This window comes from Nocardiopsis chromatogenes YIM 90109 (genome assembly GCF_000341185.1).
Lineage (GTDB): Bacteria > Actinomycetota > Actinomycetes > Streptosporangiales > Streptosporangiaceae > Nocardiopsis_A > Nocardiopsis_A chromatogenes.
The window spans coordinates 1-57671 of record NZ_ANBH01000113.1; the positions used below are offsets into that span (position 1 = coordinate 1).

General features: G+C 70.2%; 52 protein-coding genes (1 of these 52 running past the window's edge). 30 read left to right on the plus strand and 22 right to left on the minus strand.

Going from position 1 to position 57671, the window contains the following annotated elements; translation table 11 throughout:
• On the plus strand, nt 1-728 hold a 728-nt coding region (locus D476_RS32965), incomplete at its 5' end, for a DUF7927 domain-containing protein (protein ID WP_017624041.1).
• A gap of 104 nt (nt 729-832) precedes the next feature.
• Here D476_RS32965 and D476_RS0111200 read toward each other — a convergent pair.
• Nucleotides 833-1738: an RNA polymerase sigma-70 factor gene (locus D476_RS0111200; protein ID WP_017624042.1), complete on the minus strand. Its 906-nt coding sequence runs from the start codon at nt 1736-1738 to the stop codon at nt 833-835.
• Between the two features lie 552 nt (nt 1739-2290).
• Between D476_RS0111200 and D476_RS0111205 the strand changes: the two genes are divergently transcribed.
• The 3 genes from D476_RS0111205 (at nt 2291) to D476_RS0111215 (ending at nt 7424) form a co-directional block, all read left to right on the plus strand.
• The gene (locus D476_RS0111205; RefSeq protein WP_017624043.1) at nt 2291-5722 is read left to right on the plus strand and encodes a protein kinase domain-containing protein; all 3432 of its coding nucleotides are present in this window, start codon (nt 2291-2293) and stop codon (nt 5720-5722) included.
• A complete protein-coding gene (locus D476_RS0111210) occupies nt 5719-7044 on the plus strand; it encodes a protein kinase domain-containing protein (protein WP_017624044.1) in 1326 nt (441 codons plus the stop codon). Before D476_RS0111205 ends, D476_RS0111210 begins: the two co-directional genes overlap by 4 nt.
• Before the next feature lie 86 nt (nt 7045-7130).
• On the plus strand, nt 7131-7424 hold the full coding sequence (locus D476_RS0111215) for a hypothetical protein (protein ID WP_026123417.1): 294 nt from the start codon (nt 7131-7133) through the stop codon (nt 7422-7424).
• A gap of 326 nt (nt 7425-7750) precedes the next feature.
• Here the strand turns inward: D476_RS0111215 and D476_RS0111225 are convergent, their stop codons facing one another.
• Nucleotides 7751-8320, minus strand: coding sequence for a TetR/AcrR family transcriptional regulator (locus D476_RS0111225; RefSeq protein ID WP_017624046.1), 570 nt, complete (start codon nt 8318-8320; stop codon nt 7751-7753).
• Nucleotides 8321-8424: 104 nt separating this feature from the next.
• Between D476_RS0111225 and D476_RS0111230 the strand changes: the two genes are divergently transcribed.
• The gene (locus D476_RS0111230) at nt 8425-9327 is read left to right on the plus strand and encodes an alpha/beta hydrolase family protein (protein WP_017624047.1); all 903 of its coding nucleotides are present in this window, start codon (nt 8425-8427) and stop codon (nt 9325-9327) included.
• A 78-nt stretch (nt 9328-9405) separates the two neighbouring features.
• Here D476_RS0111230 and D476_RS0111235 read toward each other — a convergent pair whose 3' ends face one another.
• Nucleotides 9406-10584, minus strand: a complete 1179-nt coding sequence (locus D476_RS0111235) for a N5-glutamine methyltransferase family protein (RefSeq protein ID WP_017624048.1) — start codon at nt 10582-10584, stop codon at nt 9406-9408.
• A gap of 397 nt (nt 10585-10981) precedes the next feature.
• Between D476_RS0111235 and D476_RS37385 the strand changes: the two genes are divergently transcribed.
• Genes D476_RS37385 through D476_RS37395 form a run of 3 tightly spaced genes read left to right on the plus strand, consistent with a single transcriptional unit; the run spans nt 10982 to nt 14431 of the window.
• Nucleotides 10982-11308 carry a hypothetical protein gene (locus D476_RS37385; RefSeq protein WP_152529316.1) on the plus strand — a complete coding sequence of 109 codons (327 nt, stop codon included), beginning with the start codon at nt 10982-10984 and terminating at the stop codon, nt 11306-11308.
• 28 nt (nt 11309-11336) lie between these two features.
• Nucleotides 11337-13910: a TPR repeat region-containing protein gene (locus tag D476_RS37390; protein WP_152529317.1), complete on the plus strand. Its 2574-nt coding sequence runs from the start codon at nt 11337-11339 to the stop codon at nt 13908-13910.
• Entirely contained in the window at nt 13904-14431 is a 528-nt protein-coding gene (locus D476_RS37395) for a hypothetical protein (RefSeq protein ID WP_152529318.1), read from the plus strand. Before D476_RS37390 ends, D476_RS37395 begins: the two co-directional genes overlap by 7 nt.
• A gap of 156 nt (nt 14432-14587) precedes the next feature.
• On the opposite strand, the gene D476_RS0111240 is transcribed toward D476_RS37395, so the two are convergent.
• On the minus strand, nt 14588-15172 hold the full coding sequence (locus D476_RS0111240) for a TetR/AcrR family transcriptional regulator (protein ID WP_017624049.1): 585 nt from the start codon (nt 15170-15172) through the stop codon (nt 14588-14590).
• 81 nt (nt 15173-15253) lie between these two features.
• Between D476_RS0111240 and D476_RS0111245 the strand changes: the two genes are divergently transcribed.
• From D476_RS0111245 to D476_RS37910, 3 genes are all read left to right on the plus strand, one after another.
• Entirely contained in the window at nt 15254-16624 is a 1371-nt protein-coding gene (locus tag D476_RS0111245; RefSeq protein ID WP_239648676.1) for a hypothetical protein, read from the plus strand.
• Nucleotides 16625-16726: 102 nt separating this feature from the next.
• Nucleotides 16727-17407 (plus strand): formylglycine-generating enzyme family protein, encoded by a 681-nt coding sequence (locus D476_RS0111250; RefSeq protein ID WP_026123418.1) that lies wholly within the window; start codon nt 16727-16729, stop codon nt 17405-17407.
• Between the two features lie 5 nt (nt 17408-17412).
• Entirely contained in the window at nt 17413-17559 is a 147-nt protein-coding gene (locus D476_RS37910; RefSeq protein ID WP_017624052.1) for a hypothetical protein, read from the plus strand.
• A 294-nt stretch (nt 17560-17853) separates the two neighbouring features.
• On the opposite strand, the gene D476_RS38945 is transcribed toward D476_RS37910, so the two are convergent.
• The 5 genes from D476_RS38945 to D476_RS0111280 form a co-directional block, all read right to left on the minus strand.
• Nucleotides 17854-18000: a hypothetical protein gene (locus D476_RS38945; RefSeq protein ID WP_239648677.1), complete on the minus strand. Its 147-nt coding sequence runs from the start codon at nt 17998-18000 to the stop codon at nt 17854-17856.
• A 1433-nt stretch (nt 18001-19433) separates the two neighbouring features.
• Nucleotides 19434-19802, minus strand: a complete 369-nt coding sequence (locus D476_RS32975) for a cupin domain-containing protein (protein ID WP_204366980.1) — start codon at nt 19800-19802, stop codon at nt 19434-19436.
• 366 nt (nt 19803-20168) lie between these two features.
• Nucleotides 20169-21476 (minus strand): AAA family ATPase, encoded by a 1308-nt coding sequence (locus D476_RS0111270; RefSeq protein WP_017624056.1) that lies wholly within the window; start codon nt 21474-21476, stop codon nt 20169-20171.
• 129 nt (nt 21477-21605) lie between these two features.
• On the minus strand, nt 21606-21764 hold the full coding sequence (locus D476_RS37915; RefSeq protein WP_017624057.1) for a hypothetical protein: 159 nt from the start codon (nt 21762-21764) through the stop codon (nt 21606-21608).
• A 527-nt stretch (nt 21765-22291) separates the two neighbouring features.
• Entirely contained in the window at nt 22292-22666 is a 375-nt protein-coding gene (locus D476_RS0111280) for a hypothetical protein (protein ID WP_017624058.1), read from the minus strand.
• A gap of 166 nt (nt 22667-22832) precedes the next feature.
• Between D476_RS0111280 and D476_RS0111285 the strand changes: the two genes are divergently transcribed.
• Both D476_RS0111285 and D476_RS36260 read left to right on the plus strand, forming a co-directional pair.
• On the plus strand, nt 22833-23720 hold the full coding sequence (locus D476_RS0111285) for a helix-turn-helix domain-containing protein (protein WP_017624059.1): 888 nt from the start codon (nt 22833-22835) through the stop codon (nt 23718-23720).
• Nucleotides 23717-23905 carry a DUF397 domain-containing protein gene (locus tag D476_RS36260; protein ID WP_086002630.1) on the plus strand — a complete coding sequence of 63 codons (189 nt, stop codon included), beginning with the start codon at nt 23717-23719 and terminating at the stop codon, nt 23903-23905. The genes D476_RS0111285 and D476_RS36260 overlap by 4 nt, the downstream gene beginning before the upstream one ends.
• Here D476_RS36260 and D476_RS37400 read toward each other — a convergent pair.
• The 9 genes from D476_RS37400 to D476_RS0111330 form a co-directional block, all read right to left on the minus strand.
• The gene (locus D476_RS37400) at nt 23902-24681 is read right to left on the minus strand and encodes a hypothetical protein (protein ID WP_152529319.1); all 780 of its coding nucleotides are present in this window, start codon (nt 24679-24681) and stop codon (nt 23902-23904) included. The two genes, D476_RS36260 and D476_RS37400, sit on opposite strands and share 4 nt — an antisense overlap.
• Before the next feature lie 18 nt (nt 24682-24699).
• A complete protein-coding gene (locus D476_RS0111295) occupies nt 24700-25869 on the minus strand; it encodes a C40 family peptidase (protein ID WP_017624061.1) in 1170 nt (389 codons plus the stop codon).
• Nucleotides 25870-25938: 69 nt separating this feature from the next.
• The gene (locus D476_RS0111300; RefSeq protein ID WP_017624062.1) at nt 25939-26604 is read right to left on the minus strand and encodes a hypothetical protein; all 666 of its coding nucleotides are present in this window, start codon (nt 26602-26604) and stop codon (nt 25939-25941) included.
• 61 nt (nt 26605-26665) lie between these two features.
• Nucleotides 26666-28978: a type IV secretion system protein gene (locus tag D476_RS32980; protein ID WP_040726053.1), complete on the minus strand. Its 2313-nt coding sequence runs from the start codon at nt 28976-28978 to the stop codon at nt 26666-26668.
• A gap of 134 nt (nt 28979-29112) precedes the next feature.
• Nucleotides 29113-31662 carry an ATP-binding protein gene (locus D476_RS0111310; RefSeq protein ID WP_017624064.1) on the minus strand — a complete coding sequence of 850 codons (2550 nt, stop codon included), beginning with the start codon at nt 31660-31662 and terminating at the stop codon, nt 29113-29115.
• Between the two features lie 145 nt (nt 31663-31807).
• The gene (locus D476_RS39725) at nt 31808-37297 is read right to left on the minus strand and encodes a conjugal transfer protein (RefSeq protein ID WP_026123419.1); all 5490 of its coding nucleotides are present in this window, start codon (nt 37295-37297) and stop codon (nt 31808-31810) included.
• Nucleotides 37298-37309: 12 nt separating this feature from the next.
• Entirely contained in the window at nt 37310-37627 is a 318-nt protein-coding gene (locus tag D476_RS0111320; protein ID WP_026123420.1) for a hypothetical protein, read from the minus strand.
• A gap of 80 nt (nt 37628-37707) precedes the next feature.
• Nucleotides 37708-38676 (minus strand): conjugal transfer protein, encoded by a 969-nt coding sequence (locus D476_RS0111325; protein WP_017624066.1) that lies wholly within the window; start codon nt 38674-38676, stop codon nt 37708-37710.
• Nucleotides 38677-38979: 303 nt separating this feature from the next.
• A complete protein-coding gene (locus D476_RS0111330) occupies nt 38980-39615 on the minus strand; it encodes a TetR/AcrR family transcriptional regulator (protein WP_017624067.1) in 636 nt (211 codons plus the stop codon).
• 105 nt (nt 39616-39720) lie between these two features.
• On the opposite strand from D476_RS0111330, the gene D476_RS0111335 reads away from it, so the two are divergent.
• The 14 genes from D476_RS0111335 to D476_RS0111400 all read left to right on the plus strand — a co-directional run bounded on the left by D476_RS0111335 (nt 39721) and on the right by D476_RS0111400 (nt 51264).
• Nucleotides 39721-40701 (plus strand): DMT family transporter, encoded by a 981-nt coding sequence (locus D476_RS0111335; protein ID WP_017624068.1) that lies wholly within the window; start codon nt 39721-39723, stop codon nt 40699-40701.
• Between the two features lie 14 nt (nt 40702-40715).
• A complete protein-coding gene (locus D476_RS0111340) occupies nt 40716-41498 on the plus strand; it encodes an oxygen-binding di-iron domain-containing protein (protein WP_017624069.1) in 783 nt (260 codons plus the stop codon).
• Nucleotides 41499-41533: 35 nt separating this feature from the next.
• The gene (locus D476_RS0111345; protein ID WP_017624070.1) at nt 41534-42217 is read left to right on the plus strand and encodes a DsbA family oxidoreductase; all 684 of its coding nucleotides are present in this window, start codon (nt 41534-41536) and stop codon (nt 42215-42217) included.
• A 493-nt stretch (nt 42218-42710) separates the two neighbouring features.
• Nucleotides 42711-43937: an aminotransferase class I/II-fold pyridoxal phosphate-dependent enzyme gene (locus D476_RS0111350; protein WP_017624071.1), complete on the plus strand. Its 1227-nt coding sequence runs from the start codon at nt 42711-42713 to the stop codon at nt 43935-43937.
• On the plus strand, nt 43927-44430 hold the full coding sequence (locus tag D476_RS0111355; RefSeq protein WP_017624072.1) for a DUF6190 family protein: 504 nt from the start codon (nt 43927-43929) through the stop codon (nt 44428-44430). Before D476_RS0111350 ends, D476_RS0111355 begins: the two co-directional genes overlap by 11 nt.
• Entirely contained in the window at nt 44427-45224 is a 798-nt protein-coding gene (locus D476_RS0111360; protein ID WP_017624073.1) for a dihydrodipicolinate synthase family protein, read from the plus strand. Before D476_RS0111355 ends, D476_RS0111360 begins: the two co-directional genes overlap by 4 nt.
• Nucleotides 45221-46144: an iron-containing redox enzyme family protein gene (locus D476_RS0111365; protein ID WP_204366981.1), complete on the plus strand. Its 924-nt coding sequence runs from the start codon at nt 45221-45223 to the stop codon at nt 46142-46144. The genes D476_RS0111360 and D476_RS0111365 overlap by 4 nt, the downstream gene beginning before the upstream one ends.
• The gene (locus D476_RS0111370) at nt 46141-46407 is read left to right on the plus strand and encodes a Rieske (2Fe-2S) protein (protein ID WP_017624075.1); all 267 of its coding nucleotides are present in this window, start codon (nt 46141-46143) and stop codon (nt 46405-46407) included. The genes D476_RS0111365 and D476_RS0111370 overlap by 4 nt, the downstream gene beginning before the upstream one ends.
• A 277-nt stretch (nt 46408-46684) precedes the next feature.
• Nucleotides 46685-47725 carry an ABC transporter substrate-binding protein gene (locus D476_RS0111375; protein WP_040726061.1) on the plus strand — a complete coding sequence of 347 codons (1041 nt, stop codon included), beginning with the start codon at nt 46685-46687 and terminating at the stop codon, nt 47723-47725.
• On the plus strand, nt 47722-48810 hold the full coding sequence (locus D476_RS0111380) for a FecCD family ABC transporter permease (RefSeq protein WP_017624077.1): 1089 nt from the start codon (nt 47722-47724) through the stop codon (nt 48808-48810). The genes D476_RS0111375 and D476_RS0111380 overlap by 4 nt, the downstream gene beginning before the upstream one ends.
• Nucleotides 48811-48841: 31 nt before the next feature.
• Nucleotides 48842-49630: an ABC transporter ATP-binding protein gene (locus D476_RS0111385; protein WP_017624078.1), complete on the plus strand. Its 789-nt coding sequence runs from the start codon at nt 48842-48844 to the stop codon at nt 49628-49630.
• A gap of 141 nt (nt 49631-49771) precedes the next feature.
• Nucleotides 49772-50038, plus strand: coding sequence for a hypothetical protein (locus D476_RS0111390; protein ID WP_017624079.1), 267 nt, complete (start codon nt 49772-49774; stop codon nt 50036-50038).
• Nucleotides 50035-50427, plus strand: coding sequence for a PIN domain-containing protein (locus D476_RS0111395; protein ID WP_017624080.1), 393 nt, complete (start codon nt 50035-50037; stop codon nt 50425-50427). Before D476_RS0111390 ends, D476_RS0111395 begins: the two co-directional genes overlap by 4 nt.
• Nucleotides 50428-50601: 174 nt before the next feature.
• Nucleotides 50602-51264, plus strand: a complete 663-nt coding sequence (locus D476_RS0111400; RefSeq protein WP_026123421.1) for a hypothetical protein — start codon at nt 50602-50604, stop codon at nt 51262-51264.
• Between the two features lie 51 nt (nt 51265-51315).
• Here D476_RS0111400 and D476_RS0111405 read toward each other — a convergent pair whose 3' ends face one another.
• Nucleotides 51316-51522 (minus strand): hypothetical protein, encoded by a 207-nt coding sequence (locus tag D476_RS0111405; protein WP_086002633.1) that lies wholly within the window; start codon nt 51520-51522, stop codon nt 51316-51318.
• Nucleotides 51523-51762: 240 nt separating this feature from the next.
• On the opposite strand from D476_RS0111405, the gene D476_RS0111415 reads away from it, so the two are divergent.
• Nucleotides 51763-52170, plus strand: coding sequence for a VOC family protein (locus D476_RS0111415; protein WP_017624083.1), 408 nt, complete (start codon nt 51763-51765; stop codon nt 52168-52170).
• A gap of 76 nt (nt 52171-52246) precedes the next feature.
• Here the strand turns inward: D476_RS0111415 and ychF are convergent, their stop codons facing one another.
• On the minus strand, nt 52247-53341 hold the full coding sequence (ychF, locus tag D476_RS0111420) for a redox-regulated ATPase YchF (RefSeq protein WP_017624084.1): 1095 nt from the start codon (nt 53339-53341) through the stop codon (nt 52247-52249).
• A gap of 248 nt (nt 53342-53589) precedes the next feature.
• On the opposite strand from ychF, the gene D476_RS0111425 reads away from it, so the two are divergent.
• Entirely contained in the window at nt 53590-54534 is a 945-nt protein-coding gene (locus D476_RS0111425) for an FkbM family methyltransferase (RefSeq protein WP_026123422.1), read from the plus strand.
• A gap of 37 nt (nt 54535-54571) precedes the next feature.
• On the opposite strand, the gene D476_RS0111430 is transcribed toward D476_RS0111425, so the two are convergent.
• A complete protein-coding gene (locus tag D476_RS0111430; RefSeq protein ID WP_017624086.1) occupies nt 54572-55267 on the minus strand; it encodes an alpha/beta fold hydrolase in 696 nt (231 codons plus the stop codon).
• 44 nt (nt 55268-55311) lie between these two features.
• Nucleotides 55312-56619: an MFS transporter gene (locus D476_RS0111435; RefSeq protein ID WP_017624087.1), complete on the minus strand. Its 1308-nt coding sequence runs from the start codon at nt 56617-56619 to the stop codon at nt 55312-55314.
• A 130-nt stretch (nt 56620-56749) separates the two neighbouring features.
• On the opposite strand from D476_RS0111435, the gene D476_RS0111440 reads away from it, so the two are divergent.
• Nucleotides 56750-57671: part of a LacI family DNA-binding transcriptional regulator coding region (locus D476_RS0111440; RefSeq protein WP_239648679.1), annotated on the plus strand (this coding region is incomplete at its 3' end). Its footprint extends 45 nt past the window's final position; the window shows 922 of its 967 annotated nt.

Below are 57671 nucleotides of genomic sequence, written 5' to 3' on the forward strand. Positions count from 1 at the left end.
GCGCGGAAGACGCCGCGCCCGCCCCGACCGGACGCACCATCGGCGGCGAGGTCGAGGACCACCCGGTCGTGATCAGGGACCGCGCCCTGGAGGTCGCCAAGTCGGTCGACCCCGCCGGACCCGTGCAGCCGGGCGACACGGTCACCTACACCGTCACGGCCACCAACACCGGCAGCGCGGCCTATACCGAGGACGACCCGGCCGTGGTGTCCGACGACCTGAGCGGCGTCCTGGACGACGCGGCCTACAACGAGGACGCTGCCGCCTCGGCCGACGGCGCGCCCCTGGGAGAGGTGTCCTACAGCGCTCCCGAACTGACCTGGTCGGGCCCGCTGGAGCCCGGCCAGACCGTCACGCTCACCTACACGGCGACCGTCGGCGACCTGGGCGGCGGCGACGGGAAGCTCACCAACGCGGCCACCACGGACGATCCGAACGGCCGCTGTGAGGGCGACGACCCCGCCAACTGCGGCACCGAGGTGGACGTCGTGCCGCCCGCCCCGTCTCCTTCGCCCTCTCCCACGCCCAGCCCTGAGCCGGAACCGGAGCCCGAGCCGTCGACCGACGAGCCGGTTCCGCCGGACGAGGCGGACCCGCCCCACGGGGACGGCGGCGGCTACCTGCCCCTGACGGGCGGGGCGGTCACCGGCATGCTGGCCGCGGGCGCGCTCCTGATCGCCGTCGGCACGGCGGCGCTCCGGGCGTCGTACCTGCGCCGGTCGGCCTGACACAGCCCCCTCACCGGGGCCCACGGGGGTCCACGCCGCGGGCGTGGGCCCCCTCGTGCAGCCTCGTGCGGCCGCCCCCGGCGCGTCGCCCTCGCCTCGGCCCCTCACCTCCCCAGGGCCGTCTCCTCGCCGAAGCGGGACAGCTTCTCCGGGTTGCGGACGTTGTAGATCCCGGTGATCAGGCCGTCCTCGACCCGCAGCGTCAGCACGCTGTCGATCTGCCCGCCCATGCGGATCAGCAGCCCCGGCCACCCGTTCACCTGCACCGGATCGATCCTCAGCGTCCCCTCGACCCGGCTCATGCCGATCTTGAACAGGCGGGCCACCCGGTCGGCGCCCACCACCGGCTTGGAGACCGCCTGCTTCACGCCGCCGCCGTCGGCCAGCACCACCACGTCCGGCGCCAGGGTGTCCAGCAGCCCCTGCAGGTCCCCCGTCTCCACCGCCCGCCGGAAGGCGTCGGTCACCGCCCGCGTCTCCTTCGGGGACGCGGCACCGCGCGGGCGCCGCTCGGCGACGTGCGCCCGCGCCCGGTGGGCGATCTGCCGGACCGCGGCCTGCGACTTGCCGACCGCCTCGGCGATCTCCCCGTACCCGATGTCGAACACCTCGCGCAGCACGAACACCGCCCGCTCGGTCGGCGCCAGCGTCTCCAGCACCAGCAGCATCGCCGTGGAGATGCTGTCGGCCAGCTCGACGTCCTCGGCCACGTCGGGGGCGGTGAGCAGCGGTTCGGGCAGCCACGGGCCGAAGTAGCTCTCCTTGCGGCGCCCGAGCGCGCGCAGGCGCGTGAGGGACTGGCGGGTGGTGATCGTGACCAGGTAGGCGCGCCGGTCCCGCACCGATGCGAGGTCCACGCCCGACCAGCGCATCCACGTCTCCTGGAGGACGTCCTCGGCGTCGGCCGCCGAGCCGAGCATCTCGTAGGCGACGGTGAAGAGCAGGTTGCGGTGTTCGACGAACGCCTCCGTCGCCGCGTCCACCGTCGCGTCACCCTCGGGCTCGGGCATGGCGTGCTCCTGTCGCGTCTCGCGGCCGTTTCCCATGGGACGCCGGACCGCCCTCGACTGTGACACACCGGGCCGACCGGGCCAGGAGGGCGTGCACCCCGGCGAGGACGGATCGCCGGGGTGGGAGCACGGGAGAGGAATCGCGGGCACGGGTCCGCAGCCCCGTCGACGGCCCCCATCAGCCGTCCCAGGAGAGGCCGGCAGACCCGCACCCGCGGCGCCGCCCCATCGGCCGGCGCCGTCTCCGCCACCGCACCGGTCGCGCGTCGCAGTGATCGCGACCGGCCACGCACTCATGATCACCGCGTGGGGACCGACCGCACAACGGTCTTCGACCACTCTCGAAATACGCAGATGGCCACGGAGATCGGAAACGCGTTCACATTCTCCGGGCCCGGTCGAAAGGGAACGGACACCGGGTTCCGGTCTGAGCACGGTCGTCCACCGCCCGTCAACGACCCCGCCGCCGTCCGGACATCGTGTTTTCACCCGTTCCTCCTCCGGCTGGGGCAGGGTCGGCCTGTTCGACGGCGGGAGGGATGGGTGAGGCGCGTGGGCGCACCGCGGACGTGGCGGGTCGGTGACACGGTCGACGGCCGATACGAGGTCGCGCAGGTGCACGGGCAAGGCGCCATGGGTCTCGTCCACCGTGTCCGGCACCTGGGCTGGGGCGCCGACCTCGCGGTCAAGAGCCCGCGCCCCGAGATGTTCACCGACGCCTCGGGGCGCGCGCGCTTCATCGCCGAGGCCGAGGCCTGGGTGGGGCTGGGCCTCCACCCGAACGTCTGTGCCTGCCATTACGTCCGCGTGCTCGACGGCATCCCCCGGGTGTTCGCCGAGTACGTGCGCGGCGGAAGCCTGCGGGACCGGATCGACGACGGGAGGCTGTACGCGGGCGGCCCGCGCCGAGTGCTCGCCCGTGTCCTCGACCTCGCGATCCAGGCCGCGCGCGGCCTCGACCACGCCCACTCCAAGGGCCTTGTGCACCAGGACGTCAAGCCCGCCAACATCCTTGTGGACGAAGACGGGACCGCCAAGATCACCGACTTCGGCCTGGCGCGCGCCCGCACGGCTCCCCCAGCCTCGGGCCCGGGGCCCGCGCCCGCCGGCCCCCAGGCGAGTGCCGTGGCCCCGAACGGGGGGCTGACCCCTGCCTACGCCTCGCCGGAACAGGCCGAAGGACGCCCGCTGGGCCGCCGCAGCGACGTGTACAGCCTGGCCGTGTCCGTGCTGGAGATGTTCACCGGCGGGATCACCTGGATGTCCGGATCGGTCGCGGGGGCGGCGCTGGAGGCCGTCCGCGAGGAGGGCGGCTCCGACGCCCTGGCGGTCGGCCTGCCCGAACGGACCGCGGCCCTGCTCGAACGGTGCCTGCGCACGGACCCGGCGCAGCGCCCCGGGTCGATGGCCGAGGTCGCCGAGGGGCTGGCGGAGTCCTACCGGGATGCGCTGGGGCACGACCACCCGCGCCCTGTCCCCGTCGCCGCCGACCTGCGCGCCGACGAGCTCAACAACCGCGCTCTGTCCCTGCTCGACCTGGGCCGGACGGGCGACGCGGACGCGGCGTTCGAGGAGGCCCAGGCCGCCGACCCGCGGCACGTCCCGAGCGCCTACAACCGCGGGCTGCTGCGCTGGCGCCGCGCCGAGGAGACCGATGAGGGACTGCTCTCACGCGTGGAGGCGCTGCGCGACGGCGACGGGGAGCCCGGACGGGTCCGACACCTGCTGGCGCAGGTGCACCTTGAGCGCGGCGACCGCCGATCCGCCCGCGCGCTTCTGGAGGAGAACGGGCGCGAACACCCCGGTGCATCTGAGGACGCGCCGCTCTGGGCGGCCCTGCGCTCGCGGACCGCACCCGACTCACAGGCCGAGGGCATGTTCGAGGTGCCCTGGCATTCGGCCTTCGACTCCACCCGTATGCGGCCCCTGGACCCGCCGGCGCGGCTCACCCCGGACGGAGGGCTCGCCCTGACCGGGGGCAACGATGGCGGCGTGCGCCTTTGGGACCTTGTGGGAGGGCGCTGTCTGCGAACCCTGGAGGGCCGGGGGCTCGGGGTCGGTTCCTGCGACGTCAGCGCCGACGGCCGATACGCGGTCTCCGCGTACAGAGGCGTCGGAATCCGCTTCTGGGACCTGGAGGAGGGCGTCCGCCTCCACGATTTCACGGACCCCGGCAAGGGGCACCTGGCCGACACCGGGGACGCACGCATCGACGCCCTGGGGCGGACCGCCGTCGCCGTCGTGGAAGAGAGCCGGGGCGTGTGGAAACTGTGGGTGTGGGACTTCCGCCGGGGACGGGCCGAACGCAGGATCGACCTCGGGCGTGCGGACGGCGCCGGGTACGGCGTCACGCTCAGCGGTGACGGCCGCCGGGCGCTCGTGACCTCCTGGGGAACGGCCCCCTCGTGGATCTGTCACCTCGCTGACGGCGGCCTCCACCGACTCCAGGGCCGCTCCGACAACGTCACGGCGGCCTGGATGAGCCACGACGGCCGCTCGGCCGCCACGGCATCCCGAGGCGACGCCATCCGCGTGTGGGACACCGCCACAGGGCGGTGCACGACCGAGATCCCCTCGCGCGTGGGCGAGATCGGCTCTCTCTCCCTCAACGACCACGCGAACCGGGCGATCACCGGCGGGCACGACGGCAAGGTCCGCTTCTGGGACCTGGCTGGAGGCCGCTGCCTGCGAACGTTCGACGGGCACGGCGCCACGGTCGTCGCCGTACAGACCGTCGCCGACGGTTGGGCCGGTGTCTCCCTGGGCGCGGACAACACGATGCGCCGCTGGAAGCTGGGCCCGCCCGGGGCGCAGGTCGCCACGACGTACCTCGTCCGCCCCAGCCCGCAGACGGAGCTGAACCGTCGGCGCGCCGAAGCGGAGGGACTGGTCGCCAGGGCGGAGCGCGCGATCGCCGAGCACCGCCCTTCGGACGCGGTGCCACTGCTCGCCAAGGCCCGCACGGTACCCGGCCACGAACGCGCCCCCCGGGCGATGGCCGCCTGGCGTGCCCTGGGAACGTCGGTGCCCCGCACCGGGCTCCGATCGGCATCACCCCTCAGGACGCTCTCCGGCCCGACGCGGACCGGCGACGCCGTCGCGATCTCGGCGGACGGCAGGTTCGGGATGTCCAGGGGCGGGAACACGGCGCACCTGTGGGACCTCTCCCAGGGGACCCTTCTTCGTGAGGTCGCCAAAGAACGCCTGGGGAGCATCGGCCTGAGGGCCGACGGACGGCGAGCGATGACCGTCTCCCTGTTCACCATCGAGATCCAGGAGACCGGTCCCGACGCGCGCGTGGTGGCGAGCCTCAACACCGGCTCCCTCGGCGGAGCGCCCCGAGGCGGCGGGCTGCTGGGCCCGGGAGCAACCCAGGTGCATCTCAGCGGCGACGGCACACGCGCTCTGGGGGCTTGCCACGACGACACGCTCCGCATGTGGGACGTGGAGGCCGGCACCTGCCTCTGGGCTCGGGAAGGACCGGGGAAGAAGGTGGGCTCATTCTGGCTCACACCCGACGGGCGAAGGGCCGCCGCCTTCGGCGACGACGGCGAGGTCGTCGTATGGGACGGCGACGGAACGGAGCAGGTGCGGTTCCGCCACGGCGACGGGATGCTCCGCATGGACAAGGTGTGCCTGAGCAACGACGGTCGGCGCGCCCTCACCGTCAGCTTCAGCGCCGGGCCCGACCCGGAACTCCGGTTGTGGGACGCGTCGACCGGCGAGCGCCTGAGCACCTTCTCCCATGGGCCGACGATGGTCAGCGCGCTGCACATCACGGGCGACGGCCGCTTCGCGGTGACCGGAAGCCTCGACGGCGGGATCCATGTGTGGGACGCCGACGCGGGCGAACTCCTCCGCGTCCTCGAAGGGCACACCGCCATCGTCGGTTCCCTCGCACTCTCCTCCGACGACGCCTTTCTCCTCAGCGGAAGCGGCGACGGCACCGCCCGCCTGTGGGAACTGGACTGGGAGCTGTCATGACACCGGCGAACCCGGCCGTCACCCTGGAAGCGGTCGAAGGCCGCCTCGATCGTGCCCGATGGGTGTTCGAGGAGCGGACCACGTGCCTCCTCGGGCGCGCCGACGACTGCGACCCGCGGCTGCCGAACGACGAGCACCACCGGACGGTGTCCCGGCACCACTGCCTGATCGACATCAGCCCGCCGCACGCGCGCATCCGCGACTTCGGGAGCCTCAACGGCACCTACGTCAACGGGGTCCGGATCGGCCGCAGGGAGCGGGACCAGTCGCCGGAGGAGGCGGCGGCGGTCGCCTTCCCCGAACACGACCTCAAGGACGGCGACGAGATCAGGGTGGGACGGACGGTCCTCCGGGTGGAGGTGAGCGCCGGCCGGGAGGAACAGGCACCGGAGCCGCCGCCCGCCGCCCCGGGCGAGTCCCCGGTCAAGGCGCTGCGGGCCCTGCTGGACCGGGCACGCGGCGGGCGGGCCGACCTTGCCGCCATCGCCGGGTACACGGTGCTGCGCGAGCTCGGGCGCGGCGGCATGGGCGCGGTCTACCTGGCCCGTCATGAGGCGACCGGTGAGCAGGTGGCGCTGAAGGTGATGCTGCCCAGGGCGGCGGCGAGCGCCCAGGCCCGCGCCCGGTTCCTGCGGGAGGCGGAGTTGACCGGGGCGCTGCGGCACCCGAACGTCGCCGAGCTTCGCGCGTCGGGATTCGCCGACGGCCTCTTCTACTTCACGTTGGAGTTCTGCGCGGGCGGGGGCCTCGACGGGCTGATGGCGTCCCGGGGCGGAAGGCTCCCCGCCGACGAGGCGACCGCGCTGGCCGTGCAGGCGCTGCGCGGGCTGGAGTACGCCCACTCCAAGGGGGTGGTGCACCGCGACCTCAGCCCGTCCAACATCCTGCTCGACCGCCCCGACGGCGGCGGAGCCCCGGTCGCCAAGATCGCCGACTTCGGCTTGGCCAAAGCCTTCGACCAGGCGGGGCTGAGCGGCCTGACCCGCACCGGGACGGCGGCGGGCAAGCCGCACTTCATGCCGCGGCAGCAGGTGGTGAACTTCAAGAACGCGTCGCCGGCCGTGGACGTGTGGGCGATGGCCGCGTGCCTGTACGCGGCGCTGACCGGCCGTGCGCCCCGCGACTTCCCCCGCGGCAAGGACCCGTGGCAGCTCGTGCTGCAGACACCGGCGGTCCCCGTCCGCGAGAGGGCGCCCGATGTGCCGCGGGCCCTGGCCGACGTGGTCGACCACGGCCTTCGGGAGCGCCCGGCGATCGGCTTCGCGACCGCGAGGGAGATGCTCGACGCCCTCCAGGAGGCCACCGGCGTCCCCGGCCCCTGACCGGTGGACGGCGGGCGGCTTCTCCCGCCGTCCACCGGGTTCCGTTGTCGTCCCGGCACCTGCCGCCCCCACTTCCAGGAGGAAGCATGCGTTTGGAACCGCCCACACCAGAGGAGATCAGAGCCAACTTCGAGGGCGCCTTGGAATCCGTCCGCAACGGCGGAGGCGTGAACTCGGAGACCGGCCTGGACATGGAGACCGAAGGTGCCCTCTGGGCCATCGCCGCCGCCCACCCGAACATCCCGGATTCGCTGATCGAGACGGCCCGCGCAGAGTTCGCCGCCCAGATGGACGGCTCCCACGCGGCGGCACGCCGGGCCTACCTGGAGCGCCGCTTCGCCCGCACTGAACTCGACGACGATTCGCCGATCCCCGAATGAGCGCGATCACGTGGACGGGACGTCGGGCACCTGCCGCCACAGGGAGGTGCCTTCCCGCCGCCGGGCCTCGTCCAGGGGATCGGCGCTGTCCACGCCGGTACTGAGGTTTTCACCGGTCAGTTGTCGGGCGTGTTTCTCGGAGGCTTTTCGATCAGCGAGCGGCCGTCGCCCCTACTGCGCCGGCTTCGCCAGGGTGGCGCAGCGGGGGTCCGGGCGGCGCTCGCAAGCCGGGGCGCGACGTCCATCCTGGTCGGTTGTCCGGGCGTCCCGGCGCAGCGAGCGTCGTTCTGGTGGTCGCGAGCCGAGAACGATCCGGGGAACACGCCCTAAGGCGCCGCGCGGCACCCGTCCAAGAGGACGCCGACCATGCGCTTGGCGTCGGCCTGCTCGTAGTCGGGGCCGGTGATGCAGAGGTTTCCGATGGCGCGCATGAACGTGTAGGCGGTGATGCCGGGGCGGAGTTCCCCGGCGGCGGTGCAGGCGTCCAGCAGTGTCGCGCAGGCGGGGACCAGGGTGTCGAGCATGAGGGCGTGGAGGTTCTCCAGCCCCGGGTCGCCGGACCCCAGAGCCGCGCCGAGGCCGTGCTTGGTCACGAGGAAGTCCGCGAACGCGTCCACCCAGCGGGTCAGGGCGGTGAACGGGGACTCCGCCTCGTCCAGCAGCCGGGGCGCGAGCGCGGCGCAGGTGTCGATCTGGTGCCGGTAGACGGCGGTGACCAGGTCCGCCCGGGTCGGGAAGTGGCGGTAGACGGTGCCGACGCCGACCCCGGCGCGTTCGGCGATGTCGCGGACGGGGGCCTGCACCCCCTGGTCCACGAAGGCCGCCGCGGCGGCCTCCAGCACGCCGCTGCGGGTGCGCTGCGCCTGTGCCTGGCGTACTCCGACCGGTTCGGGCACGTGGGGCCTCCCCTTGCTCGCGGAACATTGTTCCGCTAAATTGACGGAACATCGTTCCGTCAATGTACGGCAGAACACCCCACGCGAGAAAGCACAGGTACCCCATGCCCTCCCACCGCCCCGGCCAGCGGATCACCGCGGTCAAGCCCATCACCGTCCCCGCCCCCGGCCGCGACGCCGGCCTCCAGGTGAAGGTCACCGCCCCGACGGCCGGCCGCGACCTGCCCGTCATCGTCTTCTCCCACGGCAACGCCTGGTCCATGGACGGGTACGCGCCCCTCGCCGACCGGTGGGCCGCCGCCGGGTTCGCCGTCGTGCAGCCCACCCACCTGGACTCCCGCCGCAACGGCATCGGATGGGACGACCCGCGCTTCGCCACCATCTGGCGGGTCCGGATCGCCGACCTCCACGCGGTCCTCGACGGCCTCGACGGCATCCTGGCCCAGGCCGACGGCCTGCAGGACCGCGTCGACCGCGAACGCACCGCCGTCGTCGGCCACTCCTGGGGCGCGCAGACCGCGGGCGCGCTCCTCGGCGCGCGCGTGTTCGACGCCGACGGCGCTCCCGGTGAGGACTTCTCCCACCCCGCGGCCGCGGCGGGCGCGCTGATCGCCGCGACCGGGACCGGCGACTCCCTCACCCCGTTCGCCGCCGAGCACCTTCCGTTCATGCGGCCGGACTACTCCACCATGGCCGCTCCGACCCTGGTCATCGCGGGCGGCAAGGACCGGTCGCAGCTCTCCACCCGCGGGCCGGAGTGGTTCACCGACGCCTACCACCTCAGCCCGTCCCCCAAGAGCCTGCTGACCATCGACGAAGGTGAGCACTCCCTGGGCGGCATCGTCGGCGAGGAGGCCGCCGAGACCACCGACGAGGACCCCGCCCGCGTCGCCCTGGTCGCCGACGCGGTCGCGGCCTACCTGCTCGACACCCTCAAGGTCGACGGCACCGCGTGGAACGCCTTCGCGCAGAGGGCCGACGGCACATGGAGCGTGTCCGACAAGTAGGCCGCGTCGGCCGGGGCCATGCCGTGCGGCCCCGGCGGCCCCGGCGCTTCAGGCCGCTGCTTCAGGTGGACTGAAGATTCAGGTGGACGACGGCCTCGCCCCGCCCTCCGGCACCAGCCGCCACAGGGAGGTGACCTCCCGCCGCCGGGCCTCGTGCAGGGGGTCGGCGGTGTCGTCGGCGCGCGGATGGCTCGGGGCGGTGTCGAGGCGGTCGGCCACGCACAGCCCGGCGTCGGCGATGGCGCCGAGGAGTTCGGCACGGGTCCTCAGGCCCACGTGCTCGGCGAGGTCCGACACCACGAGCCAGCCCTCCCCGGCCGGGGTCAGGTGGGCGGCAAGACCGTCGAGGAAGCGGTGCAGCATGGCCGAGTCGGGGTCGTAGACGGCGCGGTCCAGGTCCGAGCTGGGCTGCCCCGGCAGCCACGGCGGGTTGCAGACGACGACGTCGGCGCGCCCGTCCGGCCAGGGATCGGCCTCGACCACGTCCACCCGGTCGGCGAGCCCGAGCCGCTCCATGTTGGCGCGGGCGCAGGCGACGGCGCGGGGGTTGATGTCGGTCGCGACCACGTTCTTCGCACCCCGCCGGACGAGGAGGGCGGCGAGCACGCCGGTGCCCGTGCCGAGGTCGTACACGGCCGGATGCTCGATCCCCTCGGGGAACGGCGCCTGGGCGACGAGGTCCAGGTACTCGCTGCGTGTGGGTGAGAAGACGCTGTAGGCCGGGTGGATGCGCGCGCCGAGTTGGGGGACCTCGACGCCTTTCAGGTGCCATTCATAGGCGCTGAGCACACCGACGAGTTCCATGAGCGAGACACACGTCCGCTCTTCGGCGCCTTCGCTCCCCTCCCCATAGGCATGCACGCAAGCCGCCCGCACGTCCGGCGCGCGGTGCAGGCGCAGGGACCGGTCGGGCTCCAGGACGACGAGCAGCCGCCCGAGCAGCCGGGCCCGGTCGGCACGGGCGCTGCGGTGTTCATGGAAGAGCGCCGCAGCGTCCTTCTTGCCGGTCGCGCCCCGGCGGGAGCGCTTCTGCAGCTCACGCTGGTGCCGCCGGTCGAGCGCACGGAGGAGCTGGCGCCCGTTCTCGTAGTCGCCCTGCCACAGGACCCCGATATCGGCGCGGAGGAGCCGGTAGGCGGCGTCCACGGTGGTCCGCTCAGAGGCGACCACCACCCGGGCGGGCGCGGGGGCGGAGTTCTCGGAACGCCAGAGGGCGGTGAGGGAGGCCCCGCTCTCGGACCAGGCGACGGTGGACATGCAGTACTCCAGGGATCGAAGGTGCCGACAGCCAGCAGCGCTTCGATGCAGGGGTCAGGAGTACGACAGGGGCGGCCTGAACAGCCTCAGCCACCACCCGGGAGGGGCCACCCCCGCACCGAAGCACAGGAGCGGCACCATCCGAGCACCGAGCCCATGACCACGGGGGATCCTTCCATCAGGTGGATCGATTCTTACACAGAGGAGAGAGCTCCCACCTGCTGTCGGTCCGTCCTCTCCCTGGGCGTGCCTCCACTTCAGCAGTGGCCGGAAGCGGACCGAACAGGCTCCCTGTCAGCAATCGGTTACCCACAGGGTGTAGTTTCACCTCTCATGGCGAGGATGCCCCCTCTGCCCCCTCCAGGAGCCGACTCCAAGCAGACTTAGAGGTAAAGGAATGGATGAAATAGGCGCCAATCTCGCTGACGCGGCATACAAGAATCAACTTGCCAAGCAAACGGCAGAAGAGTTGAGTGGCATAACCGCAAAATTCACCGAAGCAATGTTGAATGCCAAAGATCAACTAGGAAAGCTTCCGGGTGTCGAGGGTTATGAAGAATATTCCGAGGAATGGGATAATACATTGAAGAGTATGGAGGAACATGCGATGTCGATCGCCTTTGGCGTCGACCAGTCGGCCAGTGATATAAAAACCGTAGACGAAGAGGCACGTGCGGACTATTCAAACATTGGAGGCTTGCTAGGTCGCCAAGTAAACGCATAATATCAAACACCGACCACGAGGATTCAAGATGCATCTACTCTCATTTCATTACAAATCTCCCGACGCCACTTCGGACGAGGCAAAATCTGCAGCAGACCAAATCCTCGAGCTCCTCGGTACGATAACCGGATCCGGGGAGGACGTCGGAAGTAAATTTTCGGACACCGCCGCCGAGTTCACCGACATGATCGCGTCCGAGATCAAAGCAGCGGGAATCTACAACGCTTCGAAATGGCAGAGCGCAGCAATGGCTGTCGTCCACGCCGGAGGGGTGGCGAACAAGTGGTCCTCTCACTTGGAGGACTACAAGACCGCGATCAGCAATCTCAAAGGAGAGGCAGAAGACGCTAAAACTCGCTATCTAGGTGATTCCGGCGAGACAAGCGATATTGACAAGGTAATCAAATACAATGCAGAGATACGCGAGCTGAACGGGCGCGCCGGAAAAGCGTGGGCCGGTCTTGTGGAAGATTCTGAAGCCTGCTCGAATCTCCTCAGACAAGGGCCCACAGAATCAGCGATGGAGGTCCTGGTTACGGAAGGAGGAATCGGGTGGCTCCCCTATAACATATTGGGAGCAGAAATGCCGCTCCCCATAGATGCCAGCGACGGAAAAAAGATGGGGAAGGAGATGGAGCAATACCTTGACGAAGACGGGCGAGTGATCGACGATCGATATTATGAGATTGTTGCAGCTCTAAATGCCGTTAACGCGCGCGCCCTTGAAAAGGCAAAGCGTGGTGAAGACCTTTCAGAAGAAGAAGTTGGCTTCCTTCGGTCCTTCTTCGAAGAGCTGGAAAAACTTGAAGCCGAGCCGCCGACTGCGACCAGCGAGGGCACAGGTTATTCAGAAGGGGTCCTTAGTATCCCAGAGCGCCTCAGCGCCATGGGAGCTATCGACGAATCTGGAAACATCGACGAGCAGTGGCAGGGGTTCGTCGAAGGAATAGGTACAGGCCTTCTCGTCCTTTCAGATGAGACGCTGGGTGGAAGCTTCAAGTACGTTCCTGATTCTGTGGCGAACGCAGTCTACGGGCCACAATCATCCTACTATCAGCAGAAAGAAGGAGTTGAAGATCTCACCTTTGTCGATGGTGAGCAGTACTGGCGCGAAGATATGCGCAACTTGAGTGTGATCCTTGGAGAGTCTAATGATGATACACAAGGCGGGTTCATATTCTCTCGGGAACTCACGGCGGCTGTCGGAGCGAACATTGACACACTCATGAACGACCATAATCCGGGACGTGCTTCTTGGCCTGAATTCTACGCTCCCACCGAGGAACAACTTGAGGGGCTGGTAGACGTATCGACCAGGAACACATCGGCTAATCACGCGATCCTTACTGGAGATGGTGGGACGTACGAGACGGACACCAAGGAGGTGCTGGAAGGGCTGTTCACCTATTCCTGGGAGGATGAAGGTGCAGCTGTCTCTGGCCTTACAGACTGGATCGCTGAAGACGCATTGAGCGATCTCCCTAGTGTGCGGGAGAGGGCTGGAGAGGCAGCCGCAGGACTGGTCGAGCAGATAACAAGCGAAGACATGTTCGCGAAATTGGTGAGTACCGGTGAAACTGTAACAGAACAAACTCCTGATGGTCCGATTACATACGAGAACGCGTCCTTTACCGCACTAAATCCTGAGGTGGCCTCCAGCCTCGGCGATATTTTTGTCAGGTACGTGGACAGTTTTGCATTCCCCACTGGGAACGGAGACGTCGCCTTCGAGCACTCCGAAGGATATGACGGTACCCCGCAAATCAGAATTGGAATGGAAGAGCAGAATTCCATCGACTTCATGCAGTTCCTCATGGGGGATACTGAAACTGCGGCAAAGACCGTGGACACTGCAAACAAGTACTCGGCCATTATGATGGACATTGGCGCGGCCAGCGGGGAACCTGGAATCGCGGGCGATAGAGTGGGGCGTCTCAACGGAATGATGGAGACAGCCCTGCAAAATGATGCATTGGATCGGAACATGGATCTCGACGAGGCAAAGGAGCGAAAGGATAATTTGGTTGCAATGGGACCAAACGTAGTAGCCGACACAGCCTCGCTTTATCCCCCTATCGGAATGGGAGTAAAGTGGGCTATCAATTTTGCAACAGAGGACATCGTAGATACTGTCGTCGAGGAAGCTCCCCACCAGTCAGAGCGTGAAACTAACATTTTCGACCGACAAGGAATGAAGACGCGATCAGATCTGATCGTCCTTGACAACGCAATCGAAAGTGACAGTGAAAATATCGACCGCATGTCCGAGAAAGACCGTGAGACTCTCAAGGATGCAGGGATTCTCGTCCCTGACAGTGATGGCGAACTGCGCGTTGAGATCAGCGAAAATAAGTTGAACGAACTTGATGCCCAGGAACGCGAAGACGTGGACAGGGCCATCAATCAGTCTCTCAATCTGGTCGAGGTCCGGGTAGAAGTACCAGACTCAAGCGCGGGAGGTTACACAGACAGCGGGCGAGATTATTCTGATCAGTACATAAATAATTTCGAAAGAAAGAAGGAGGACATCAAGGATAAGTATGGAGTAAGCGACGAAGAGTACAAGGAGAAGAGGGAAGCACAGAACGGAGGGCCATGGTGATCCGCGGCCTGAAAATACTCGTACCCACGCTCTCAGTACTGCTCGCATTCGGCTGCTCAGGGGGACAGGACGATAGTGAGGCGAGCCCTGACCGCACAGACGAGAATAATGGCGACAACGTCCAAGAAGGTGACGTCTACACCCAACTCCAGTTGACGTCATTGAAGATCCAGTCGGAGCAGCACGAAGAAGATAGCGGAGAAGAGTTCCTGAAGTCACTCGGGAAACGTAATTTCGATATCCTGAAGAGTAGAGGAATCATCCAGGATGAAAATGGAAAGCTAACCGTCAATGATACTCTAGATCCCCAAGACCCCGACTCCTGGGTGAATGACGCCCCGAAACACGACGAGACAAAGAGCGCCCTGTCGGACTTCGAGTACACCTACACTGTCGATTATTGCGGCACGTCAATCTCACCCCATGAGATTATGGATTCATATTTGGACGAAAATTTCGGAACACACAATACGATTGAAGAATACAGGGATGATTATTATCGGTATGTAAACGATTGCTGAAGTTCGGCTTCCGAACAGCGCTATCGAGCCGATGGTCGTGTACGGATTGGTGGGCTGACCCAGGCCAGCTCTATCATCAGGAGGTCGCGCAGCGGGGCTCGGGATGCCCATGGCCAGATAATCCGCCGCCCGACGCAGCCGACGGGTCGGCCGCCGCTACGACGCCCCTGTCCCCACAGCCCTGCGCAAGGTCCTCGACAGCTGCACTCCCACGTCCCGTCGGCTCGTTCCCGTCTTCAGGGACAGCCACGCGCCGAACAGCATCACCCAAAACGTCGTGAGCACCCAGTCCGGCGTCAGCTCCCCGTCGATCTCGCCGGCCTCCTGGCCCTGCACGATCACGGCTAGCAGCGCCTGGACCCGCTCCTCGCCCTCCTCCCAGGCGTCCGGGTCGATCAAGGCGTTGTCGGCGAAGACCAGCCCCAGCACCGACCCCAACCCCAGGTACTCCTGCGCCAGGCGGTCCAGTGAGTTCAGTGCCCCTCCCTCGCCCAGCCGGGCGGCCTCCTCCGCGTGGGCGAACCGGGTGCGGCACTCCTCGTCGACGGCCGCCAGCAGGTCGGCCCGGTCGGTGAAGTGCCGGTGCAGCGTCGACCGGCTCACATCCCCCGCCTCCGCGATCTGCGCCAGCGTGGCCGAGGAGTCCCCCGCCAGGGTCTCGACCGCGGCTTCGACGATCAGCCTGCGGGTCCGGCGCGCGGTGGGCGACAGGTCCGATAGGTCGCTGGTGGTGCGGTGCATGGGGCGATTGTAGGGCGCCGCGGACGCACAGCCGGACCCACGTGTCATTTTTTGCGACACGCATGTGTCACAATGCTCCGCATGAGTCGCATATCTGAGGTACGAGCCACGTGGATGCTCCCAGCGAGCCTGGCGACCGCCGCGCTCGCGAGCGCGGCGCTGGTCGTGGTCGGCCCGCCGCTCGACGGCCCGGTCTCCCTCCCGGTGACGGTGCCGCTGCTGCTGGCCGCCGCCGTTGCCGCGCGGGTGCTCCCCGACCGGGTCGGCGCCGGCATCGGGCTGGTGGCGGTCGTCCTCTCGGTCGCGGCCGCGATCGCCGCCCTCGTCACCCAGCCGGAGGACGGGCTCCGCGCGGTCGCGGTCGGGGTCCGGGGCGTCCAGTTCGCCGCTCTGGCCGTCGCCGCCTATGCGGGCGTCCGGCGACTGGTCAGGCCCCGACGAGGCACCGACGCCCCACGCCGCGACTGGACCCGTCCGGTCCAGATCGCCGGGCTGCTCTGCCTGTCCGCGATCGGCGCCGAACTCCTGGCGGCCTACAGCGACAACACCGGCGACCCCGGCGGCGTTGCGTTCGCCCTGGTCTTCTTCGCCGCCCTCTACGGCGCCCCCGCGCTGCTGGCCCGCGAGCTGGTCCGCCGCCGCGGTTGGGGCTGGCCCAGCCTGCTGCTGCTGTTCGCCGCCCTGGGCACGGCGCAGGCCTGCCTGATCGACCAGTCCCTGTTCAGCGCCGACTACCAGGGATACGAGGGGTGGGAGGAGATCCGCCAGGCCTCCCTCATTCCGCCGCTGGGCATCAGCGCCCACAACGCTTTCAGCTTCATCGTCGGCCACGTGATCTACAGCTTCGCCGCACCGGCCGCCCTCGCCGAAGCCTGGGCGCCGCAGCGTGCGCACAAGCCGTGGCTCGGGCCGGTCGGCGCGGTGGGCGCCGTGCTCGCCTATGCGGCGGCCGCGGCACTGATCCTGTCCGACCCCGAATCGCACTCCGGTTCACCGGCGCAGCTCGCCGTGTCCGCGGCGGTCGTCGCCGGATTCGTCGTCGCCGCGGCGCTCATCGGACGACGGGCGGCCGCCGGGAATCGCCGCCCAACGGAGCCCACGGGACGGCTGCCGCTGTGGCCGGTCTTCGCCGCCGCGCTGCTCGTCGCCCTGCTCATCGACTTCAGCCCGCAGACCTGGGGCGGCGTGCTCCTGAGCGTGGCCGTCACCGGCGGTTTCGGAGTCGCCCTGCTGGCCGCGGCGCGCACGTGGGGGTGGTCCGTCCGCCACAGCGCCGCCGCTGCCTTCGCCTTCCTCCTGGCACGCGGCCTGATGGCGTTCACCTATTTCCCGCTCCTGGGCGACGTCGCCCCGCTGCCGAAGTACGCGCACAACACCGTCATGATCCTGGCCGTCCTCGCGGCCGCCTGGCCGGCGCTCCGGCGGCGTGCGGACCAGGAGGAGCATCCATAGCGGTGGTTCCACCACCCCGTCCCGCCCAGGGCGCCCCGCCGACCGCCCTGCCTCCCCTACCTGAAGACGCCTCGGCAGCGTCGGTAGTGTCGCCCCGTGACCATGGATGCGGCATTGCGAACGGCCTCGGTCCCTCCCGGACCGGTGACCCTCTCGGACCGGCGGACCCAGACCCGGTGGACGACGGAGGTGGGACCGTTCCTCTTGGGGGTCGTTCAGGTCACCCAGGGCCTCTACTTCGACGTCACCGGCGACCGGCCCAGCGCCTCCAGCCGCGATGACCTCCCCGTCGAGAACGTCTCGTGGCTGGACGCGGTCCGCTTCTGCAACGCCCTGTCCCGCCGTGAAGGCCTGACCCCCGCCTACGCCCCGGACGGGCACACGGCCCACTGGGACACCTCCGCCGACGGCTACCGCCTGCCCACCGAGGCCGAGTGGGAGCACGCCTGCCGCGCCGGCACCGCCGGGCCCCGGTACGGCGGCCTCGACGACATCGCCTGGCACGCGGGCAACGCGGACGGCCGCATCCATCCCGGAGGCGGCAAGGCCCCCAACGCCTGGGGCCTGTACGACATGCTCGGCAACGCCTGGGACTGGTGCTGGGACCTCTACGACCCGGACGTCTACGGCGCCTACCGGGTGCTGCGCGGGGGCGGCTGGTCCGACGAGCACTGGAGCTGCCGCGCCTCGGTGCGCCGCCGCAGCCACCCCACCTTCCGCATCGACGACGTGGGGTTCCGGGTGGCCCGCTCGGAACCACCCCCGCCGAGGCCCAATCCATAGGGGCGGTGCCACCACCCGGTCACGCCCAGAACGCCCTGCTCTCCGCCTATCCGGAGCTGAGGCTGCCGCACTTCTCCTGGCACGACCCGTCGTCGCCGGGGGACCCGGGGACCGTGGTCGCGACGATCGCCGCCGCCCTCGCGCCGCGGTGAGCCCCGCCCCGCCGCTTCCGCCCGCCCTCATCCCCATCCGCGCACACGTGCGGCCCTGGACTTCTCCCCCAGGGCCGCACGCCTGTGCCTCCAGGCCATCGCCCGATCGATCCGCCGACACGTCCCTCCGCCCCGTTCGGCGGGGAGCCGTGCCGGACTTTCACAGGGATCGCATTTCCGCCCCGGTCGACATCGGATGTTGTGGATACCCGACACGCCCACCATCGCTGAAAATGTTCGGAAGATCGCCTTCAAGCACGAATCCGGCCGCAGTCAGAAGATCAGAAGAAGCGGTCAGAAGAAGCGCAGGCGCTCACGCATCTGCTTCTCGGGGTCTTCGAGGTAGATCAGCTCACCACGGGCCATCGCCTGCTCCAGGTAGGCGTACACCTGGATGGCGCGGTTGATGACGTCGGTCTGGGTGTCCCCCGTGGCAGCCACGGTCGTGTCGAGGGCCTGGGTCGAACGAGCCGTCAGGTTGACCGTCACACGGGCCGGACCGGAGCCCGAACGCCGGGACCCCCCACGGGCCTGCTGCTGTCCGGACAGGTCTGTCGACTCGGCACTTGAGATGTTGGGCGGCATCACGCGACCTCATTCTTGATCGGCCCGTTCAGGCGCGACGATGACGCAGAGGACTCAGGCACCACCAGTGAACGGGAATGGTTCGGCCGAGCATGCGGCATTGATGACGCCGACGCGACGAGGCCCCTCCCGGGGCGCAGCCGACATCGCCGGGCGGGACGGGACGCACCCTCGAAGGGACGGGGACGCGATCGCTTGCGCACCCCCTCCGGGAAGCCGGTTGTCGGCATGAATCTCATGACTGCCTCCATATACCCGTCTCCCGTTCATGCATCGATCGTACTCATAGAGAGTGCAAGTTCGGCACCTCGTTTGTCAAGGGAGACATTGACTTACACTGTGCGGTCGATGTGCGACCAACAGTAGCCACACCGCATCAGACACCGCCCCCTCTCGGTGTCCATCTGCAAAAACCCCGAGGGAGTGCCACTTCAGGCCGAGGCTTCTCTTCTGCAGCTCGACCGACTTATACGAGTACTTACCGTTCGTCCGTTTCTTGCGCATTTCGACCCATCGCGCCGGACCATCATCGTTCTGCTGCGTGTCACCCCATTCGTACGACATCAGATCAGCATCACCTGTGAGCTTGTTATACGATCGCTCTCTGCTAATGTGACGCCTGTGGATACCCGGCGCTGATGCGTCATGAGCGCCCGAGCGGCTCGAAGGGCACCGAGGGACCGCCCGAGGCGCGTTGACACCTTGATACTCACCACCAGGTTCTGGAGGTCAACGCCTATGGGTGAACCCCGGGGGCAGTCGCCGCAGCGCACTGACGAGGCCCAGGAGGACCCGGCCGACGGGGTCGAAGAACGCGTCCTCACCGGCGACTCCCCCAACACTCGCGCCGATGTCGTCTTCGACAGGACCCCCTGCCGCTTCTCCCTGGAGGCCGGCGTCGGACCGGCACGGGGAGCGATCTCAGGGGAGGCGGGCCCCGGCTCCCCCATGGAGGCGGCCGGGGCCACGCTCGTCACCATGGTGGCCACCGCGATTCCGCCTGCGGGGATCGGCATCCTTCTCGTTCTCACGAAGGCACCGGCCGCCGCAGTGGCCGCCGCCACCGTCTCGGTCTGGCTCCCCCCCCCCCGCCTCCTNTCGCCGCCGTCGGCATCTTCTTCTTGATGCGTCGGCGGCAGAGGCGGCAGAGCTGAAGGACCCGGGCGGGCTCCCCCGTCCTCCCAGGGGAGCCCGCCCGGGCCTCAGTGCTGCGCCCGAAAGGCGATGCCCTGCACGCACCCACCGGCGCCTTCCCGCCCCGGCGACTCAGCGGGTCGTGAAGGATTTCCTCAGGGAGGCCCGCTTCTCCTCTCCCACGAGTCCCTGCCGGGCCCCTCGGGCATCTCGGGGAACCATCTGTCGTGGCGGATGAGGAATCGGCGCCGCTCCTCATCGCTCATGCTCCCGATCTCGCCGAGCTTCGAGAAGTACTCCTCCCGCGCCGCCCCTGGGGCGAACAGCATCAGGAACTCGGCGGGCTCTCCGGAGATGTTGCCGAACGAGTGCATGCCCCCGGGTGGGATGTAGAGGTAGTCGCCCTTGGCCGAGTCCATCCACTGTTCGCCGTCGAAGACGTGGATCTCGCCGGACAGGACGTAGAACGCCTCCGACATCGTCTTGTGGAAGTGCGGCCTGGTCCCGCCGATCGCGGGCCCCATCCGGTTCTGATAGAGCCCGAATAGGCCATCGGCGTCCCGGTCGGCACCGTCCCGATCGAAGAGGACCCAGATCGAAGAGGACCCAGGCATCCTCGCCCTCACGCGCCTTCTCGGCCGCCCTGGCCACGGCCTGCTTCGGTAGCAGGCCGTTCCTGTCGCTGATGGGATGGATCTGGAAGGGAGGACGGTCGTCGCCGCCATCGCCGAACTCGTGGTTGAGGTGGATGAGGTAGTCCGGCTCGGTCACCGCCCCTTCGACGGCGACGAAGAGCACGCGGACATGTCGATCTCGGGACGCTTCCGAAGGCCCGAGGGGGATCTCATCGTCGATGGAGCTGCGCCGACGGCGCCGCCTGTCGCGTTTGCTCACGCGCTCGGCCTCATCCCCGACTGCGCGATCTCCCGCGCGATCTCGCCGGGCGTCAGCCGGGGCACGCCCCCGTACCGTCCCTGCAGGTAGCCGCGTTCAAGGCTCTCCTCCTTACGCGGCTTGGCATCGGTGACGGGGTAGAGCTCAGTGGCTCCGTCACGTCCCTTCCGCGTGATCCACACTTGGTCGCGGTCGAGAGGCCGGTCGACCACGGCGCTGCCCAGGAGCGACACGTCGTGTGTGGTGAAGATGAGCTGGGCTCCGTGAGGGTTGGCGTCCGGGTCCTGGAAGATGCGGACGACCTCGGCGGCGAGCGTCGGGTGGAGGCTGGAGTCGAGTTCATCGACCAAGAGCACGCTCCCGTCAGTCAAGGCTTCGAGCATCGGCCCGAGGAAGGCGAACCATGTGAGCGTTCCCTGTGACTCCTCGGTATTGAAGTCCAGTGCTACTTCCCCGCTGGCTCCCCGGTGCTGGAAGCCGATCAGAGGCTCCTCGAAGGTCTGTACTTCTGCACCCTCCACCGCCCTGGTGTACCGAAACTCCACTTCGACCCCGGCGATGCCGAGATCGGCGACTGAGAGCAGGCGTTCGATCTCCTCACGCTGGGACTTCCCTCCACCGGCCAGCATCTGCGCAGTGAGCCCGGCAAGCCAGGTGCCCCCGCCCATGGAGTCGGTCGGCCACAGACTGTCGACGAACCACCGGTGCAGAGGGCGCAGCTGGGGATCGTTCAACGCGGCGCCGGTCGAGAGGAACAGGGCGTTGGGCCGGGTCATGTCCACGATCGCATCGCGCTTGCCCTTGAAGCCCGCCCCGCGGAAGACGTACTCGTCTCCGCCGTCCTCAGCGCGCTCGGCGTCCCGGTCGAACCACACGTTGCGTTTGCCGTGCGGGTAAGCGTGCAGCCACTCGGCCTCGATGCGCTCGTCGGAGGCCTCGAAGCCGTAGGTGTACCTGGTGCCGGGTTCCCCGAGGACCAGGTCGACCTCAAAGAGGGAGGTCTGCTCCCGGGACTCGCGGTCGAGTTTGAATGGCTGGCGGGGAACCCGGTCAGGGTGTCGGGCCCAGTCCGCGAATGACCGCGTCACAGCTTGCTGCATGAAGGCCAACGCGCTAACCACGTTCGACTTGCCCGAGGCATTGGCGCCAAAGACTCCCACGACCGGTAGCGCGCTGACCGACCTGCCTTTCGATCGGAGAGGCGTCGGCCTGGCCGTCCCTCCATTGAACTCGGTTCCGACGAGGGACAGCGTCTGCTCGTCGCGGATCGAGCGGTGGTTGGCGGTCCGGAATCGGAGCAGCATGCCCGACCTCCTCATTCGACGCCCGGTGAGCCTGCGTCAGATGACTTCTCGTGCAGATCACCTGCACGAGAAAGCCTTAGACAGCGATACGTCAACATCGCTCGCCTCACGGGACGTGCCCCAGGGTCTTCACCCGAAGAGGCCGAGGAGGCGGGCGAGGAGGACGACGGCGGCGACGGTGCAGGAGTAGGGCAGGGCCTCCCAGGCTGTGAAGAGCATCCATTCGCCGCTGGTGCGGCCGGGCAGGTAGGGGAAGGCGTCGGGACGCCGGTGGAAGTGCGCCTTCACGGTGCGGCCCGGCGGCGGAGTTGCCGGACGGGACGGGCCGGGGGGGCAGGGTGGGCGCGAGGTGCCGGGCGGACGGGACGGCGCTGACGGCGCTGACGGCCTCGGGGACGGGAGGTGCCGCAGGTCCAGGGCTCCGGACTCGGCTCTGCGGGCGCGTCTGGCGGCGTGGGCCGTGCGGACGTCGCCGACGGTCGGGGCGGTCGCGCGGGCCTCCGGGCTGAGTTGGCGGGCCGTTTCGAGGAGCCAGGGCGGGAGTTCGGACTCCGGGACATCGTGGCTCGCGCGCGCGTGCGGAGAGCGGAGCAGGGGCGGCGCCAACCGGGTACGGCTGAAGCGCCGGCCGTGTCCCCGGGAGAGGACCAGGCGGACGCGACTGGCTATGGCTGGGGGCTCGTTGTTCATGAGGTCTCCGAGTGGAGCTGTCGGGGGGCGGACTCCGGGGAGGGGAGGGTGTGGGAGTGCGCTGTTGAAAGAGCGGGGGCGCTCCGCCCGGCCCCCTCCGTCCGGGCGGAGCGCGTCGGGGGCGGCTACTCGTCCCGCGTAGGCGGGGTGGGGGCGGCCGCGAGGATGGACTCGATACGACGGGCGAGCTCGGCGTACTCCTCGACCGGGAGGAGGCGGGTCATCTCGGGCTCGGCGATCTCGCGCTCGAAGCGCTGGCCGGGCCACAGGAGCCACCACCAGGGACGGGCGGAGACGGCGTCCGGGCGGAGGATCGCGCGCTGGGAGGCGAACGGGCAGCCGCGGAGCCGGGCGGAGTCGCCGCCGTCGGGGTCGAGGATGTAGGCATCGACGACGGAGACGGAGGTGTCGACGGCTGCCCCGAGGCCGCGCGCTTCGAGCTCCTTGGCCAGCGCGAAGAGCGGGTGGAAGGGCGAGCCGGTGTAGACAGATACAGGCATGAGGTCACCACCTGGAGGCAGAGCTGATACCAATCTCGTGATCAGCCACTTACCCTGAGCATAGATAGTCTCGACTAATTATCAAGCGAGATCATCAAGTCTCTTCTAAATTTCTTATCATCCCAGGTCACAGCCACACACGCCCACGACATCTCAGGAGACAGCCTTGGCTCCCCCACCCGCCCAGCCCCCGACCGTCCGGCATCGGCGCCTCTCCGCCGAGCTCAAGCGGCTCCGCGAAGCGGCCGGAGTCTCCGTGGACGAGGCCGCGCGCACGATCGGCGCCTACCGAACAAAGATCAATCGGATCGAGCGCGGGGAGTGGAAGCGGCTCCGAGAGCGGGACCTGCGCCTGCTGGCGTCGCTCTACGGCATCCCCGAGAGCCACGCGGACGCCCTCGTACGTCTTGCTCGCGAGGCGAGCCGCCGAGGATGGTGGGCCAGCTACTCGGATGTTCTCGGCTCTGGCGCTTACACGAGCATCGAAGCCAGCGCCGGCAAGCTCCGCTTCTACAGCGGGCTACTGATCCCGGGACTCCTGCAGACAAGCAGCTACACCGAAGCCGTACTTCGTGGATGGGGCATCACAGACGAAACAGAGATCCGTCGGAGACTCGAGGCACGCCGCGAGCGCCAGCGCCTACTGGACCGGGCTGACCGCCCTACCGTCGAAGTGATGCTGGATCAGGCTGCCGTCAACAAGGTGATGGGCCGTCCCACCACTATGGCTGAGCAGATTCTGCACCTGATCGAGGCCTGCGAACGAGGGCGGGCAACGGTCCTTCTCCTCCCCGACAGTGCAGGGGCCCACGCAGCCCTCACCGGCCAGTTCGCCATAATGGAGTTCGACTCCGCACACGTGAGCACGGTCGAACCGCCGATCGTCTTCCTCGACAGTGCCCATAATGGACTCTTCCTGGAGGAGCACAACGACGTTACAAACTACATGGAGATATACAAGAAACTCGCGAGTACAGCATTGGACTCAGATAATACCGCCCGCGAGCTGGCCAACCTGGCTAGCAGATTGACCGACCAAGGAGATCGACGGTGATTCAGAACTGGAAGAAGAGCAGCTACAGCAGCGCAAAGGGAGAGGAGTGTGTTGAGGTTTCACTCACTCCGGAGAGACCCATACTCCTCCGCGACTCCAAGAACCCTGGAGGGCCATGGCTTCCGCTCAGCGCACCGGAGTGGACCAGATTCCTGTCAATGGTTGGCGTTCACGCGAGCGACTAACTGACATCATCCGGCAGGATCCTATCGAAGAGTCCTGACATCCGCCGGTCCGTGAGCCTGCTGGCCTGTTGAAACTCCTTCGCCGTCGGCACCTCACCGAGCCTCAGGGACGGCTCTGTGGTGTCAGACAACCGAATCCCATAGACGGCGTTCTTCCCCAGAGCAACGCGAGTGAAAGTCGGACCTCTGTCATCCGAAGAGAGTATCCCGTAGAAGTATCTTCCCTCATCAGCGCTCTGCTTGTCATCCTCCTCTACTTCGATCGATTCGTACTCCTCCGAAACCTGACTGAGCTGCGCCTCGTATTCAGTGCTAGCCAGCTCAGTCATCTTTTTCCCCTCAGGAGGCCCTACGAATGCCTCGAAGGAGAAGGTGAACTCCCAGTCTTCCCCGTCTGGCGAGCTAACGCTCCAGGTACAGCTGTCACTCACTACACGACCTTTACCGTCAACCTTGCGATCTTGATAGTTCTCCCCTTCCTCCCCTTGCCTTTTTGCCTCGTTGGCCTTCAGAAGCCCAAACGACTGAATGTACTTACATGCCTCGACACTGGCTACGTCGAGGGAAGGTCGCGGCTTAGGCTCGGGAATGGGACCTGAACGTCCCGACGGATCAGGATCACCGGATAGCGAATTGACGATCAGGCGTCCGCCGCCTACGACAACGGCGAACATGAGAACAGCGGCCAGCGTCCCGCATCCGAAGACAACGCCGAACGCCTTCCAGCCATGAAGCCCTTTCTTCTTCGGCTCGCTCTTCGTCTTCTCCTCGGGCATAGCCTCTCTGACCCTCGCTTAGGGGTTCTGCTGCTCCAACTGCGCCTTCACGTCCGGGTGCTCCAGCGGCCGCGTGAAGCCGAGGATGTCCGCACGGCTCGGGTCATCATACTCACGGGTCGCGATCGGACCGCAGTCGGTGCACCAGGCCTCCACCATCAGCCCGTCCCCGATCACCATGCCGACGTGCCCCGGGCCGGGCGGCTCATTCGACCGGCTCACGTCGAAGAACACCAAGTCCCCGGGCTGTTCCTCGCCCTGTTCGACTTCCGGGCCGAACTTCCACTGGTCCTGCGAGATCCTGGGAATCGAGACACCGATGCTCTCGTACGCCTTCATCAACAGCCCGGAGCAGTCGAACGCGTCCGGCCCCGTCCCCCCGTAGAGATACGGCTTCCCACGCTGAGCCAACGCCCAATCGACCACGGCCTGCGAAACCTCGTCCGGCGCCTGACCGATCGGCGCCCCCTTGGTGTCGACCGTGCAGTTCACCGCGGTCTCGATCGCCCCGCTCGCGTCGAAGTCACCGTCGGCATACTGGTCGGCCCACCCCATGACGTCATCCACGTACCACCAGGCGTGGTTGTACGAGTAGATGGCCTGTCGGACGTCGTCCTTGATCCCGTTGGCGATCAGGTAGTCAGCGGCGGCCGGGATCGCGTCCTCTGGGTCGTAGACGCTGACCACGCCGTCCTCGTTGCCGTCCTGGCCGTACCCCTCCTCGGGGCGGTCATCGGCATCCATGATCGGCTCGCCGCCCCAGCTGTTGCCTGCAGCAGATCCGTCCAGGGCACCGAACTGCATGGGCCCGGCGGCGCCCCAGTCGTTGTGGCCCTCGGTGATGCCGGGGCCTTCCCAACGCCCATGCTTGCTCTCCACCTGGCCGATGCCGGCGAGGATGTTCCAGGGGATCCCCTTCTCCTCGCCCCACTCCTTGTAGAGCTCCAAGTAGTTCTCAGGGATCGAGTCCTCGGCGTAGCCGCTGCTCTGCGCCTGGTCACTCGCCGGATCACTGGTGCACTGAAGCCTGGAGATCTGATTGAAGACGCCCGGGTTCACCACGGTCGTCGTCACTGCGACGATGCCGAGGATGAGCGCTCCGATCATGAGCACCCCGACCCCGACCGCCAACCGCGTCGCGACCGCGCCTTGGTCGCCTTGCGCATGCTTGGCAAAGAGGGAGATCATCAGCCACCTACCGGGGGATGGGCGACGGACACGTCAGCAGCGGAGTGGAGGGAATGTAGGGCCCGGCGCTCACCTCTGCCCGCCGAGGTTCCCGGCATCGGCGGGTTGGAAGTCGTAGACCTGCCACCCGCCGCGCGCCTTCTGAACCGTCACGGCGAAGTCGCCGAGGTTCTCATCGGCACCGTCCTCGTTCTCCACGATCGACTGGGCCTTCACGACGAACACGACCGAGTCGTCACTGAAGCTACGGATCGACTCGATGTCGGCCCGTCCCTGCGCCACCGTCTCCTTCTCGGCCATCTCGTCCCACAACGCCCCTGCCCCCGAACTCTGAGCCAGCGTCTGCGCATAGTCGTCGGCCGCCAACTCTTCCAGCGAGGCGAAGTACTCCTCCTGGGGAGCGGTGTAGTCGATGGTTCCATAGGCTTCTGCGAACCCCTGCGCGGTGGCGGCCGCCGCCTTCAGCTCATCCTCCGAAAGCGGAAGCCAGTCGAGAACCTGCATGTCCTCGACGTCAGTCGTCGGGATGGGGCTGGGCACCGCTGTCGCAGGGGCACCGGGCTCCTCCGCGCCAGCGTTCCCACCGTCGGCCTGCTGCTGCCCCTGGCCCCCATCCGCCTGCTCGTCGCCTCCGCCGAAGCCCCCGATGCTCAGATAGATACCGAAGGCGACCAAGACGACGACGAGAACGCCGAAGACGACTCGCTGCTGCCGATCGGTCAGTGTCCTGGGCATTGCTGGGGTTTCCTCTGGTCACCGTTCGAGAGAAACGTTCCGGCGCGACTCCACCCGGTCATCAGTCACCGTCCTTCAGCCAGAAGGGGACGTCCTTGTCGGGGCGGCGCTGCGCTCCCGTCCCCGATCCCGTCCCCGTCCAGAAGGGGCTGATCGGGCGGTCCGGGTCCCTGTCGCCGGACTTGAACCAGTGCCCGCCTTCCTTCGACCCGTTCGACGCGGGCGGCGCAGACTGCCGTGGAGGTGCGGGGCGCTCCCGCCGGGAACGGGGACCACCCCAGCGGGAGCCCCTGTTCACGTTGCCCTGGGGCGGCGTGGCCTCCCGCCCCTTGAAGATGCCGGAACCGCTCGTCGGCGAGGGCTCGCCCCTCGGCGGAGGCTCGGCCGCGCGAGAGTCGCCACCCACCCCCGAACGCTGGCCGCTACCGCTCCCCGTTCCGAAGACGGACGCCCAGCCCGTGTCGCCGGTACCCCGGTAACCACCTGCCGGACGGGGCGGGATCGGCCCGGAGCTACTGCCCCGACTCCCGGAGCCGGGGCCCACTCCCCCGCTGTGCGCGGCGACTCCACCCAGGCTCGGTGCCTGGTCGGCGCTCTTGGGCGGGGGCGCGGAGGGAGCCGACGCCGAGGTGTCCTTACCCTCCGTCGCGCCGAGCTTGAGCGGCGGCGGCCCCGATTTGCCGTGCGCACGGCCGTATCCCGCACTTCCGCGTACCCGGCGTCCCTCGCCGCGCGCGGCGCCGCCTTCGCCTTCTGCCTGTTCCGGCGCGCCCTGCACGGTTCCTCGGCCGCCGATGTCCGGCTGGTCGCCGCCTGCCCCAACACCCGTTGACGGAACTGCTGCGGCGGCTGCGGCGAGCTGGGGCGCGCGCTTGAGACCCCACTTCTGCGCACGCATGTAGGCCACCGGCGGAAGGACGTTCGCGCTCCTGCTCATCACGCGGCTCTGCAGCGCGTCGTCGACCAAGCGCGAGGTGAACGTATTTGCATTCACAGAGGAGAAAATGTTCGCAAATGGCTTGCGGAAGACGATGACGGCAACGGTGAAGAGAGCCAGCAGGATGACCTTCAGCCCCCAGCTCATCGCCCCAGCCATCACGATGGAGTAGCACATCATCAGAACCGCGAGCATGACGGCCATGAATATCTGCTTCAGCAGCATACCGAGGACCATCTCAAACCAGCGAAGAAGAACCGACCTACCGTACCCCGGATGAACTCCCACAAGGAAGAAAATCGGCGAAAGCAGCACGAGCAACATGAACCCGATTTTCAAGACAATGACGGCAAGCGAAGCCACCATGATGAGCCCACCGGCAAAGACCGCCGCAAATAGAGCCATCATCGCAATCCCGAAGCGCTCCCCCTGCTGCGCCCCCTCGAAAGTCGGATATATTTCAGGGTAGTTATCCTCGACCCCGGACGCGATCTCCTCGTATTGCTCCTGCTTGTCAGCCATCAAGGTGGAGGCCTCGACCTCGCCGTCCTCGATCTGCTTCTGCTCGATCTTATTGATCCCCTGGGCTTCCAGGAGCGGAACGCCATATTCGAGTTCTGCGTACCCCGCGGCGTCCGTGCTCCCAAATTGACCTGCCATCCAAGGACGACACACAAGGCCAGACCAAAGCGTCTGAGAATTCTTGCGAACTGCAAACTCGTTCGCACTTTCCCACTCAGCCTGTTCAATGCTTGGCGCATCGACCGGGCAGGTGTTTGCCACATCTTCCACCGTTACCCGGTTCAACGCCGCATTCACCAATTCACCACCGGAGTTGACGACACGCGCCGCAGTTCCCATTATCGTACTTGGGGCCGCTAGAATCCATAGTCCTACCGCGATAGCTACGACCATCCAAATAGCACTCTCAAAAGTAAGAGTCACTCGTTTCCGGATCAGGCCGTACCAGGCAAGGGCCACAGCCCCGAGAATAATTACCGTGGGGAGAAGGGGACGCCAAACGCCATCCCGCAGCTCTGCGACCACACTGCTGACCATGTCATTGAAATCATTCAAGAGACCATCGGCCATGGCAGCCTGATACACAGTGATGGTGGACTGATTGATGGTCCTGGAGAGGTCCCACATCGTGTTGCTCAGTGTCGCTGCCGCGCTGCTACCCAGTTTGTCGACACAGGTCTCACGAATGACATGCCACTGCTGGCCTGCTGTCCCGTATTGGCCGTAGAGACTCGCATCCGGCGGGAGGCCATCGGGTGACTGCTGAATGCTCGATTCGGCTTGAGGAGGTACCAGTAGCCCGTCCGCCCCTGAACCAGCGGACTCCGGCAGCGGTGCCGGCTCCCCTGGACACATGGGATCCGCCTGCACCGCCCCCACCGGCACCAGCAGGAACGCCATCACCAGCAGCGCCATCGACAGCGACCGGTGGAGCCCGGGACGTGCACGCGCCCCTCCCGCTCCACTCGCCCCCTTCATCGGCTCCTCCGCACGCTCTTCCTGCTCGCCGATCCCTGGACCATGCCCTCGTCCGCGCCCCAGCCGCATGCTCACCGTTCCTGACCGTTGCCCCTGCCGGTGCCTCCGGTGCCGCCCGCACCGCCCGTGCTCCCCGTGGCCACCAAGGGCTCCGCGCCTTCCAAGCCCTCGAAGACCTCGGTGTCCTCCTCGTCCGGGTGCTGTCGTGTCGGGTTGGTGTCCAGCCACCGCAGCAGCTCCTCCGACACCAGGTCGACCGCGATCCGCCCCGCCCGTCCGTCCAGGTCGCGGAAGATGCATTCACCGTTGCCGAGGTTCCTGAGCATCCCCATGTGCTCCTCCTCGGGTTCCACCCCGAGCAGCGACATCACACTCTCGACCTCGAACCGCTCACTCGAACGGAACGCGAACACACTGGACAGACAGTTGGTCACCTGCTCGTTGAGGAGGTCGCCGGCGTTCTGGCTGACGAGGATGAGGGCGGTGTTGCGCGAGCGGCCCATGCGGCTCACCTCGGGCACCAGCTTCGCGCCCTCGGGGGTGGAGGTCACCGCCCACGCCTCGTCCAGGAAGATCGCCTTGGGGAGGTGCCGGTCCAGCCCGTTCATCAGCTCACGGGCGAACTGGCTCACCAGGTACAGCAGCGCGACGCTCAGCCTCTGCTCATACGAGTAGTCCTCGCGCTGGATGGTCGAGTCGGGCAGCGTCAGCCCCCCGAGGGTGAAGACCGTCGTCCACCCTTCGGAGTCGACCTGCGCGTCCCCCTGGGGCGAGAAGCACAGGTTCGCCAGCCGCATCTCCGACATGGACTGCAGGACCGCGCCCAGGTTGCGCGACGCCGGGTCGTGCGAGCGTTCCAGGTACTGCACGACCTTCGCCAGACTCGGATCGGGCTGGTTGGCGACCGCCGCCACCGCCTGGATCATGGCGGACTCGCGCTCCTCGCTCATGCGGGGCAGCAGCAGCCGCAGGGTCTCGGTCGCCATGGTCTTCTTGGCCGGGAGGTCGTCCCCGAACGCGAACGGGTCCAGCAGCCCCGGCTGCGCCGACTCCAGGGACATGATGCGGGCCTTGCGCCCCCGCCGCTGGAGCAGCCGCACCAGCGACTCCGCGTCGCCCTTGGGGTCGATGGCGGCGACGGTCACCCCGCGCAGCGCGAGCTGGTAGATGAGCAGCAGCGCCAGGGTCGTCTTCCCGCCGCCGGGCTCGCCCGTGATGGCGATGGCGGTGGGCCGGTTGCGCGCCGCCGCCACCATCGGGTCGAAGTGCACAATGGAGCGCGCGCGCCCGAGGGTCTCGCCGATGTACGGCCCGGTCCACCCCCCACCCCCCTGGCTGGGGTCGCGCCGGTCGCCCAGGTCGACGGTGGCGGTCGGCATCCCCCCCGCGATGGTCCGCAGGGGCTGGCGCTGGGCGTAGGCGCTGAGGCGGATCCGGTCCCCCGGCAGCGACTCGTTGAACAGGGAGAGCTGGTCCCCGGTGGAGTTCACGACGTCGATGCCGATGTCCCGGTAGTGCTCGACGACCGCCTCGATCCGCTGCACCAGCAGCTCTTCGGTCGGCGCCGACACCATCAGCCGGTGCCACCCGTACACGAACGGCAGCCGCTCCTTGGTGATGCCGTGCTCCAGCATCCGGGCGGCGTCGATCTGCTCGGCGAGGGCGATGGGCATGTCCGCCCCCGCCTCGCGGATGTGGGCGTCCATGTCGCGCGCGTGGGCGAGCTTGCGGCTGACGTCCTTGCTCGCCTTGGCGGGCGGGATCAGCTTCATCCGGGAGCTGATCTCGACCGGGAAGGGAAGCGCGTCCGCGTAGTGCATCCACGGTTCCCCCTCGGGGAAGGGCATGAGGTCGGGGAACCGGGAGAACGACAGGTACGCCACGTACGTATCGCCGATGTTCTGCTCCAGGCGCAGCATGGACCGCCCGTTGTGGATGACGCCTTCCACCAGCTGCTCGATCTCGCCGCGCCCCCAGGTGCGGCGCCCCGCCGCCGACGGCCGGGGCTCCTCGACGGTGCCGGTGACCGCGTGCCTGAAGAGCCAGGCGACCTGGTTGGCGGTCGCGTGCTTGGCGTGCAGGGAGCTGGCCGACAGCGCGCGCCCCAGGCGCTCGGACTGCTCGGTCCAGCGCGCGATCTCCTTGGCGTCGATGGCCGGGTCCTCGATGCCGAGCGCCTGCTCCGAGCGCTGGTAGGCCCCGATCAGCTGCGCGAACATCCCCTGGGAGAGCTGGCCGCGGACGCCGCCCCGCATGCCCAGGCGCACGCCCAGGTAGACCTCCTTGGTCCAGAAGTCCTTGGCCCACACGTGGCGGTACATCTCGTCCAGGTACTCGTACCACCCGGCGCCGGAGTCGGACGTGGTGTCCAAGCGGGTCGCCCATTGCGCCGCCGGGTAGGTGCGGTGTGCGATGCGCAGGTGCACCTCCGCGTCGTCCATCCGGATGGCGGCGAGGGCGATGGTGATGTTGTTGGCGAGGGCCTCGCGCTCCTCCGGCGTGGTGAACTCGTAGGAGACCGTCGGGAGGCGGAAGTACGCCCACGCCTCGGAGTCGCTGAGCAGGATGCGGTCGTCGAAGTACCGGACCGCGAGTCGGCTGCCGCCCCTGCTGCCGTTCATCGGTGCCCCTCCCGGTTGGTGGTCGTTACACGCGTGCCCTTCCTCGTCGATCTCGGGGAAGTCGGCCTTAAGAGGGCCGTCTCACGCCCGAGTCCCCCGAGATCGACGGGGAGGGGGGCGGCGGCGGTGGTGGAAGCGGGGCCGGTCATCGGCGCGCCTCCGACGGGGTGCGGTTCGGCGGCTGCTGCCCCGCCGGGGACACGGCGTGCATCAGCACCCCGCCGAGCGCCGCGTGGGCGCGCCGGGTGCTGGACCGCAGGTTCCCCGTGTCCCCGAGCTTGCCCTGGGCCACGTGGTCGTCCCAGGGGACGCGCACGATGGCGCGGCAGCGCCCTCGGGCCACCTGCTCGGCCTCGTCGACGTCGGAGAGGCTGCGCTTGCTCACCCCGTTGATGACCACGACCGAGCGGGCGCGCAGCGCCGCGTACCCGTGCCCGTCCAGCCACTCGAAGGTCATGGCGACCGAGCGCGCGGCGTCGGCGCTCGCCGGGGCCACCAGCACCAGGCCGTCGGCGGTGGGCAGCGCGCGCGCCACGCCGGTGGCGGCCGGGTCGAGCAGGGCCACCTCGTAGTGGGCGCAGAGCAGCTCGGTCAGCCCGGCGTAGTCGCGGTCGTCCAGGGTCTGCACGTAGGGGTCGTCGAGCGTGGAGACGACCTCCAGGCCGGTCCCGGTCTGGGTGGTGTAGCGGCGCATGTCCGCGTACCCGTCGACCGATTCGGCGTTGGCGAGCAGGGAGGTGAGGGTCTCCGGGGTCTCGCTGCGGATCCTCCGGGAAAGGCCGTTGACGCCCGGGTTCACGTCGACGGCCACGACCCGGTCGTCGCGGTAGGACGCCAGGGTGTGGCCGAGCATGAGCGAGGTGATGGTCTGCCCGGCGCCGCCGGTGCAGCCGAGGACGACGACGCTGCGCGCCCCGCCGATGTCCATGCGGAGGCGGGCGACGTCCCCGGCGGGCAGTTCGTGCTTGGGCGCGTTGGAGCCGCCGGTGACGACGCGGGCCAGGCGCCGCCAACCGCGCGTGGCGCCGGTGTCGGACCCGGCCGCTTCGGCGGCGGCACGGGCCCGGTCGGCCGGGCTGAGGCGCCGCTGTTCGCCGGTGCCGTGGTCGAGCTGGAGCTCGGGCTTGTCGTCGGAGTCGGCGTCGGTGCCGGAGGCGGTGCCCTGGCCGGAGCCGTCCGGGGCGCGTCCGCCGCCCACAGCGGAGCCGGGGCCGCGCTCGGAGGCGCCCTTGCCGCGGTCGCCCTCCTGCCCGAAGAGGTTGTTCAGGCGGCGGGCGTTCTCGGCGACCTTGCTGAAGACCCCGTCGTCGGAGTGCGCCGTGCCGGACTCGGGGGCCACGGGAGGCTCGGGGGCCGGGCGGGTCTCGGCGGAGCGCTCGGCCGGATCGGTGTTCCCGGAGTCGGTGTTCCCAGAGTCGGTGCTCCCGGAGTCAGCGCTCCGGGAGGTGTGCTTGGGCGTGTGGTGCAGCGCGCTCTGGGAGCCCGTCGGGTTGCTGCGCATGGAGCGCGAGAGCCGACGCGACCGTTCCATGATGTCGTTCACCGCTGCGGGGCGGGAGGGCTCCGCGGGCGCTGCGGGCTCGGTGGACTCGGCAGGTTCGGTGGACTCGGCGGGTTCGGCGGGTTCCTGAGGCGCGCGGCGGGACGCGGCCTGGCGCGCGCGGAGCGCGGCCTCCTCCGCGGCGGCCAGGTCGTCGTCGGTGGCGCGCTGCGGCTCCTCGTCCGGCTGAGCGGTGGCGGCGTAGCTCTCGTGCTCACCGGTGCCGTGGTCCAGCTCGGTAAGGGGCTTCACGGGCGCCGGTGGCGTCACGGGGGTCGGCGTCGCGGCTTCGGCGGGCTGCTCGGGGCCGGAGCGGCCGTCCGCGCGTTCCGCGCCCTCCGCGCCCCCCGCGTCCACTGCGGCATCCGGGGCCGAAACCCTCGGTGCCGCGTCCTCGTCAACCTGGCCCGCCTGGTCGGCACCGTCGGCCGGGCCTGAGCCCGACAGGCCCTGCCCGTTGGCGGCAGGCGCCGGAGGCGTGGCAGGCATCGACTCCGCGGCTCCAGCCGTCTCGCCCCCACGCGTGGCAGCCCCGGCACCGGGCCCGCCGGTGGCGTCGGAGGGCTGCTCGGAACCGGAGCGGTCCTCCGCGCCCTCCGCGTGCACTCCCTTGCCAACCTGGTCCGGCCGATCGACCCCATCGGCCGGACCGGAACCCGAAAGGCTCTGACCGCTGACGGCGGCCACCGGAGGGGTGACGGGGATCGGCCTCACGGGTGCCGGAGGCGAGGCGGGCGTCGGCCTCGCGACCTCGGCCGCCTCACCCCCATGCGTGGCGGCCCCGCCACCGGGTCCGCCGGAGACTTGAGCGGATTCCTCGGGACCAGGGCGGCCGTCCGTACCCTCCGCACCCTCCGCGTTCACTCCGGCCTTCGGAGCCGAAGCCCTCGGCGCCGCGTCCTTCCCAACCTGGTCCGCCTGATCAGCACCATCAGCCGGGCCGGAGCCCGAAAGGCCCTGACCGTCGGCGGCGGGCGCCGCTTCGGCGGCGGTGGCCCCACCGCCACGTGCGCCCGGAGCCGCCGAAGCAGTCGGGGCCGCGTCCGTGCCAGTCGGTCCGGACTCGCCGGTCACGCCCGTGGCCGTCGAAGCCCGGCCATCGGAGGGAGCCTCGGCGACGCCGGCAGCGGCGGCGTCTTCTTCGTGGTGCTCGGCTTCTGAGGTGCCCTCCGCCGGGCGCGCAGCGGTCGACCGCAGTACGCCCCGGACCTGAGCGTCCTCTGGCTCGGCCCCGCTTCGCCCGGCCTCGGCGGCTGCGACGTGAGTCTCCGGTGCGTCCATGGCGCCGACGTGGTCCGGCTCCTCGGGGGCCGGAGCCTTGCCGTCCTGGGGCGTGGCACCGTTGGCCTTCCGGGAAGGTCCATCGGACGGCACAGACGGCACAGACGGCGTGGACGAGGCTGTGGAGGCGGCACGCTCCTTGGGTGCTCCGTCGTCGGACCGGCTCGCCCCGGTCACTCCCGTGGATCCGAACGCCGGGAGCGGCGCGCTGTCCTGCTCATGACCCGGCGCGCTGAGGGAGTCGGACTCGGCCGACCCGCGCGCTTCACCGACGGCCTGACCGGAGTTGCCGGGCCACGGGCTCGCCGCCGCGTAGCCGTAGCTCTCGTGTTCACCGGTGCCGTGGTCGAGCTGCATCACGGGCTTCGAGGGCTCCGGCGTCGCCGTCGCGGCCTGCTCAGGGCGGGCGTCGCCGCCGTCCTCAGGAGCGGCCTGCTGCGCCTGCCCGGTGGCGGCGTCCGTGTCGGAGCGCTCGGCCTCGTCCTCGCCATCGCCCACGGACGGCTCGGCCGTCGCCGCGTAGCTCTCGTGCTCACCCGTACCGTGGTCCAGCTCGGTGGCGGGCTTGGCCGGAGCCTCGGACACGGGACCGGCCGCGGTCGCCTCGGGCGGTGGGGCGTCGGCCCCGGCGGTGACGGCGTAGCTCTCGTGCTCGCCGGTCCCGTGGTCCAGCTCGGTGGCCGGTTTCGACGGGGTGTTCCGAACCGGCTCTTCCGCCTGTGCCTGGTCTGCCGCGTCCTGCGGCCCCTCGGCCGTCGCGGCGAAACTCTCGTGTTCTCCCGTGCCGTGGTCGAGCTGGAGGTGGGGCTTTTCCGCCTCCGAGGGGCCGGCCGCCGTCCCGGCCTCGGCGGGGGCGGCCTCGGCCGAAACCGGCTCGGTCGGCGCCTCGTCCTCCCGGGCGCGGCCGTCGGCCGGGCGCTCCGCGCGCTCCTCGGTGAACCAGCCCTCCCGGCGGCGCTCGGTGCGCTCGACGTCCTCGGAAGCGGCGAAACGGGGCTGCGGCGGCACGGGGTCCGCCTCGCGCTCCTGCTCCTCCAGACGTTCCAGGTGGCGGTCGAGGACCTCCAGGCGCTCCTCCTGAGGGCTCTTGGGCCCCCTGGCGCTCTCGGCCCCCTTCTCCGCGACGGCGTCCTCCGTGGCGGACTCGGCGCGCTTGCCGTGCTCCGGGAGCTCCCACGGCGCCGCGTGCGGGCGGCGGCCGCGCTCCTCGCCCGCCGCGCCGACCGCCTGCCGGGCGGCCTCCTCCGGCATCGCGGGGGTGCCGGTCGCCTGCGCCTGCTGCCGGGGCGGCGGGGGCGCCACGCGCTCACGCTCGCGCGCGAGGCGGCGCTCCACCTGCTTGCCCTGGATCCGACCGCGCAGGCGCCGGTGAGCGCTCTCATCGCGCTCGACCGGGCGTTCGCCCACGTGCTCGACCGGCCCCAGGGCCGACACCGCCGCCTCGGCCTCCTCCGGGGCGGGCTCGACCACGCGCACGCCCTCGTCCGGGGGAAGCTCGGCGTGCGGCTCTTCGGGGGCCGGTGCCGCCATCATCTCCTCGGCGCGGCGGCGGGCCTCCTTGTCGGGCCTGTTGCCGTTCTCCTCGGCGGCCGGGGCCCACTCCCCGCCGCCGGGCTCGTAGATCTCGTCGAACTCCTGCGCCGGGCCCGCCTTCGAGGCGTCCGAGGAGCGGTAGGCGTTGAGCCACTCCTCGTTCTCCCGGCGCAGCTCGTCGCGCTCGCGGGCGCGGTCCGCCGCCTCTCCGCGCTCCAGGGAGGTGGGGTGGGTCAGGGAGCCGCCGGTCTTCTGTTCGGGGGTGTCCTCGAACGCGTTCCGGGGGGCCGCGGGCTGCGCCTTGTGGAGCGCGAACCCGAAGTAGTTGAGCACCTTGGTGCCGAGTCCCCGCTTCGGGGCGGACACGGGTTCGGCGCCCGCTGCGGCCGCAGGCCCACGGGCGGGGGCGGGAGCGGGCTCGTCGCGGACGGGCTCGGGGACGGCGAGCCTCGGCGGCTCGGCGCGCACCGGCTCGACCGGCAAGGGCTCGGGCTCCTCGGGGAGCGGTTCGGGCTCGGGGGCCTCGGCGAGGGCGCCGGGCTCGGCGGTGTGCTCGGCGGTGTGCTCGGGCCGCGCCTCGGTGGGCTCCTCGTCCGCCTGTGGCGACGAGGGCTCCCGGGGCTCCTCCACGGGTTCCGGAGGACGGACGGCCCCGGGGGCGGGCCCGCCCCGGTCGAGCTTGAGCGGCTCGGGCGCGCGTTGGCGCCGGGGCCTCTCCGGGGCGGCCACGGCCTCCACCCGCTCGACCGCCGCCTCCCGTTCCGCCGTCCGGGCCGGAACCTCCGTGACCTCGGCGACCTCGATGGCCCCGGCCTCCTCGGGGGCCGGTGCGCGCAGCCCGCCGCGCTGTTTCGCGGCGCCCTTCTTCGCGATGCCCTTGCGGGACTTGGCGACGTCCGGCAGCGGAAGGTCCGGGTCGCGGTGCCACACGCGTACCTCGACCCGGACCTCGGCCGGCTCGTGCTCGGGCGCGAGCCGGGTGTACACCCGGGCCTCGGCCAGGAAGCGGATCTGGGACAGCAGCAGCTCGGTGAGCCGTTTTCCCTCGATCACCGGCCGGGTGGCCAGGAAGGTGATGACGAGGGGCGGCACGAGCCACACCACGTGCCACGGCGTCTCGAACGGCATGTTGACGATCCGCATGAGCAGGATCCATACGGCGAGGACGCCCAGGAACACACCGAGGGTGACGACCGAGAGCGGCTGCGGAAGCCGGAAGTCGTACAGCTTGTACAGCCGCTTCTCGATGCGCCAGATGTTGGTGTACGTGGGCAGGTCCATCCGCTGGGCCTCCTACTCGACCGGAACGCCCACGGCGCGCGCGAGGGCGGTCGCCGTCACCTCGATGATCTGGGGCACGTAGAAGACGATTCCGATAAAGATCGCAAGAAGAACAAATTGGACAAACCGGGTGATCTCCCGTGTGAAGAGGAAGAAGATCGCGACCACCGAGACGATCACGAGGAACAGCGGCCCGAAGAATCCCCGGAGCCATTCCGCGAGCCCCTCGGTGTCGAGGGAGTCCTCCGGCGGCGCGTCGGCCGCCGCGAGCACGATCGGCCCGACCGCGTCCGACACCGCGTGTACGACACTGGAAAACAGGGGGAGCATGTCAGTCGCCGTCCTCCCGTGCCTCACGTCTGAACTGCATGGCCTTCGATCTCCTTGTCTCGGAACCCCGTTGCGCCGCCTCAGCGGCCGAAGGACTGCGGAGCCCCTTGGAGGTCCCGCACGTACCACTCGCCGTCGGAACGGACGACGGTGATCCGGTAGCTCTGGGTGAGGGCGGCGGCCTCACCGCCGCCTCCGGGGATCCGCCACTCCACGGTCGCCGTGGCCTGGCGTACATCATCCTCCCCCACCTCGGTGCGGGCGGGTACCACCACGTCGTCGAGTTGCCCGAACTCCAGACTCCCCTGGGGGAGGCGGGCCACCGACGCGCCGTTCTCCACATAGCGCGTCAGGTGCTCGGGGGTCTCGGCGTAGGCCTCGAAGAACGAGGTCAGCACCGGCTCCAGCTCCTCGCGGGCCTGGGAGTCGGCCTCGACTCCGGGCGCCTCGGGAAGCTCGGCCTTGTCCGGCGCGGCCAGCAGGGCGGGCGGGCCGGACACCACCAGGGAGGTGGCGTCCTCGGCGTAGACGGGCACGTCCAGGCTCATCGGCTCGCCGTTGACCTGCGCGCTGAGGGTGACCACGGCGTTGTTGCCGTCCTCGGGGGTGACGGTGACGACCTGGATCTCCGACCCCGTCAGCGACCCGGCCGGGACGTTGAACTCATCGGCGTCGCCCTCGGGGACGAACGCGGCGAGCGCCGCGGCCCGGTCGGCCTCGTCGCCGTCCTCGGCGGCGTTCAGGTAGTGCTCGGCGAAGCGCCCCGCGAACGCGCCCGCGGCCGCCTCGGGGAACTGCGCCTCCTGCGGCTCCTCCTGTGCGCCGTCGTCGTCGGCGGCGGGGGTGGCGATGCCTTCGCGCAGGGGGTGCCAGACGCCGTTGAACAGGACCACGATGATGAAGGCCCACAGGACGGCGCGGCCGACCCAGACCCACCAGCGGCCGCCGGATCCGGCGCGGGGCCGCCTTCCCGCTCCCCCGCCCACGCCGTCGGCCGCGTCGGCGGCTTCGGGGGTCCCGCCGCTCCGCGCGGTCGACCTGCGAGCCATCACGCCTCCCCCAACTCTCCACACACCGGACCGGGCACTGGTGGTCCGAGGGCACGGCGTCACCCGGACTTCGCCCGAGCCCTGTCTACCCCATACCTATGGTGAGGCATTGTTCAGGATCTCGGTCGCCAATGATCGTCGGTGTTTCTTCACCAACCGCACGATGTACCCGGCATGTCGAACCGCCAATACCCCCGTACCTGGTCGAATCACATCGAACCACGAGGATTTCCGAGGTCAATGGGGTAATTGCGGTCTGACCGGAAACGAGCGTGTGCCCGTTCGGCAACAGGAGTGTGACGTTCAGCGGACTTGCCCGCCCAGGAGGCGGCGCGCGCTCCAGGCCAGTGCGGCGGCGATGCGCGCGGGGGGCAGCCCGGCGCGGTCGCGCTGGTGGGCGAAGGACTCGGGGGCGAGCGGGGCCAGCAGCGGCTCGACGAGGGCCTCGGGGTCGTGGGCCCCGGCCTCGCGCAGGAGCACGCGCAGGTGGGCGCGCCAGAAGGCGTAGGCGCCGGTGGTGTAGCGCCGCTCGCCGGTCTCGGCGCCCAGCAGCAGCGGCAGGTGGCGGTCGAGGAGGTCGACCATGGCGGCGTAGAAGGCCGCCAGGCGCTCGTCGGGGGGTGCGCCGGGGCCCAGGGGCGGGGGGCCGGTCATCATCGCGCCCTGCAGTTCGCGCTCGTGCTCGTCGAGGAGCGCGACGGCGACCGAGGCGGTGTCGGGGAAGCGCCGGTAGAGGGTGGCGCGGCCGACCCCAGCCGCGCGGGCGATGTCGCCCATGGTGACGGCCCGCGGGTCCTTCTCGGCGAACAGGCGGCGGGCGGCGGCCAGGATCTGCGCGCGGTTGCGGGCCGCGTCCGCGCGGGGGCGGCGCCCGGCGGGCGCACCCACGGACGGCGCGTCGAGCAGCAGGCCCTCGGGGTGTCCGGCTCCGTTCTCCATGCCCCGATGCTAGCGGATTCCGCCGGATATGTGGACACCATGTCCACTTGGATGCATGATGGAGGCTCCAAGCGGACAGCATGTCCATTTGACCGGGAGAGGACCATGCACATCGCACTGCTCGCCGCCGCCCTGCTGATCGGGTGCCTGCTCGCGGTCCAGGCGTCGGTGAACCTCCAGCTCAACAAGGCCGTGGGCACGCCCTACGGCGCCTCGACCGTCCAACTGTGCGTGGCCACCGGCCTGCTGCTGGCGCTCGGCCTGGCCACCGGGTCGCTCGGCGCGCTCGGGCAGGTGCCCGAGGCCCCCTGGTGGCACCTGCTGGGCGGGCTGGCCAGCCCCTTCTACATCACCAGCGGAATCCTGCTGATCCCCCGGCTCGGGGCGGTGACCACCGTGGGCCTGTTCGTGTCCGGGCAGATGCTCGCGTCGGTGGCGCTGGACCTTTCGGGGGTGCTCGGGGTCGAGCAGCGGCCCCTGTCGGTCGGGACGGCGGCCGGCGCGGCGGCCGTGCTGGCCGGCATCACCGTCGTGGTGCGCTCCCAGACGCGGGCCGCGGCCCCGGCCGCCTCCCCCGGCGGCGGGGGTCTGGCGGTCAAGGCCCCCTCCGGCGGCGACGGGCGGCCGCCGTCCCTGGCCGGGTGGGTCGTCCTGGGCCTGGCGGCGGGCGCGGTGCTCCCGGTGCAAGGGGCAGTGAACGCGCTGCTGCGCGGCACCCTCGTCGAGCCGCTGGCGGTGGCCGTCGTCAGCTTCACGGTGGCCACGCTCGCCATCGCCGCGGTGCTGGCGGCGCTGCTGGCGACCGGGCGCACCCCGCGGCCGCAACTGGCGCCGCTGCGGCACATGCCCTGGTGGGGGTGGCTGGGCGGGGCCTGCGCGGCGGGCTACGTCACCGGAACCTTCCTGCTGATCCCGCAGATCGGCGCCGCGGTGACGGTGGCGCTGACCGTGGCCGGGCTGCAGCTCACCTCGGCCGCCGTCGACCAGTACGGCCTGTTCCGCCTGCCCAAGCGGCCCGTGACGCCGCCGCGCGCCGGGGGCCTGGCCCTGCTCGCCGCCGGCGCGCTCGCCATCCAGTTGCTGTGAGGGGATGAGGACCGATGCGCGAGCCCTACCGCGCCGGGCCGGGGATCACCACCCTGCCCTCCGACCTGCCCATCCCCGGCCTCGGGCTGCAGCCGGTCAACGGCTACCTGGCCGCCGGGCGCGAGCCCGTGCTCGTCGACTCCGGGATGCCGGTGGACTCCGCCGCCTTCGAGGCGATGCTGTGGACCCACGTGGACCCCGACGACCTGCGGTGGGTGGTCGTCACGCACGACGACCGCGACCACACTGGGGCGCTGATGCGCATCCTGCGCGCCGCGCCGCGCGCGCGGCTGGTCACCAGCCCGGTGTCGGCGGTGCGCCTGAGCGAGGAGTTCTCCCTGCCCGAGGGGCGGGTCGTCACCGCCAACCCGGGCGGGCGCCTGGAGACCGCCGACCGCGTGCTGTCGTTCCACCGGCCGCCGGTGTTCGACTCCCCGGGGACGCTCGCGGTCCTCGACTCGGCCACGGGGTCGCTGTTCGCCTCGGACAGCTTCGGCACCGTGCTGCCCGGCCCGGCCGAGCACCCCTTCGACCACGGCGAGGAGCGCTTCTTCTCCGGCTTCTCGATCCTCAACCGGGCCATCGCCCCGTGGACGGCGATGGTCGACCAGGAGCGGTTCGCGACCGCCGTCGCGGCCCTGCGGGGGCTGCGCCCGCGGCGGATGCTCAGCGCCCACGCCCCGCCGGTGGAAGGGGGGATGGACCGGCTGTTCGCGGCCATGGCCGAGCTGCCCCTGCTCCCGCCGTGGCTGCCCGAAGCCGACCTGGAGGGCGCGCTCGACGCGAGCGCGCCCTGAACGACCGCAGGTGAACGACCGAAGGGACATGACCCATGCAGGACCCGATCGACGTGACGCCGGGGACCATCGTCGTCTACAGCGACATCTGGTGCTCCTTCGCCCATATAGCCGTGCACCGGCTGCACGAGGCGCGCAGGCGCGCGCGGCTCGACGAGCAGGTGCGGTTCGACCACCGCGCGTTCCCGCTGGAGCTGTTGAACGGCGGCCCCAGCCCGCGCTCGGGGACCGACAGCGAGGTGGGGCGCATGGCCTCGATGGAGCCCGGCGCCGGGTGGCAGCTCTGGCAGTCGCCCGACTGGCTGTACCCGACGACCACGCTGCCCGCACTGGAGGCGGTGCAGGCCGCCAAGGCGCAGGGGCTCGATGCCTCTGAGCGGCTGGACCTGGCGTTGCGCAAGGCGTTCTGGGCCGAGTCGCGGTGCGTGGGCGACCGCGCGGTGATCCTGGACTGCGCCAAGGCGGCGGGGGTGGACGCGGCGCACATCGCCGAGGCGCTGGACGACGGGAGGGCCCGGCGCACCCTGTCGGACCAGGCGGAGACGGCCGCCACCGACCGGGTGAACTGCAGCCCGCACCTGTTCTTCGCCGACGGCGGCGACGTGGCCAATCCCGGCATCGAGGTGGGGTGGGCCGGGGACTACGGCGTCGGGTGGCCCGAGGTCGCCTCCGACGACCCGTCGGTGTACGACGCCATCATCCGCCGCGCCGCCGCCTAGGGAGCCGCCGCCTAGGGAGGGGACCGCCCCCGAACGCACCGACCCGCACACCCGCATCGCGAGTCCGCCGGAGCCCATGGGGCCCGGCGGGCTCGTCGTGTGCGTCCCCCGTTCCCGTGCGTTGCCGGTTCCTGCCACGCCCCCGCGACGGCCGACCGGGTGTCCGGGCCCCCGCGATCCGGACGTGCCCGGTCCCCGGTTCCCAGGCGCCGAAAGACCGCTCCGAAGACCCCTCCGCACCGTTTTTCCCATTCATATGTGAAGTGGACACGGAAATGCGTCGCATTCATCTCCGGATTCTCGGCCGAGCGCGGGAGTGTACCGGCGGCGCGGCCATTTTGCAGGGCGCCGGACGCGTCCGTTTCAGGTCAGGGCGAAAGGCCCTAAAGCGCCGCCTCCGTTCATAGACTTCAAGGCGTTCGAGCAGGTGATCACGGGTGTCCACATCGAACCGCCCGTGCTCGTCCTCCGAAATCGAGAAAGGCGCGAAGACGTGACCGAGGCCGGAATCACCGACAACGAAGTGTCCGCTTTCCTCAACACGCTGCACGAAGAGGGAAACCCCGGCGGACAGGACGCGACCGACCTGACCCAGCACGAGATCCGGGCGCTGAGGACGCGGTACAACCTGGCGGACGCGCACACCCACCAGCGGCAGTCGCCCGAGCAGGAGAAGATCGTCGCCCGGCTCACCGAGCTGTGGCACGAGTCCGAGGACCACACGCAGGCCTACTTCGAGGACCGGCTGCGGTCGGCCTTCTTCCGGCTGCACCGCCAGCCCACGGCGCTGCGCATGGACCGGGCGCTGCTGTCGTACTCGGCCAGCGTGTCCACCATGGTGGCCGCCATGTACCTGCGGCGGCACGGCATGTCCGTGGCGCTCGTCGAGCCCTGCTTCGACAACCTGACCGACCTGCTGCGCAACATGCAGGTCCCGCTGGAGGCGCTGGCCGAGGAGTCGCTGGCCGACCCGGCGCGGGTGTACGACCGGCTGGCCGAGGGGTGCGCCGCCGACGCGGTCTACCTGGTCGACCCGAACAACCCGACCGGGTTCACCCTGGCCTCCGGCGGCATGGAGGGGCTGCGCGAGGTGGTGCGGTTCTGCGCCGACCACGGGCGGCTGCTCGTGCTCGACTTCTGCTTCGCCTCGTTCGCGCTGGCGGCCGAGGGCGCCCGTGCGGACGTGTACGCGCTGCTGGAGGAGTCCGACATCGACTACCTGGCCATCGAGGACACCGGCAAGACGTGGCCGCTGCAGGACGCCAAGTGCGCGCTGCTCACCGCCGGCGGGTCCCTCCAGCGGGAGGTCTACGACCTGCACACCAGCGTGCTGCTGAACGTCTCGCCGTTCGTGCTCAACGTGGTCGCCCGGTACGTGGAGGACTCCATCGAGGACGCGATGGGGTCGGTGCGGCGGATCGTGCGGGAGAACGCCGCCACCGCCCGCAACGCCCTGCACGGGCCGGTACTGGAGTACCAGGAGCCGATGGTGGAGACCAGCGTCGCCTGGTTCCGCATCCGCCCCGGCGGCCTGACCGCCTCCCGGCTGCAGGACGAGCTGCTGGCCGAAGAGGTGTACGTGCTGCCTGGCACCTACTTCTACTGGAGCGCACCCGAGCGCGGCGAGCGGTTCGTGCGGGTGGCGCTGGCCCGGGAGCCGGAGATGTTCCGCCTGGCCATGGACCGCATGCGGAAGGTGCTGATGCGCCATGAGCGGTGAGGTGTTCGTGGACGCCGCCCTCTTCATGGGGATGCACCACGAAGACGAGCGCGTGCGCCGCGGCTGCAAGGCGTTCTTCGCCCGCGCGCTGGAGCGGCCCGCGGCGCGGGTGCGCATGGGACTGGAACAGGTCGGACTGTGCGACGCCCTGGTGTGGAGGCGTCCCAGGGGCGAGCAGGACGCCTACTACCCCTTCATGGACCGGCTCCACACGGACCTGCGCGTGGACCGGACCGGGTACACGGAGAAGGAGACCCGGCGCGCCTGGGAGGACCCGGCCCTGGACGGGCTGCCCGACCACGAGCGGCTCCTGCTGGGGCAGGTGGTGGAGAGCGGCGGGACCCTGTACACCGCCTCCGCGCGCCTGCTGGCGCGGCCCGGCCTGCCGGTGGTGCCCGCACAGGCCGGGGAGGGCGAACCCCGGTTCCCGGGCGGGCTGGAGCCGTTCTACCGCATCTCGCTCGCGCTGCGCGTGGGGAGGGATGAGCTGTGATCTCCGGGACCGTGGTTCCGCTCATCACCCCTTACGACGGGCACGGCCGCGTCTCGGAGAAGAGCACGGCCTCCCTCATCGAGTACGTGCACGCGGACGTGTCCGCGCTGATGCCGGTGCTCAGCTCGGGAGAAGGGTGGCGCCTCACCGACCAGCAGTGGAGCGACATGGTCTCCTTCACGGTCGCGCACTCCCACGGGCTCCCGGTGATCGCCGGGGTGCAGGCGGCCGACACGCCCTGCGTGCTGCGCCGGGCCCGCATGGCCGAGGCGCTGGGGGCGGACATGGTCGCCGCCACCACACCGTTCGGGGCGGGCGTCGGGCAGGACGAGATGGTGGCGCACTACCGGACGCTGCAGGGCGGGACCCGGCTGCCCATCGTCGTCTACAACGAGGAGCCGGTGTCGCAGAACCGGGCGTCCCTGGTGACGCTGCTGCGGATCTGCGACCTGCCCGGCGTCGCCGCCGTGAAGGAGTCCAGCGGGAAGGCCGAACTGACGCGCGCCCTGGTGGCCGCCGGGACGGGGGTCCCGGTGTTCCAGGGGTGGGAGGACCGGGTGGCGTCGACGCCCGCGGTGGACGGGCTGATCGGGCCGCTGGCCAACCTCGAACCGGGGCTGTGCAACACGCTGCTGGCCGACCCCGGCGAGCCGCTGCAGCGGATCGTGGTGGCGGTGTGCGAGCTGTTCGGGCTGTTCCGCGACGACTGGTACCTGCGCGTGAAACGGGAGCTCGCGCGCAGGGGCGTGATCGAGGACGAATGCGCGCCCGCAGGAGAGGAGGACGGGTCATGACGACGAGCACGGCGCCGGGTGTGCCGGGGATGCCGGGTGTGCCGAGCGGGGCACCCGCCGCCCCCGACACCGCCATGGCGCGCGCGAGGGCGGCCGACAGCGACCAGCTCCGGCTGTACCGCCTGTACAGGACGGTGCCCACGGCCGAGGAGTACGCGGAGACGCTGGCGCTGGAGGAGCGCTGGATCGGGCCGATGGCCGCGCGGTTCGAGGCCGGGGCGCCCGACCTGCCGGACCGGGCGGCGCTGCTGGCCGCGCTGCGCGGGCGGCTGGCGGCCGAAGCGGCGGCGGAGGACGAGGCCGCGCGGTTCGTGGCCGAGGAGGCCGGCCTGGAACAGCTCAAGGTGGTCGCGGCCGAGTTCGCGGTGGACGGGCTGACCGAGTCCGAGACGCTGCTGCCGGTCGTGGCGCGGCTGGCGTTCCCCTCGGGTCTGGCGGTGTTCCGGGTGCTCATCGACGAGCTGGGGTGCGGCAGCGAGGAGAAGGCGCACTCCCGGCTGTACCGGGACCTGCTGACCGGGCTGGGGATGACGCTGGACCTGGAGCACTACGTGCAAAGGGCGGCGCCGGAATCGCTGGCCTACGTCAACCTGTTCCACTGGCTGGCGTCGCGCGCGCCGGAGCCGGAGTACTTCCTCGGGGGCTACGCCTACTTCGAGTCGAGCGTGCTGTACGCGTTCCAGTGCTACCGGCAGGCGGCCGAGCGGCTGGGGCTGTCGGAGCACGCGTACTACACCGAGCACCTGTACATCGACGGCTACCACAGCCGCCAGATGCGTGCGGCGCTCAAGGCGCTGGACACCGAGCGGGGCCTGGACACGGCCAAGGTCTGGGCGGGCGTGGAACTGACCGGCGCGGTGGCCGGGGCGGCCTTCGAGGCCGCCGTCGAACGCGCGCGGGCGGCGGGAGCCCCCTCGTGAGCGGCGGCGGGGCCTCTGTCCGCCCCGTCACCGAGGACATGGTGCTGATCGAGGCGGGAGGCCGAAGGCTGCTGGCCGAGGCCCACTGCCCGCATAGGGGCGGCCTGCTGCGGTTCGGCCACGTGGACGGCACGGTACTGAAGGTGCGGTGCCCGCTGCACCACTCGGTGTTCGACCTGAGGGACGGTTCGGTGAGCGCGGGTCCATCGTGCAGGGCCCTGCGGATCATCTCCGACCTGTCCGGAGAGCCGGTCGAGCAGTAGCCCTCCAGGAGAAGAGCGGGGCCCACACCCAAGGGAGCGTGTGGGCCCCGTCCGCTTCGCTTCAGGCGGTCGCTCGTCCTGCACCCGTCCTGCAGCGATTCGGCGCCATGTGCACGTCGACGGCTTCCGTCGGGCCGAAAGCGCCCCCACCATCCGGCGGGGCCCGATTTTCCGGCATACCGCGACGCGGGCATTGGTAAGGCTAGGCTAAGGTAGCCATCGCCGTGTTGGGCATTTCGGGCGCATGGTCCCGAACCGGATCTGTTGAGCGGTGGTCATGGTGATACGCGCTTCTCTCGCCGCGGGGGCGTCCGTCCTCCTCCTGCTGGCCACGGCCGGCTGCGGGGAGTCCGAACCCGTTCCGGAGCAGGAGGCCGCCGCCGGGGAAGGCGCGACCGAGTACCCCCTGGTCGTGGAGAACTGCGGCCGGGAAGTGACGATCGAGCACGCGCCTCAGCGGGCCGTCTCCCTCGACCAGGGGTCCACCGAGATCCTCCTGTCGCTGGGGCTGGAGGACCGCATGGTCGGCACCGCGTCGTGGACCGACCCGGTGCGGGAGAACCTCGCCGAAGCCAACGAGGAGGTCCCCCGGCTGGCGGACGAGGCGCCCTCCTGGGAAGTGGCCCTGGACACCGACCCCGACCTGGTGACGGCCTCGTTCGGGCGCCACTTCGCCCAGGGAGGGGTGGCCGAGCGGAGCCGCTTCGAGGAGACCGGCATCCCGACCTATCTCTCCCCCACCGACTGCGACGGCGGCACGAGCATCAACGGCGGCGGCACCCGGACCGCCCCGCTCACCCTCGATTCGCTGTACCAGGAGATCCGTGAGCTGGCCGAGATCTTCGACGTCCCCAGCAGGGGCGAGGACCTGGTGGACGAACTCGAACAGCGGCGCCGAGCGGCCCTGGAGGGCGTCGACGGCTCCGACGTCACCATCGCGTTCTGGTTCGCGGACCTGAAGACGCCCTACGTCGCAGGCGGGCGGGGTTCGGCGAACCTCCTGGCCGACGAGGTCGGCGCCGAGAACGTGTTCGCCGATGAGGAGGACGATTGGCCGGCCACGACGTGGGAGGCCTTCGTCGACCGGGACCCCGACGTGATCGTGCTCGGAGACCTCAGCCGCGAGCGGGCGCCGGGCGACCAGCTCCAGGAGAAGATCGACTTCCTGGAGAGCGACCCCCTCACCAAGGACATGGACGCGGTCGAGGAGGAACGGTTCATCGCCCTGCACGGGGCCGAGATGAACCCCTCGATCCGGATCGTCGACGGGCTGGAGGACCTCACCGAAGGGCTCGGCTCCTTCGAGGAGGCGCGGTGACGCTCGACGCCTCGCCCGTCGAGTCGCGCACCGCGTCCGCCCCGGCGCCGTCGGCCGGACCCGCCGGGGGCTCGTCTCTGCGGTTCCTCGGCGTGGGCACGGGGGCGCTGGCACTGCTCCTGGCGTCGATCGGAGTGGCGATCACCCTGGGGCCCGCGGACGTCTCCCTGGTCAACGTGCGCGACATCGTGCTCAACCACCTGGGGTTCACGGACATCCCGGTGCGGGTCTCCGAGGACGCCATCGTGTGGGACGACCGCCTGCCCCGGGCGCTGGTGGCCGCGGCGTGCGGGGCCGGTCTGGGACTGTGCGGTGTGATCCTGCAGTCGCTGCTGCGCAACCCGCTCGCCGACCCCTATGTCCTCGGGATCTCCTCGGGCGCCTCGACCGGAGCGGTTCTGGTGGGGATCGTGGGCATCGGCGGGTTCGCGCTGGGGGTCTCCGGCGGAGCGTTCGCCGGCTCGGTCGCGGCGTTCGCCGTGGTGCTGCTGATCTCGCGCCTGGCGGGCGGCACCAATGACAAGGTCATCCTGGCGGGGATCGCGGTGACGCAGCTGTTCTCCGCGCTGACCTCGTTCGTCATCTTCGCCTTCGCCGATTCGGACGAGGCGCGCGGGGTGATGTTCTGGCTGCTGGGCTCCCTCGAAGGGGTGCGGTGGGACGATGTGGCCCTGTGCGGTGCCGTCGTGCTCGCCGGTGTGGTCTTCTGCCTGCTGCGGGCGCCGGTGCTGGACGCGTTCGCGTTCGGTGACGAGGTCGCCTCCTCGCTGGGGGTGTCGGTGCGGCGGGCCAGGATCACCCTGATGACCGTGACCGCGCTGCTCACGGCGACGATGGTGAGCGTGGCCGGGGCGATCGGGTTCGTCGGCCTGGTGCTGCCGCACGCCGCACGGTTTCTGACCGGGCCGGTGCACTCCCGCCTGGTCCCGGTGACGGCGCTGGTCGGGGCGGTCTTCATGGTGTGGGTGGACGCGGCGGCGCGCGTCGCCTTCTCCCCCTCGCCGCTGCCCGTCGGGGTGGGGACCGCGCTGGTCGGCGTCCCGGTGTTCATCGCCATCATGTTCCGCCGGAGGAGGTCGCTGTGACCCCTGCGTTCCGACTGACGAGGAGGCCGGTGTGACTCTGCGGACCCGGGAGGTCGGCTGGAGCCGCGGCGGTCGGCTCGTCGTCGACGGGGTGACCCTGGAGCCGCGGGCCGGGGAGACGGTCGGGCTGCTCGGTCCCAACGGTTCGGGCAAGTCCTCCCTCATCAAACTGCTGTCGGGGGCGGTGCGGCCCACGTCCGGGACGGTCACGCTGGACGACGCATCGCTGGCTGCGCTGTCCCGGAAGGACGCGGCGCGAGCGATCGCCACCGTGACGCAGCACGCCGACACCGTCGTGGACATCACGGTCCGCGACATCGTGGCCCTCGGCCGCATCCCCCACCGCGGCACGTTCGGCGGCGACAGGCGGGCCGATGCCCGGGCCGTCTCCGACGCGCTCGCGAGGACCGGCCTTTCCGACAAGGCAGACGAACTATGGCACCGCCTGTCGGGAGGAGAACGCCAGCGCGTCCATATCGCCCGCGCGCTGGCACAGGAGCCCAGGGAGCTCCTTCTGGACGAGCCGACGAACCACCTGGACATCCGCTATCAGCTGGAACTGCTCCAGCTCGTGGCCGACCTGCCGGTGACGACGGTGGTGGCCCTGCACGACCTGAACCTGGCGGCGATGTTCTGCGACTCCGTCCTCGTCCTCAAGGAGGGCCGGGCCGTCGCCGGAGGCGCACCGGCCGACATCCTGACGCCGGAGCTGATCGCGGAGGTCTACGAGGTCAACGCCACTGTCAGAACCAACCCCGGGACGGGCCGCCCGGAGATCGGCTTCACCCCGGGACGCGTGCCGAGCACGGCGGCGCGGTAAGCCCCCGGCCCGCCGGGGGCGGCCTGCGGGCGACCTCGTGGGCGCCCGCCACCGCCAGAGGGCGGGCTCCTCACTGCTGAACCACGCGCTATTTCATACGAGAGCCGTCCACCCGGTGCCATATAGAGGCATGGTCAAAGTATGGCTGCCAAGAAGATCACCATTACGCTCGATGATTCCCTGTTCGAGGCTCTTGCAGGTGCCGCCGAGGAGGAGGGAATTCCGCTCTCCAGCCTCGTGGCAGGGGCTGTGGAGCGGGAACTCCGGCTGCGCGCAGGTCGGGCCGTGGTGCGGGAGTGGGAAGCCGAGAACGGGGCCTTCACACCTGAGGAGCTCGCAGCGGCCCGCGCCGAGATGGCCGCGGCCGACGCCGAACACCTGAGCAGCAGGGGGACATCAGCCGCGTGAACGTGCCCTACCTGTACGACCCCAAGGCACTCATCGCCATCAATGACAATGACGGCGATATGTGGGCCCGCCACTCAGTGGCTCCTGCCGAAGGGCGGGACGTCCACATCCCATCCGTCGTCGTCGCCCAGGCGTGGCGAGACGCACGCCGCCAGGTCAGACTCGGCAAGTTCCTCGCCGGATGCCGTGTCGTTCCCGTCGAGCTCGAGATCGCGAAGGCGGCGGGGGTCCTCTGCGGCAAGTCCAGAACGGCCGACATCGTCGACGCCACAGTTGTCGTCATGGCAGCCGCCCTCGGTGCCATCATCTGGACCTCCGACCCAGACGACATCCACGCCCTCATCGACGCCCAGGGCCTGAAACCTGCCCCTGTCTTTCGAACCGTCTAGGGGCGGGACGAGCCCACAATCCTGCACGCCGCCACCGAGGGCGGCCTCGCCCTCGAGGCCCCGCGCCCCGTCCTCAAGGTGACGTAGCGGAGCTTCATACATGTTCCGGGCCGGACGCAACCGTTCCCCTCTCCCCCGCATCGAAGGCATGCCGACGAAGCGAGGGAGCGAACCATGGCATCCGGTATCCACCACCCCGGCCGACCTGAGGACCTGCCTCCAGCACCGATGCTGTGGGCCCACGGGGTACTGGGAGCGGCGACCGCAGCGGCCGCCCCCTGGGAGGCGCTTCACCTCTACTCGTTGGACGGCGAGGGGCTGCTGATGGACCCCGAGGACGGCACGTGGTGGCGCCTGACCTGGTTCGGCGAGGACATGGCCGTGCTCACCGGAAACGAACCCCTGGGGTACCGCTGCCAGGAGTACGAGGGCCTCGTCGACAAGCTGGCCGGCGCCCCGGAGAGGCTGCCGCTGCGATGGCTGCGCAATCTGCTCGACTCGACGGTTCAGGGATCGTGGGAGCCCTCTTTCCTCTATTGGTGGACCGACGGTACTTGGGGCCGGACGGCGTACCCGGACGACCTCGACGACGGGCTGTGCGTCGTCGGCACCATGGGCACCCCCGAAGACCTGAAGAAGTCCGGGTGCGTCGGGAACCCCTCCTTGGAGCCGGTGACCGAGATCTTGGAGGCCGCGGCCACCGGGACGCTCGCACCATCGGAGCTGGAGGCCTTCATGCGGATGTGCGGGGTGGAGGACCCGGCCCCGGCCCTGCGCATCGCCGCCGAGGGCGGCCTCACCCCCGACGCCCCGCGCCCCGTTCTCACAGTGACGTAGCCGGGCCAACGTCCAGCGAAGGCCGAAGTGGGGTCCGCCCGTCTCGGTGAGTCACCCTTCGAGACCCGCCTTGTGCAGCGCCGCGCTCGCCCGGAACCTCACTCGTGCGCACCGGTCGCGTTCTTCGTCGGGGGTGTCGTCGTCACAGGCGCAGCGGTGCCTCAGCCACCGCAGGTCCTCCGGATCGAGCCACAGCGCGACGCGCCCCTGGGCGGCCTCGGCATCGGGATCGGTCGGCATGACTCGGCGCTCATCCATGGCGCACATTGTGCCGGTACACGGAAACGGCCACGCCCGTGCGACGTCGCCTCGATCAGGTACCGGGAGGTCGTCGACGCCACCCACGCCCTGCGCCGCATGCATGAGCGCGACGCCGATATGGGGCCTGCGCTCAGCCTTCGTCATGACGCCGCCCCCGCCTCCATACCGGACATACTCCGTCCGCATTGCTCCGTAACGTCGCCTCCGCCTTCACGTCCATCGCAGGAGGAGACGACCATGCAGCTCGCAGCTACTCGCATCATCACCGACGACGTGGACGCGCTCGTCGCGTTCTACGAAGCCGCCACCGGAATCACCGCCGCGCGGCTCCACCCGATGTTCGCCGAGATCCGCACCCCGACCGGCACGCTCGCGATCGCGAGCTCCGCAACGGTGCCACTGCTCGGAGAGGACGCCGCCGAGGCCCGCGCGAACCGCAGCGTGACCCTCGACTTCCTCGTCGACGACGTCGACGCGGCTTATGAGGCCCTCCAGGACACCGTCGAGGTGTTCGTGAACAAGCCGACGGACATGCCCTGGGGCAACCGCTCCCTACTCGTCCGCGACCCCGACGGGAACCTGGTCAACCTCTTCACCCCGACCACCGAAGCCGCCCGGACCCGCTTCGCCGACCAGGCCGGGTGACAGGAACGGGCACGCCGATCCCCAGGATCGACGTGCCCGAACGTTCGGTTCGGCCGCTGCGGCGGCGTACGGCGGCTCAGACGTTGAAGCGGAACTCCACCACGTCGCCGTCGGACATGACGTAGTCCTTGCCCTCCATGCGGACCTTGCCCGCGGACCTCGCGGCCTGCATGGTGCCCGCCTCGACCAGGTCGTCGTAGGAGACCACCTCGGCCTTGATGAACCCGCGCTGGAAGTCGGTGTGGATGACCCCGGCCGCCTCGGGGGCCGTCGCACCCTTCTTGATGGTCCAGGCACGGGACTCCTTGGGGCCCGCGGTCAGGTAGGTCTGCAGGCCCAGGGTCGAGAACCCGACCCGCGCCAGCTGCGCCAGGCCCGCCTCGGACTGGCCCATGGACTCCAGCAGCTCGGCGGCCTCGTCGTCGTCGAGCTCGGCCAGCTCGGCCTCGATCTTGGCGTCGAGGAAGATGGCCTCGGACGGCGCCACCAGCTCCGACAGCTTCGCGCGCAGGGCCTCGTCGGCCAGCTCGTCGCTGTCCAGGTTGAACACGTACAGGAACGGCTTGACCGTCAGCAGGTTCAGCTCGCGGACGGCCGCCAGGTCCACGCCCCCCTCGGCCGCTCCCACCGACAGGCTGGTGCCGGACTCCAGCACCGCCAGCGCCGCGCGCGCCGACTCCAGGGCCGCCTGGGCACCCTTGTCCTTGGCGTTGCGCTTGGCGTCCTTCTCCAGCCGCGGCAGCGCCTTCTCCAGCGTCTGCATGTCGGCCAGGATCAGCTCGGTGTTGATCGTGTCGATGTCGCGCGAGGGCTCGATGCCGCCGTCGACGTGGGTGACGTCCGGGTCGTTGAACACGCGGATCACCTGGCACACGGCGTCGCTCTCGCGGATGTTGGCGAGGAACTGGTTGCCCAGCCCCTCCCCCTCCGAGGCGCCGCGCACGATACCGGCGATGTCGACGAAGTCGACCGTGGCCGGGATCGTCTTGGCGGATTCAAAGATCTCGGCGAGCTTGTCGAGCCGTGGGTCGGGCACACCCACGACACCGACGTTGGGCTCGATGGTCGCGAACGGGTAGTTCGCGGCCAGAGCGTCGTTCTTGGTCAGCGCGTTGAAGAGGGTGGACTTGCCGACGTTGGGCAGCCCGACGATCCCGATAGACAGACTCACAGCCCCCGAGTCTAATTGCGCCGGGGCCCTGTCCTCGCCGTCCGTGTGTCCCGACCACCCCGAACGCCCGCTCCGTGGGCCTGCGGCACCCTGGAGCGGCGATGGGGGACTTTTCGGTTACAGATCGTCGATCTTCGGATGAAATGCCCTGCGCTCTGCGACACCGCGCAGTACGTTCGTGTCCTGCCGCACGTTCACCCCGGTCAGGGGTATGCGCGCACCGACCGTATCGACTGGGGGGATCGAGAATGGTTGCAGGGCAGGTCCGGGCGTTCGTCCAACGCCACCCGGTGGTGCGCCACGCCACGCGGAGGATCCGGATCCGGCTCCCCATCAGTCTCGGCGGCATCGACCCCGAGCGCGTTCCGCCCCGGGTGCGCCGCTTCGACCTGCCGCTGCCCCGCCGCGCCGGCGCCCCGCGCACCGGCCCCGACGCGCTGCGCGTGTGCGCGCCGGGCGACCTGTGGACCCCCGGCCGCCTGCACGCGCGCGGGCTGCCCGGGTACCGGCCCGACGCGCTGGCCTGCTTCCTGGCGGTGCTGGAGCACGCCCGCCCCGGCACCGTGCTCGACGTGGGCGCCAACGTGGGCGTGTACGGCGCCCTGGCCGCCGCGCGCACCCGGCGCAGGGTGGTCGCGTTCGAGCCCGCCCCGCGCGCCGCGCGCGCGGCGCGGGTGATCGCGGCCGAGAACGGGCTCAACATGGACGTGGTGGAGCTGGCGCTGAGCAACCACAGCGGGACCGGCCTGCTGCGCCTCTCCCCCGACGACGCCTCCAACTCCCTGCTGCCCGGCGCGGGCCCCGCGGCAGGCCGGGTGACTGTTCCGGTGCGGCCGCTGTCGCACTGGCGCGAGGAGGCCGGGGTGCTGCCGTCGGTGGTGAAGATCTCCACGTGCGCGTCCGAGCCCGACGTCGTCTCGGGCAGCCTGGAGGTGCTGCGGCGCTTCCGCCCCTGGGTGCTGTGCGAGGTGCGCCCCGGGTACGGCATCGGCCAGCGCCTCACCGCCCTGCTGGAGCCCTTGGACTACCACTGGTACCGGATCTCCGGCAGACCCCCGTACTCGCCGCAGCCGTCGATCTCCGAGGGGGCCTCCAGGCGCGGCGGCATGTGGCTCTTCGCCCCCACCCCCACCCCCGAGGGCCTGTGGTCCAGCGCGGAGGCGTGGCGGGCCGCCATCGACGACTGCCGATGACGGCCCCGGGCACGCGGCCTCTCCCGGGCCTCCGCGCCTAGATCCAGCCCTGCAGGCTCTCCATGTAGGCCGTGAAGTCGTCCCGGTGGCTGCAGTGCCCCGTCCCGGCGACCACGCGCACCTCGAACCCGCGCTCCTTCAGCCGGTCGGCCCCCTCGGGGGAGATGGTGAAGCTGGGGTCGGCCAGCTGCACCAGTGAGGGGACCACGGGCCGCTCGGGGATGAAGTCGCTCCCCGCGCAGGCCTCCACCATCGCGAAGAACTCCGGGTCGAACAGCGCGAACCCCGCCGCCTCCGCCTGCACGTCGGCCTCGCTCCAGCGCGGATTGGCCTCGGCGATCGCGGCCGGGGACGCGGCGGCGACCATCGTGCGCATGGCCGCCAGGTCGCCCGCGCGCACGGCGGAGAACTGCCAGCCCGGGTCGTAGTAGACCGCCCGCCGCGGGCGCAGGCGCTCGACGGCCGACGACAGCGCCAGGGCGCCCATGGAGTGGCCGATGGCCAGGTCGGCGCCCTCGGGCAGGCTCTCGGCCAGGTCCGCGGCGAGCAGCTCGGGCGTGTACTCCCCGCGCGGGCTCAGGCCGTGCCCGCGCATGTCCGGGGCGACGACCCGGTAGCCGCGTTCGATGAGCGCGCCCTCGACCGCGTGCCAGGTCCGGTGGTCGGCCATGGCGCCGTGGACGAGCAGCGCGGTGCGCTCGCCGTCGCCGCCGGTGTGCACGTTGAGTCGCATGGTGGTGGACCCTTCCCTCGGTGGTCGGTGAACGGCGCCGCCGGTCAGGCGACGCCCTTGACACGGGTGATGGCCAGCGCCCCGAGCAGGGACAGGAGCGCGCCGACGATGAACAGGTACTGGTAGCCCCCGAACACCACGACGATCCCGCCCGCCACGAACGGCGCGATGATCTGCGGACCGGCGTTGGCGATGTTGAGCACGCCCAGGTCGCGGGCGGCGTCCCCGCCCGCGGGCAGCACGAGGGTGACGATGGCGTGGTCGGCGGCCATGAACACCCCGAAGGCCGCCCCGGCGATGGTCGCCCAGACGAGGATGCCGGTGAAGGTGGGCACGAGGACGGGCACGACGGTGGCCGAGGCCGCGATCAGCCCCGCGACGAGCACGAAGGGGCGGCGCCGCCCGATCCGGTCCGACACCGGCCCGATCACGGCGGTGCAGGCCACGGTGAGCACGGTGTTGGCGATGGTGAGGACGGGCACCGCGTCGGTCGGGGAAAGCCCTTCTGGCAGCGCGATGTAGTCGGACAGGATGTAGACCTGGTAGCCCAGGATCGCGAAGAAGCCCATCATCATCAGGGCCCGGCTGGTGAACGCCCAGGTGAAGTCGGGGCTGCGCAGGGCCGAGCCGAACCCCTTGAGCTGCTGCACCAGCGGGTTGGGGCCGCCGGTGGAGCGGGCCGGGAGCTCGTCGCCGCGCGGGTCGTGGGTCAGGGCGGTGAAGAGCACGGCGACCACGACGAGGGCGGCACCGAGCAGGATGTAGCCGAGTTCGAGCCGGCCGACGAAGCGGGCGGCGACCAGGCTACCGGCGACCATGCCGAGCGACTGGGCGATGCCCATGACGGCCGAGGCGCTGCCGCGCCGCTCGGGCGGCACGCGGTCGGGCACGGTGGCGGTGATGGCGGCCTGGTAGACGTTGCCCATGGCCTGGGCGACGCACCAGCCCACCGCCAGCAGCCACAGGGCCGGGGACAGGCCCATGACGGCGAGGAAGGCCACGACGCCGAGAGCGCCGCCGAGCATCCACGGGTTGCGCCGCCCCCACCGGGTGCGGGTGCGGTCGGACAGCATGCCGCCGATGGGGTTGAACAGGGTGGCGAAGACGGCGCTGACGCCGGTGACGACGGCGAGGTTGATCTCCTTGGAGCCCGGGTCGAAGGCCTCGACCTGGACGGGCAGCAGGATGCTGACCACCCCCAGGTACATGGCGTACAGGGCGAGGTTCCCGACGGCGTAGAGGGTGAGGAACCGGGAGAGGCCGCGGCGCCCCCAGCGGCCGGACGCCGGGACGGCGGTTCCGGAGGGCCCGGCGGCGGGTGGGGGCGGGGGTACGGGGGAGGTATCGGGCACGGGAGGTCTCCTTCGCGCGGCTACGGCGTGAACGGTCGGCGCATCCCCCCAGGTCGTGCGCTGATTAGACGTTTAACCTAAGCGACCGCGCCCGCCGCGTCAACGGGGTCGACGCGGCACAATGGAGCCGATGAGTGCGACCCGATCCCGTCCACCGACCATTACCGACATCGCCCGGCAGGCCGGGGTGTCCACGGCGACGGTGTCCTACGTCCTGAACGACACCCCGGGGACGCGCATCCCCGAGGCGACGCGGCGCAGGGTCACCGAGGCCGCCGACGAGCTGGGCTACGTCCCGCACGCAAGCGCGCGCTCCCTGCGCACGGGCCGCAGCGACCTGGTCGTGTACGCGATGCCCGCGGTCACGCTCGGCCCGCTGGCGGCGCGGTTCCTGGCCGGTCTCGCCGACGAGCTGCAGAACCGGGGCTTCACCCTGGTCCTGCACGGCGACGGCGCCTCGCGCGGGGTACGGGCGGCCCGCCGGTGGGCGCGGCTGCGCCCTGCCGCGGTGATCGCCGAGGGGCACCGGCTCACCGACGCCGCCAAGGACCTGATGCGGCGGTCGGGGACGGTGCTGGTGGCCTCCGGCGGCGCGCCCGACCCCGACCTGCCGACGCTGGTCATGGACCACCGGGGCATGGGCGCGGCGGCCGGACGCCACCTGGCCGGGCGCGGATGCCGGGACGTGGCGGCCGTGGTCCCCGCCGAGCCGGGGCTGCAGGCCATGGGCGAGGCACGGGCCGAGGGCGTCGAGGAGGGGCTCCGTGAGGCCGCCGGAGGCGGGGACGACGGGGGCGGCGGGGACGGCCCGGCCGTGCGGCGCACGCCGATGGAGGAGACCCCCGAGGACGCGGGCCGCATCGTGCGCGCGTGGGTCCGCGACGGGCTGCCCGACGGGGTGTTCGGCTACAACGACGAGCACACGGGCCTGCTGCTGTCGGCCCTGTCCGATGCCGGGGTGGAGGTGCCCGGCCGGGTGCGGCTGGGGGGGGCCGACAACCTGCCGCTGTGCGGAATGCTGCGGCCCCGGCTGACGTCGGTGGCGCTGCGGG

Excerpts from the sequence above, each read along its gene's own strand:
- D476_RS0111320 (WP_026123420.1), bottom strand. The coding sequence starts at position 37,627 with ATGCTCCCCCTGTTTTCCAGTGTCGTACACGCGGTGTCGGACGCGGTC.
- D476_RS0111390 (WP_017624079.1), top strand. The coding sequence starts at position 49,772 with ATGGCTGCCAAGAAGATCACCATTACGCTCGATGATTCCCTGTTCGAG.
- D476_RS0111250 (WP_026123418.1), top strand. The coding sequence starts at position 16,727 with ATGGATGCGGCATTGCGAACGGCCTCGGTCCCTCCCGGACCGGTGACC.
- D476_RS39725 (WP_026123419.1), bottom strand. The coding sequence starts at position 37,297 with ATGGACCTGCCCACGTACACCAACATCTGGCGCATCGAGAAGCGGCTG.
- D476_RS37385 (WP_152529316.1), top strand. The coding sequence starts at position 10,982 with ATGGATGAAATAGGCGCCAATCTCGCTGACGCGGCATACAAGAATCAA.
- D476_RS0111245 (WP_239648676.1), top strand. The coding sequence starts at position 15,254 with ATGAGTCGCATATCTGAGGTACGAGCCACGTGGATGCTCCCAGCGAGC.
- D476_RS0111355 (WP_017624072.1), top strand. The coding sequence starts at position 43,927 with ATGAGCGGTGAGGTGTTCGTGGACGCCGCCCTCTTCATGGGGATGCAC.
- D476_RS0111430 (WP_017624086.1), bottom strand. The coding sequence starts at position 55,267 with ATGCGACTCAACGTGCACACCGGCGGCGACGGCGAGCGCACCGCGCTG.
- D476_RS0111335 (WP_017624068.1), top strand. The coding sequence starts at position 39,721 with ATGCACATCGCACTGCTCGCCGCCGCCCTGCTGATCGGGTGCCTGCTC.
- D476_RS0111230 (WP_017624047.1), top strand. The coding sequence starts at position 8,425 with ATGCCCTCCCACCGCCCCGGCCAGCGGATCACCGCGGTCAAGCCCATC.
- D476_RS0111210 (WP_017624044.1), top strand. The coding sequence starts at position 5,719 with ATGACACCGGCGAACCCGGCCGTCACCCTGGAAGCGGTCGAAGGCCGC.
- D476_RS0111340 (WP_017624069.1), top strand. The coding sequence starts at position 40,716 with ATGCGCGAGCCCTACCGCGCCGGGCCGGGGATCACCACCCTGCCCTCC.
- D476_RS0111310 (WP_017624064.1), bottom strand. The coding sequence starts at position 31,662 with ATGAACGGCAGCAGGGGCGGCAGCCGACTCGCGGTCCGGTACTTCGAC.
- D476_RS0111330 (WP_017624067.1), bottom strand. The coding sequence starts at position 39,615 with ATGGAGAACGGAGCCGGACACCCCGAGGGCCTGCTGCTCGACGCGCCG.
- D476_RS0111325 (WP_017624066.1), bottom strand. The coding sequence starts at position 38,676 with ATGGCTCGCAGGTCGACCGCGCGGAGCGGCGGGACCCCCGAAGCCGCC.
- D476_RS37395 (WP_152529318.1), top strand. The coding sequence starts at position 13,904 with ATGGTGATCCGCGGCCTGAAAATACTCGTACCCACGCTCTCAGTACTG.
- D476_RS0111200 (WP_017624042.1), bottom strand. The coding sequence starts at position 1,738 with ATGCCCGAGCCCGAGGGTGACGCGACGGTGGACGCGGCGACGGAGGCG.
- D476_RS37400 (WP_152529319.1), bottom strand. The coding sequence starts at position 24,681 with ATGCCCGAGGAGAAGACGAAGAGCGAGCCGAAGAAGAAAGGGCTTCAT.
- D476_RS0111425 (WP_026123422.1), top strand. The coding sequence starts at position 53,590 with ATGGTTGCAGGGCAGGTCCGGGCGTTCGTCCAACGCCACCCGGTGGTG.
- D476_RS0111365 (WP_204366981.1), top strand. The coding sequence starts at position 45,221 with ATGACGACGAGCACGGCGCCGGGTGTGCCGGGGATGCCGGGTGTGCCG.
- D476_RS0111235 (WP_017624048.1), bottom strand. The coding sequence starts at position 10,584 with ATGTCCACCGTCGCCTGGTCCGAGAGCGGGGCCTCCCTCACCGCCCTC.
- D476_RS0111280 (WP_017624058.1), bottom strand. The coding sequence starts at position 22,666 with ATGCCTGTATCTGTCTACACCGGCTCGCCCTTCCACCCGCTCTTCGCG.
- D476_RS32980 (WP_040726053.1), bottom strand. The coding sequence starts at position 28,978 with ATGGCGCTGCTGGTGATGGCGTTCCTGCTGGTGCCGGTGGGGGCGGTG.
- D476_RS0111415 (WP_017624083.1), top strand. The coding sequence starts at position 51,763 with ATGCAGCTCGCAGCTACTCGCATCATCACCGACGACGTGGACGCGCTC.
- D476_RS0111300 (WP_017624062.1), bottom strand. The coding sequence starts at position 26,604 with ATGCCCAGGACACTGACCGATCGGCAGCAGCGAGTCGTCTTCGGCGTT.
- D476_RS0111400 (WP_026123421.1), top strand. The coding sequence starts at position 50,602 with ATGGCATCCGGTATCCACCACCCCGGCCGACCTGAGGACCTGCCTCCA.
- D476_RS0111405 (WP_086002633.1), bottom strand. The coding sequence starts at position 51,522 with ATGGATGAGCGCCGAGTCATGCCGACCGATCCCGATGCCGAGGCCGCC.
- D476_RS37390 (WP_152529317.1), top strand. The coding sequence starts at position 11,337 with ATGCATCTACTCTCATTTCATTACAAATCTCCCGACGCCACTTCGGAC.
- D476_RS32975 (WP_204366980.1), bottom strand. The coding sequence starts at position 19,802 with ATGGGGCCCGCGATCGGCGGGACCAGGCCGCACTTCCACAAGACGATG.
- D476_RS0111375 (WP_040726061.1), top strand. The coding sequence starts at position 46,685 with ATGGTGATACGCGCTTCTCTCGCCGCGGGGGCGTCCGTCCTCCTCCTG.
- D476_RS0111345 (WP_017624070.1), top strand. The coding sequence starts at position 41,534 with ATGCAGGACCCGATCGACGTGACGCCGGGGACCATCGTCGTCTACAGC.
- D476_RS0111270 (WP_017624056.1), bottom strand. The coding sequence starts at position 21,476 with ATGCTGCTCCGATTCCGGACCGCCAACCACCGCTCGATCCGCGACGAG.
- D476_RS0111240 (WP_017624049.1), bottom strand. The coding sequence starts at position 15,172 with ATGCACCGCACCACCAGCGACCTATCGGACCTGTCGCCCACCGCGCGC.
- D476_RS0111215 (WP_026123417.1), top strand. The coding sequence starts at position 7,131 with ATGCGTTTGGAACCGCCCACACCAGAGGAGATCAGAGCCAACTTCGAG.
- D476_RS0111295 (WP_017624061.1), bottom strand. The coding sequence starts at position 25,869 with ATGATCTCCCTCTTTGCCAAGCATGCGCAAGGCGACCAAGGCGCGGTC.